Origin of the sequence: Burkholderia sp. 9775_39, from assembly GCF_015712225.1 — a bacterium.
GTDB classification, from domain to species: domain Bacteria; phylum Pseudomonadota; class Gammaproteobacteria; order Burkholderiales; family Burkholderiaceae; genus Burkholderia; species Burkholderia cenocepacia.
In genome coordinates, this window is the sequence record NZ_JACCQC010000019.1 from 1 (window position 1) to 57,671 (window position 57,671).

The following is a 57,671-nucleotide window of genomic DNA, read 5'->3' on the forward strand; positions in this document are numbered from 1 at the left end:
GTGGGCGGGTGGGCTGGTCGTTCGATGCGCGCCCGGCGGCCGCGCGGGCTGCGGCGAATGCGGCGCGGGATGCAACGGCCGGCATCGCGCGCGGCGGCACGATGCGACTGTCACAAAAATGTCATGAACGCGACTATAGCGCGGCAAGGGGGCGGATGAAAGCCGTTTGTCGGACGATTCGACGCTTGCGCCGCGAGCGCTGCGCGACGTCCACGCGCGAACTAGACTGGAATCAGGGGCGGCGCGTCGCGGCGCGCCGCCCGGGCGAGGATCGCCCGGCGACGCCGGCCCCCGGGTTGCCGAGGCGGCATCGATGCGACGAACGACGCGAGACAGCGAGGCGACGATGACGTGGATGCATGGCGTTTTCGCATGGCTGCCGCGGCCGCGTACCGGTTGCGCGCGCGTGCCGGCGTGAGCGCACGCCGCGCAGCAGATACGGCCGGCCCGATGCCATGGACAGGAAATTCGACTACCCGGGATTGCTGATCGCGGCGGGCTTCTTCGTGCTGTTCGCCGCGCAGTTGCTGATGCTGCATCCGACGTCGACACCGATCGCATACAGCGATTTCCACCGGCTCGTCGCCGCGCGGCTGGTCGACGATCTCGAGGTCGGCCCCGCGTCGATCTCGGGCACGCTGAAGATGCCGCAGGCCGGCACGCTGCTACCGGCGTCCGACGCCGCGGTCGTGCAGCAGGCCGGCACGCCGTGGCGCTTCACGACCAGCCGCGTGACCGACGAACACCTGATCGACACGCTGACCGCCGCCGGCATCCGCTATCACGGCACGCCCGACACCGGCTGGATCGCGTCGCTCGCATCGTGGCTGCTGCCGCTCATGCTGCTCGTGTTCGTGTGGAACATGATGCTGCGCAAGCGCGGCGGGCTGCAGGACTTCACCGGGATGGGCAAGAGCCGGGCGCGCGTGTACGTGCAGCAGGAAACCGGCATCACGTTCGACGACATCGCCGGCATCGACGAAGCGAAGGCCGAACTGCAGCAGCTCGTCGCGTTCCTGCGTAACCCCGATCGCTACCAGCGACTCGGCGGCAAGATCCCGAAAGGCGTGCTCGTCGTCGGCGCGCCCGGCACCGGCAAGACGCTGCTCGCGCGCGCGGTGGCCGGCGAGGCGGCCGTGCCGTTCTTCTCGATCAGCGGCTCGGCGTTCGTCGAGATGTTCGTCGGCGTGGGGGCCGCGCGCGTGCGCGACCTGTTCGAGCAGGCGCAGCAGAAGGCGCCGTGCATCGTGTTCGTCGACGAGCTCGATGCGCTCGGCAAGGTGCGCGGCGTCGGCCCGATGTCGGGCAACGACGAGCGCGAACAGACGCTCAATCAATTGCTGGTCGAGATGGACGGCTTCCAGGCCGGCTCCGGCGTGATCATCATGGCCGCGACCAACCGGCCCGAGATCCTCGATCCCGCGCTGCTGCGGCCGGGCCGTTTCGATCGCCACATCGCGATCGACCGGCCCGACGTGAACGGCCGCCGCCAGATCCTCGGCGTGCACGTGAAGCGCGTGAAGCTCGCGGCCGACGTCGATCTCGGCGAGCTTGCGTCGCGCACGCCGGGGTTCGTCGGCGCCGATCTCGCGAACGTCGTCAACGAGGCCGCGCTGCATGCGGCCGAACTCGGCAAGCCGGCGATCGGCATGGCCGATTTCGACGAAGCGATCGACCGCGCGCTGACGGGCCTCGAGCGCAAGAGCCGCGTGATGAACGAGCAGGAGAAGCTGACGATCGCATATCACGAAGCCGGCCACGCGCTCGTCGCGGAAAGCCGCGCGCATTGCGACCCGGTGAAGAAGGTGTCGATCATTCCGCGCGGCGTCGCCGCACTCGGCTACACGCAGCAGGTGCCGACCGAGGATCGCTACGTCCTGCGGCGCAGCGAGTTGCTCGACCGGATCGACGCGCTGCTCGGCGGGCGCGTGGCGGAAGAACTCGTGTTCGGCGATGTGTCGACCGGCGCGCAGAACGACCTCGAACGCGCGACCGCGATGGCGCGCCACATGGTCATGCAATACGGAATGAGCGAGAAGATCGGGCTCGCGACGTTCGACGACGGCGACGCGCGCCAGGGCATGCCGGGCGCATGGCATGGCGCCGACGGCCGCTGCAGCGAACATACCGCGCGCATGATCGACGACGAGGTGCGCACGCTGCTGACCGATGCGCATGTGCGCGTCGCGGCGACGCTCGGCGAACGGCGCGACGCGCTCGAACGCATCGCGCGACGGCTGCTGCAATGCGAGGTGCTCGAACGCGACGGGCTGCAGGCGCTGATCGACGGGCGCGTCGAACCGTCGTCGGCCACGTCGGCGTCGCCCGGTGACGATGCCGGCGCGCGCGGCGGCGCGATCGAAACGGAGCAGGCGTCGGCGGTCGAGCGCGATTTCGTCGCGTACGGCCGGCCGCACGAACCCGATCGGTGAAGCCGCCGCGTGGAGTTTGCGCTGGAGCGGCAGCACGTCGATCCGCAGCCGGTCACCGCGCATGTCGATGTCGATATGGTGCGGAACGAAGCGGGCAGGGTGTGCGTGGGCGCGATGGCCGTGCGCCGGTCGGTCGGCCGGACCTGGGCCGGCCTCGCGGCCGCGACGCGCGCGCTCGATCGGTTCGATGCGTATTGCGTGGTGACCGGGAGCATGCGCGCGCATCCCGATTTCGGTCGACGCGCGCGATGCAAACGGCGTCGTGCTCGAATGCGCGACGACCGGCGCGTGAGCGCGCGTCAGCGCGTCAGGATTCGGCCGCGGCCGCCACTTCGGCCGCTTCGGTGAGCGCTTCGAGAAAGCGCGTGCGCCACCAGTGCACGTCGGTCTTGCGCATGATCGCCATCAGCGCCGCGTGACGCTGGCGGCGCTCTTCGAGCGGCATCGTGAGCGCGCGCTGGATCGCCTGCGCGGTGCCCTGCGTGTCGTACGGATTGACGAGCAGCGCCGACTTCAGTTGCTCGGCCGCGCCCGCGAAACGCGACAGCACGAGCACGCCGGGGTCGGCCGCGTCCTGCGCGGCGAGGAACTCTTTCGCGACGAGGTTCATCCCGTCGCGCAGCGGCGTGACGAGCGCGACCCGGCTTGCGCGGTAGAGGCCCGGCAGGCGCTTGCGCGCGACGGTGCGGTGGATGTAGCGCATCGGCATCCATTCGAGCTCGCCGTAGTCGCCGTTGATCGCGCCGCACAGGCTGTCCATCTCGCGCCGCAGGTCGTCGTACGCGCCGAGATCCTCGCGGCTCGGCGCGGCGATCTGGATCAGCGTCGCGCGGTCGCGGTTCTCCGGATACTGTTCGAGCAGCTGGCGGAACGCATGCACGCGCTGCGGCAGCCCTTTCGTGTAATCGAGCCGGTCGACGCCAACCAGCAACTGGCGACGCGAATATTCGTCGCGCATCCGCTCGAACATGTCGAGGCCGTCGCGATCGCGCGCGAGCGACTCGAACTCGTCGACGTTGATGCCGATCGGGAACGCGCCGGCCGACAGCGTGCGGCCGAACGCGCGCAGCCGGCCGTCCGGCAACCTTGCCGCGCCGGCTTCCGCCTCGACGTAATGCTCGAAGTGCAGCAGATCCGATTCGGTCTGGAAGCCGACGAGGTCATACGCGAACAGCGAGCGCATCAGCCATTCGTGTTCCGGGATCGCGGCCATGATCGGCGGCGGCGGCATCGGGATATGCAGGAAGAAGCCGATCGGATTCGTGCAGCCCATCGCGCGCAGCTCGGCGGCGAGCGGAATCAGCTGGTAGTCGTGCACCCAGATGACGTCGTCGGGCCGCAGCAGCGTGCTCAGCTTGCGCGCGAACAGCTGGTTCACGCGCCGGTAACCGTCGGCGAAGCGTCGATCGAACTGCGCGAGGTCGAGCCGATAGTGAAACACCGGCCACAGCACGTTGTTCGAGTAGCCGAGGTAGTAAGCGTCGTAATCCTGCGGATCGAGATCGATCGTCGCGAGCTGGATGCCGCCGACGTTCTGGATCTGCACGTCGTCGCCCCGCGCGGCCTGATCGTCGCCGCCGCGTAGCCTGCCGCTCCAGCCGAACCAGACGCCGCCGGTTTCCTGCAGGCTGTCCTTCACGGCGACGGCGAGGCCGCCGGCCGCGGCTTTACGGGGATCTGCGATGCGATTGGATACGACGACGAGTCGGCTCACCAGCTCTCCTGACGATTGTTGGGGGAAGGTTCGTGCGGCCAAGGCGCGAGAGGCAGACGCCGCCATCGGCGCGCGCTGCGCGATACGATGGGGCCGCATGGCGATCGGACGGGAGTCAGGGCATGCGATTCGCCGTCCGGTCGAGAAGTGCTTTTTTTAGGATACTCGTCATTCGTGCGTTTTAAAAGTCTGTGTCGACGGACGAGGTGGACCCGCCTGTCGCGCGGTATCGGTGACGACGGCGCGGCAACGCGCGATGCGGGAGCGGGACCGAAACTTGCGCACGGCTGCGGACGCAATGTGTGCAAGGCCAGGCGGCGCGTGGCGCGCATGGCGGGCGATTTTTTCGGCGATCCATGTGCGCGCATGACGGCACGCGAATCGGCGGCACTGACCTTCGATGCGGAATGCGGCTGTGCTGCGCGGCGTGTCGGCCTACACGCGCGCGTGCCGGAAACGCGTCGCACGCAGCGGCGATGCGCGTCGCCGTGCATGCGTACTTCCGGACGCGTTATCGGGTGACGACGACGCGCTGCCGCATCGCGTGCCGCGCGTGGCCGCGCATCGTCCGGTGCGCGCCAGCGCGGCGCACGCGCACAAGCGAAACAGCGTGCGCATCGCCGTCTCGTTCGCGACCGCCGTTACGCGGCAGCCGGCTGCCAGTGACGCGGGCCGGCTTCCTGCGCATGCGCGCCGGGCGACGTGCCATGTGCGCCGGACGGCATCCGGAATGCGGCGACCGTTTCGGACAACTCGCGGCCCTGCGCCTCGAGCGACTTCGACGCGGCCGCCGCCTGCTCGACGAGCGCCGCGTTCTGCTGCGTCGTCTCGTCCATCTGCGTGATCGTCAGGTTCACCTGGTCGATGCCGCGGCTCTGCTCGGCCGACGCGGCCGCGATCTCGCCCATGATGTCCGTCACGCGCGCCACGGCCTGCGTGACGTCGGACATCGTCTTGCCGGCTTCGCCCGCGAGCGCCGAGCCGTCGCGGATCGTCTGTACCGACGCGGTGATCAGTTCCTTGATTTCCTTGGCCGCCGTCGACGAGCGCTGCGCGAGATTGCGCACCTCGCTCGCGACGACCGCGAAGCCGCGGCCCTGTTCGCCCGCGCGCGCGGCTTCGACCGCCGCGTTGAGCGCGAGGATGTTGGTCTGGAACGCGATGCCTTCGATGATGCCCGTGATTTCGGCGATCTTCGACGAGCTGTGGCCGATCTCCGTCATCGTGTCGACCACGCGGCCGACCACCGAGCTGCCGCGGTGCGCGACGTCCGACGCATTCGCGGCGAGCGTGCTCGCCTGTTGCGCGTTTTCCGCGTTCAGGCGCACCGTCGACGTGAATTCCTCCATCGTCGCCGCGGTTTCCTGCAGCGACGCGGCCTGTTCCTCGGTGCGCTGGCTCAGGTCGAGGTTGCCCGACGCGATCTCGCTGACGGCGTGCGCGATGCTGTTCGACGAGTCGCGTACACGGCCGACGATGCCGATCAGCCGTTCGTTCATCGTCCGCAGCGCGTCGAGCAGGTCGCGCGTTTCGTCGTTGCCGCGCACCTCGATGCGGCTGCCGAGATCGCCGTTCGCCACCGTGCGCGCGACGTCCACGGCCGCGCTGATCGGCACCGTGATCTTGCGGGTCAGCCACAGGCCGCCGCAGGCGGCGATCGCGACGGCGATCAGGCAGATGCCGGCCAGCAGGTTGCGCTCGACCGTGTAGCGATCCGCGAAGGCCTGCGCGATCTCGGTTTCGCGTTCGTGCGTATAAGTCGCATAGGCGTCGGTCGCCCGCACCAGTTGCGCGAGCAACGGGCGGCAATTGTCGTCGATGTCGGCGATTGCCTCGTCCTTCTTGCCCGCCTGCGCGAGCCCGACGATGCGCAGTGCAACGGGCCCGTAGCGGGTTTCGATGCGCACGATGTCGGCCACCAGTTCGCGTGCGCGATCGGAGGTGTCGGTCGCGTTCGCCATGAGTTCCTTGAGCTTCGCGAGATGGTCCTGCACGTCCTTGTGCGCGCGGTTCACCTCGGCCAGCTCGGCCTCGACGTCGGCCGGCCGGGTGACGAGCACGAGGTTGCGCGCGGCGATCGCGCGCCGGTCGACCGCGGTGCGGATGTGCGCGGACAGGTTCGCCCGTGCGTTGATGCCGTTCATGTAGCGTGAAAACTCGGCGTTCGTGTCGGACAGTGCCTTGAGAGCCATGCCCGACACGATCACGACGACTGCGGCGAGCAGGCCGAAGCCGCCGAGGAGTTTCGTTTTGATGCTCATTCTGGCGATTTTCACGTTTGGGCCCCCGTGCGTGTGGTTGGCAAATGGAATTTATTAGTTCGACCAGATACGGGCTCGTGCCGGCTTTAACGGGTATTCGCGATGATTCTTTACCCTTCGAAAACCCTGATATTCGTTTTTCGAGTGATGAAAGCCTTGTCGCTCGGGCATTCTTGATCCCGATCAATAAGCTGCCGGGAGGGCATTTATTCAATGCGTTATGCGGGGGATTTGAAACCGGTTTTACTGATAAAACAAAAACCATCTTCTTTATAATAATTGTCTGATGATTTCTTTCTGATTTACCGGTGAATAACGGAATTTCGTTGCGGATGAATTGGGGCGCGATCCGGCGTGCGTTTCAATGCGAAACGATGCGATCGATTGACGGATAAATGGAAAGGCGCGGGCGGTTCGGGGGCGCGCCGGCAAAAGACTCGCGGCGGGCGCCGCGAGCCGTGCGAGGGTCAGAACGTGGTGCGCAATCCGGCCATCACGCTGCGGCCGCCTTGCGGGGCGAAGCCGCGCACGACCGACGTCGAGTAGCGAATTTCCTGGTTCGTCAGGTTGTCGCCGCGCAGGTACGCGAGCCAGTGCGTCGGACCGACGCGGAACTTGTACGTCAGCATCACGCCGAGCGACGTATAGCCGTCCGTCGAGAAGTCGTCGTCGGGCACGCGATGCTGCGACCACGCATGCGTGACCTGCGCGCGCGCGCCGAACGGGCCGTAACCGTAGTCGGCCGCGAGCGTCGCGCGCAGCGGCGCGATGCGCGGCAGCGGCTGGCCCGTGTCGACGTTGCGCGCGTGCGTGTAGTCGGCCGTCAGTTCGAGATCGACCGTGTGGCCGCGCCGCGAGAATGCCCGCCACTTGCCGTCCAGCTCGATGCCGTAGAACTCCGCGCGCACGCCGCGGTAGATCGCCTCGTTGAGCGAGCCGTCGGTGCCGGGCGCGACCGGTTCGCCGTCGTCGTCCACGACGCGGCCGGTGTTGTACTCGGTCAGGTAGTTCGAGAAGCGGTTGTAGAACACGCCGACGCTGCCGCGGTTCGGCCCGCTCGCATAGCGCAGCGACAGGTCGGTCGACACGGCCTTTTCCTTCGACGCGTTCGGGTTGCCGATCAGGAACTGGCCGGTCGCATCGTGCGGGCCGTTCGAATACAGCTCGTAGAAGGTCGGCGCGCGTTCGGTGTAGGCGACGTTCGCCGCGATCGACCAGACCGGCGTCAGCGTGAACAGCGCGCCGGCCGACAGGCTGCCCGCGTTGAAGTCGCGCGGCTGCGCGCCCGCGAATTTCTCGACGCCGGCCGGATCGGGATCGACCTTCACATGCTCGAAGCGGCCGCCGAGGCTCAGCTTCAGCGCCGGGACGACCTGCCATTCCTCGAGGCCGAACAGCGCGACGCTGTTGGTGCGCGTGGACGGCACGAGCATTTCGTCGCCGAGCGCCGAGAACGTGTTCTGGCCGAACTGCACGCCGATCGCGCCTTCGAACGGCCCGATCTTGCGATGGCGCGCCTCGATGCGCGCCTCGTAGCCGCGATTGCGGAAGGTGGTCGCCGTCTCGCCGTTGTCGATTTCCTTGTGACGGTAGTCGGTGTACGCGAAATCGAATTTCAGCGTCGTGAACGGCCCGCTCAGGTTGCGCACCTCGGAGGCGAGCGCGAGGCGTTCCTGGCGCATCCGCAGCCGCACGTCGCTTTCCGCGACCGAGCCATAGTTCGATTCGTAGCCGCTGTACGACAGGCCTGCGAAACCGTCCGCCCACGTATACGACGCGCCGACCGCACCGCCGTGCACGCGGCCGTCGCTGTTCGGCACGTTGCCTTCCGGTTGCGGCGTGTCGGGACCGTCGATCGCGCGTTGCTGGCTGCTGCGCGCGTAGCCGGGAATCCGCAGCTTGCTCGTTTCGCGATCGAACGCGTCGACGTGAAATGCGAAGCGGCCGTTGCCGCCTTCGACCTGCGCGGCGCCGGCACGCACGGAATTCGCGCCGCCGTAGCGCGCGTCGAGCGCGCCGGTCACCCCCTGGATCGCTTCGCGCGGAATCCGGTTGTCGATCGTGTTGACCACGCCGCCCACCGCGTTGCCGCCGTACAACAGCGCGGCCGGCCCGCGCACGATTTCGACGCGCTCGATCGACAGCGGATCCTGCGGCACCGCATGGTCGTACGACAGCGACGACGCGTCATAGGCCGCGACGCCGTTCTGCAGCAGCCGGATCCGGTCGCCGTCCATCCCGCGGATGATCGGCCGGCCGACCATCGGCCCGTAGGTGGTGGTCGACACGCCGGGCAGCCCGTTGAGCGTTTCGCCGAGCGAATCGGCCTGGCGGCGTGTCAGCGCATCGCCGGAGAGCTGGACGGTCGGGGCGATCAGTTCGGTGTCGCCGAGCGGGTTCGCGGTCACGAAGATCGGTGCAAGCGGCGCGGATGCGTTGGCGGGCGTGCCGGACGCGCCCGGTGCATCGGTCTGCGCGTGGGCGACGGCGGCGAACAGCATCAGCGACAGGGACGAGAGCGGGCGAAGCGGTAAGCGAGGGAGGTCGCGCATGGTCGGTGAATCGGTTGGAATCGGATCGGATAACGAGCGATGCGGGTCACCGCTGGATACGATATATTGTTGCGTCTATGACGCGCAATGACCCGTTGGAACATGGCTCGGCGAGGCTCGGCCACCGGGTCGGGACGGCGTCAGGCGGACGAGCACGCGAGATGATATGTTATATCATGTCAAATTCCAAGCCGAATGGCGGGATCTCGTCGGGTTTCCGTCGGAGCGGTGAAAGGGGGGGGCGCGAGCGGCGGGGCGGCGAGCGGTCGACGGCTCGAGCTTTCACGTCGAACGATGCCGATCGTGGCGCGTCGGGTCGGTTGCTGCATCCGTTCCGATGCGTTGACGCGTATCAACGTGCTCCGATTCCGGAACCGGATACTGAGTCGCTCATCGACCAGACAGGAGCGACGCATGACCCAGACCATGAAAGCGGCCGTGGTACACGCGTTCGGCGCGCCGTTGCGCATCGAGGAAGTGCCGATTCCGGCACCGGGGCCCGGCCAGATTCTCGTCAACATCAAGGCGTCGGGTGTTTGCCATACCGATCTGCACGCGGCCGACGGCGACTGGCCCGTCAAGCCGTCGCTGCCGTTCATCCCGGGCCATGAAGGCGTGGGGATCGTCGCGGCGGTCGGCGCGGGCGTCACGCACGTGCGCGAGGGCGATCGCGTCGGCGTGCCGTGGCTCTATACGGCCTGCGGCCATTGCGAGTACTGCTGCACGGGCTGGGAAACGCTCTGCCATGGGCAGCAGAACACCGGCTATTCGGTGAACGGCAGCTACGCGGAATACGTGCTGGCCGATCCCGACTACGTCGGCCAGTTGCCCGCGCAGGTCGCGTTCGACGAGATCGCGCCGATCCTGTGCGCGGGCGTCACGGTCTACAAGGGCATTCGCGTCACCGACACGCGCCCGGGCCAGTGGCTCGCGATTTCCGGCATCGGCGGCCTCGGGCACGTGGCCGTGCAGTATGCGCGGGCGATGGGCCTGCACGTCGCGGCCATCGACATTTCCCCCGACAAGCTCGCGCTGGCGCGGCAACTGGGCGCGCACCTGACGATCGACGCGTCGATCGACGACCCCGCAACAGTGATCCAGAAGGAAATCGGCGGCGCGCACGGCGTGCTCGTCACGGCCGTGTCGCGCAGCGCGTTCGCGCAGGCGCTCGGGATGGTCCGGCGCGGCGGCACGGTGGCGCTCAACGGTTTGCCGCCGGGCGATTTCCCGCTGCCGATCTTCTCGACCGTGCTGAACGGCATCACCGTGCGCGGGTCGATCGTCGGCACGCGGCGCGATCTGCAGGAATCGCTCGATTTCGCGGCGGACGGCCTGGTGCGCGCGCACATCCACCGCGACCGGCTCGGCAACATCAACGACGTATTCGCGAAGCTGCGGGAAGGGAAGGTCGACGGGCGCATCGTGCTGACCGACATGCATTGAGGCGCGGGACCTGCGCCCGCCGCCGCGCGACGCATGGCGGCGGGGCGGCGGCGAGATGGTCGGGCTCGCGTTACGGCGCGAAGAACACGTCGGTGCGGTTCGTCAGGTTGCCCGCGTTGGTCTGCACGAAGAACGGATGGAACGACGACGACGGAAGGACGTCGAGCCCCTGGTAGTCGCCGATGAAGAACCCTTCGGCATTGGGCGCGAGCTTCATGTCGAACGGGCCGCCGACGCGCCGCTCGTCGGCGAACGTGGCGCCGCCGTCGTGCGAGATCTTGCGCCAGAAGCCGGTCGGCAGCGTCGTCGTGTTGCCGGCCTGCAGGTCGCGGAAGTCGTAGTGCGTGACCATCACCGCACCCGTGTTGTCGACGCGCACCGACGGATTGAACGCCGGGCGTCCGGTCGGCGTGTTCACCTGTTGCGGCGTGCTCCAGGTCGCGCCGCCGTCCTTCGACGTCGATAGCGCGATCTCGTCGTATGCGCCGCCGTTGAAGCGGCTGTCCTGCCACACGACATAGAGTTGCCCGGATGCGGGATCGATCGCGGGTTCCGGAATGATGTCGCCGGTGCGCACGGGTTCGCCGGTGTTCGGATCCGTGACGCCGACCGTCTGCAGTCCGGCGATCACCTGCGGCTGGGTCCACGTCGCGCCGTCGTCGGTCGACTTGATGAACGCGACCTTGCCGGCCGCCTTGCTGAACGGCGGCTGGATCAGGTCGAAGAAATCGTAGAGCGTGCCGCTCTTCGGATCGACGACGATCTGGTTGCCGATCGTCTGCTGGCGCGACGGCACGTCGACGATGACCTTCGCGGCGCTCCACGTCTTGCCGCCGTCGGTCGTCTTCGAGAACAGCGTCGGCCCGCGGTACGCCTTCGTGTGCAGGTTCGCGTACGGATTGCCGTTCGGCAGCTCGAGACGGTCCCATACCGCGTACGCGGTGCCGGCCTTCACCGGGTTGGCGGTCACCGATTCCTTGTCGTTGAAGAACTGCGTCGTCGGTTCGTCGTTCGCGATCAGCACGGCCGGGCTGCTCCACGTTTGCCCACCATCGGTCGAGACCGACGCGCCGACCGCGTTGGCGTTGTTCGACTGGTTGAACGAGATCGATACCGAATACGCGGTGCCGTCCGGCCCGAACGATACCCACGGATCGGACGCGCGCTCGTATTTCAGCCCGCCCGGCGCGCATGCGCTGAACGGCTGCGGCGTGCGCGCCCAGGTCGCGCCGGCGTCGAACGTGTAGCCGGCGACGAGCCCGTGGGCGCCGCCGTTCGACCAGCGGTCCTGCTGCCACACGCCGATCATGTTGTTCGGGTTCGCCGGGTTGACCGCGAGCCACGGTTCGACTTCTGCATTCACGTAGTTGGTGCCCGGGCCGCCGATGGTGCACGCGGCGAACGGGCTGGGGCCGGAGACGACGACGGGTTCGGCGTGCGCCGCGGCAGCGGCGGCCAGCGCCATCGCGGCGGACAGGCGGGTGACAAGCGGATGGGACACGATCATGCGTCGCATGGACGACTCCTCGGTGAGGGGCGAATGCGATGGCGGGGCACGACGAGACAACGCGAGCCGGGGCGCGGCAATCATGCCGCGTGTCGTTGCGTGCCGTTCAGCATGCCGTTTCAGTCATCGCAATCCGCGTGCGCTGGATGCCGCCAGCGCTTCGGTTAAGACTCCTCTTCTTTTCATTGCTTGTCGGGTGTGTCTGCGATGTCGACCCGACGGGAAAGCCAGTCCGGGCATGCGACGAATGTGTCGAAGTGGATTGCAATGTAGGCGATTCGAATGCCGCGCGACAGGCGGTTTTTTGTAACAGGACGTAGCCGGAAAGCGTTGCCGAAAGCGCGCATCGGGCCCGCAAGTTTTGCCGTTGCGCGGCATGAAAATCGAATCGAAAACGCGAATCGCAATCGCTTGCGATTGATGCGCGCGCACGCCGGCCGCGCGCGCGTGAAGCGCGGTTCAGCGCTCCGCCGGAAAGCGCTCCTGCAACGCATGCAGCCAGCGCGCGACGACGTCGAGTTCGTCGTCGGAAAACCCGTCGCACAGCTTGCCGTTGAGTTCGCGCAGCAGCACGCGCGCACGCTTGAGTGCCGCGTGGCCGTCGTCGGTCAGGTACAGCCGCGTCGCGCGGCCGTCGTCCGAATCGGCATGACGCGTGATGAGGCCGGCTTTCGCCATCCGGTCGGCGAGGCCCGTCATCGCGGATGGCGCAAGTTGCAGCGTCGCGCCGACTTCGCCGATCAGCGCGCCGTCCTGTTTCGCGAGACAGAACAGCACGCCGGCCTGCGCGGCGCTCGCGCGCGTCTCGGTTTCGGCCTTGCGGTCGATCCAGCGCTGCACGCGCCGCTGGCCGATGTTCAACATGAAAAACAGTCGTCGGTCTTCGCTCAAGCTGGGTTCCCGGCTGCAATGAAAAGGGAGGGGCGGCCCGCGGCGCGCGGCGTGTCGAGCGCCTGCGCGAGCCAGTCGGCGACGTCGGGCCACAGCACGGTGCCGGGCCGGCTGCGAAAGAAGCCCATGTGCCCGACCGGGCCGCTGCCCGCCGCACGCGGATCGATCTGGCGGCGTTCGACCTTCGCGCGGGTCAGATAGCTTACCAGCAGGCCGATCGCGGCCGGATTCGCCCACGGATCGTCGTCGAAGCCGAGCGCGAGGATCGGCAACTGCTGCTTCGAGAAGCGCTCGGCCGCACCGAGCGTCGGATCGTCGAAGAAGTAGTGCGGCAGCGTCGTCCAGCGGCTCCATTCGCGGAACACGCCGGCCGGCAGATCCTCGCCGAGCCCGAGCCGCTTGCCGGGCACGTAGCCGAGCAGCGCGGACGTCAGCGGGCCGAGCACGCGCAGGATCAGCCGCACCTTCACGCGTTCGGCCGCCTGCGCGATCAGCCGCGTGCTGCCCGCATGCGCGGCGACGAGCACGGCCGCGCGCAGATGCGTCGTCGCGCCGGACAGCCCGATCGCGTGTCCGCCGACGCTGTGGCCGACCGCCAGCAACGGGAGCCCTTCATGCGTGTGCCGGGCCCACGCGGTCGCGGCGCCCACGTCGAGCTCCATCCAGTCGCGCATGCGGGCCTGCAGCGTGCGCAGCCGCGCGGGCCGCGATGCGCCGATGCCGCGATAGTTGTAGGTCAGCGCCGCGAAACCGCGCTCGGTCAGGAAGCGCGCGAAGCCCGCATACAGCCGCTCGGGCACGGCCGTCGCCGGATGGATCAGGACCAGCGCGCGCGGCGGCGCGTCCGGCGACCACAGCGTGCCGTGCAGTACGTAGCCGTCGGCGGCGGAAAATTCGATGGGTTCGGAGGTCATGGCCGTCCTCGCTCGGGCAGTTATTTCGTATGCGAAATATAGTCGGTAATGTGTTTCGCGTGCGAAATATCTATCGAGGAATCGTTCGAACTTCACGCGGCGGCGGCGGCCGGCGGCGAAGCGGCGGCCGCACGCGCGTGCTTCATAAAATATTTGCATCTTTGCATAGAAGAATATTGCGTTTGTGTCATGAAGTGGATCGACGTATCTTCACCGGTTCCATCCGTTCCGCCGGCGGTCGCGCACGGCGGACCAAGGGCGTCGCCGTCGCGCGGCCGCCCGCCAACCTTCCGGGAGATCATGTTGCTGAGCCGAATCGTCACGGCGCTCTTGCTGGCGCTTGCCGCGCAGCCGGGCATCGCCAAGGACACCGTCACGCTGCGCGTCGGTGAACAGAACTACTTCAACATCCAGGCATCGATGGAAGCGTCCGGCGTGCTGAAGGACCTGCCTTACACGATCGAATGGAAGCACTTCCAGGCCGCCGCGCCGGTCGCCGAAAGCCTGAACGGCAACGCGATCGACCTCGGCTTCCTCGGCGATTCCGCGCTGCTCACGCTGGCCGCGCGCGGCGCGCCGGTCAAGGTCGTCGCGGTGTCGCGGCAGAGTCTCGACGGCGTCGCGATCCTCGTGCCGAAAAGCTCGCCGGTGCGCACCGTGGCCGACCTGCAGGGCAAGACCATCGCGGTATGGCGCGGCGCCTGGAGCCAGCAACTCGTGCTGCGCGCGCTCGAACACGCGGGCCTGCGCGCCGATTCGGTGAAGTACGCGTACCTGATGCCGATCGACGCGACCAACGCGCTCGCGAACGGTTCGGTCGATGCGGTGTCGCTGTGGGAGCCGTTCGTCAGCACGCTGGCGTTACGGCAGGGCGCGCGGCCCGTGACGACCGCGCAGGGGCTGATGCCGGCGCTGAGCTTCGTCGCCGCGAACGAGCAGGCCGCCTCGGGCAAGCGCGCGGAGATCACCGACTTCCTGCGGCGCGTGGTGGCCGCACGCCAGTGGGTCGACAGCCATCCGCGCGAGTACGCGGACCTGTGGGCGAAGCGCGCGAATCTCGAACCCGACGTCGCGTATCGCTGGCTCAACAATGCTCGGCAGCGCGTCGGCCCGGTCGACGAGACGGCCGCGAAGGACGCGCAGAACACGGCCGACTTCCTGCACAAGTCCGGCGTGATTCCGGCCGCGTACGACACGTCGAAGCTGCTCGACCGCTCGTATGCGGGCGCGTTCGCGGCGCCTGCGCAGAAGACCGCCGCCGCGCAGTGACCGTGCGGCCCGCTGCACGATTCCCGCGCTTCCCGATCGACATACCCGAGGACATCCCGACATGCCAGTCGACATCGTCGGCATGATCACCGCGACACCGGGCGCGGAGGTCGACGTACCGGGCGGCGCGGCCGTCCAGCCGGACTACGTGCGCCGCTTCGCGCAGGCGCACGAAGCCGCCGGCTTCGACCAGATCCTGATCGGCCATTTCAGCAACGCGGCGGACGGCTTCATCGTCGCGTCGTTCGCGGCCGCCGCGACCGCGCGCATCCGTCTCCTGCTCGCGCACCGGCCGGGCGTGATCGTGCCGTCGGCCGCCGCGCGGCAGATAGCGACGCTCGACGTGTTCAGCGGCGGAAGGCTGGCGCTGAACGTGGTGTCCGGCGGCGACGATGCGGATCTGCAGCGCGACGGCGATTTCGTGCCGCACGATGCCCGCTATCGCCGCACCGGCGAATATCTCGACGTGCTGAAACGGATCTGGCTGGCCGATGCGCCGGTCGATCACGATGGCGCGTTCTACCGGCTGCGCGGGGCGTCGCCGGTCGTGAAGGGCGCGCAGCGGCCGCATGTGCCGATCTATTTCGGCGGCTCGTCGCCGGCCGCGCTCGCCGTCGCGGGCGAGCATGCGGATGTCTACATGACGTGGGGCGAGCCGCTCGACGCGGTGCGCGAGCAGATCGCGCGCGTGCGGGCCGCCGCCGCGCCGTTCGGGCGGGCGCCGCGCATCAGCGTGTCGTTCCGGCCGATCGTCGCGGATACGGAGGCGGCCGCGTGGGAAAAGGCCGAGGCGATCCGCGAACGCGTGCGTGCGGCGCGGCTCGCGAACGGTCAGCCGATCGCCGGTCACGCGCCGCAGAATGCGGGCTCGCAGCGGCTGATGGCCGCCGCCGCGCAGGGCGACGTGCTCGACGAACGGCTGTGGATGGGCGTTGCGAACCTGACCGGCGCGCGCTGGAATTCGACCGCGCTGGTCGGCACGCCCGAGCAGGTCGCGCGGGCGCTCGGCGCGTACTACCGGCTCGGCGTATCGACGTTCCTGATTCGCGGTTTCGATCCGCTCGACGATGCGCTGGCCTACGGGCGCGACCTGATCCCGGCGATTCACGCGCATGTTGCGGAGCTCGACCGCTATCGGGCGGCGGTGCCGGCGTAGGCGAACCCGCCGAACTGCCGCACGTTGACGCGCCCCGGCATCGCCATCACGGCATGCCGGGGCGCTTGCCTTGAACGCTCAGAACGACGGCAACCCCGGCGGATTGGTCTCCGCCCGCGCGATCGCCTCGCTCTGCAAACCCCAGCGCGCGAGCGCCTGCCCGTAGCGGCCGTTGCCGATCAGCGCATTGGTCGCGAGCGTCAGCGCCGGCGCGAGCCCACTGCCGCGGCGCGTCGCGATCGCGACGTCCGCATTCGCCGGCCAGCCCGCATTGACGACGCCGACGCGACGGATCTTGCCGGTGCGCGCGGCCTCGTACGCGAGCGACGCGTTCGGGTTCAGCTCCGCATCCGCGCGGCCCGACAGCAGCGCGACGCGCGCCGTCGCATCGTCGTCGAAATAGAGCAGCTCGGCCGGCTTCAGCCCCTGCGCGACGTTGCGCTTGCTCCATTCGAGCAGGATGCGCTCCTGGCTCGTGCCGGCGCCGGTGATGATCCGCAAACCCGCGATGTCCTTCGGCTCCGCGATCTTCGCGATCGGGCTGGCGGTGCGCACGTAGAAGCCGTGCAGCCCGAGCCGGTAGGTCGTGAAATCGTATTTCTCCTTGCGCTTTTCGGTGACGCCGACGTTCGAGATCACCGCGTCGTACTTGCCGGACGTCAGCCCGAGCGGCCAGTCGGCCCACGCGATCGGCAGCAGCACGAGCGTGCGGCCGAGCGCGTCGGCAACGAGCTGCGCATAGTCGGGATCGGCGCCGACCACGGTGCGCGCGTCGGTCGCATAGGTCGACACGGGCGGCGCGTGCGGCGAGATCGCGACCGTGAACGCGCCGTCGCGCACCCAGCGGTAGCCGCTGGCCGCGCGGATGGCCGCGTCGTCGGGGCCGGCGCGCGGGCGGCCGGCCTGGCGCGGGTCGAGGTCGGCGGTGGCCGCCGCCGCGCGTGCCGCCTGCCACGGCAGGCCCGATGCCGCGAGCAGCGCGGCCGTGATGAACTGGCGTCGATCGGTCATCGTGCGGCACCCCGCGAGTCGGAAGCGGCGCGCATCACAGCACCCGCGACAGGAACGCGCGGGTGCGCGGATGCGACGGCGCATCGAGCACGGCGGCGGGCGGCCCGGCCTCGACGATGCGCCCGCGTTCCATGAACAGCACGTTGTCCGCCACTTCGCGCGCGAAGCCGATTTCGTGCGTGACGATCACGAGCGTCGTGCCCGAGCGCGCGAGTTCCTTGATCACGTCGAGCACTTCGTTCACGAGTTCGGGATCGAGCGCCGACGTCGGCTCGTCGAACAGCAGCACCTTCGGCCGCAATGCGAGCGCCCGCGCGATCGCGACACGTTGCTGCTGGCCGCCGGACAACTGGCGCGGGTACGCATCGGCCTTATCCGCGAGGCCGACCCGCGCGAGCAGCGCGCGTGCGCTGTGCTCGGCCGCATCGCGCGTCACGCCGGCGACGGCGACCGGCGCTTCGATGAGGTTCTCGAGCACCGTCAGGTGCGGGAACAGGTTGAAGTTCTGGAACACCATGCCGACGGCCGTGCGCCGCTTCAGCACGTCGCGCTCCTTCAGCTCGTGCAGCACGTCGCCGTCGCGGCGATAGCCGATCAGCTCGCCGTCGATGTCGATGAAGCCGTCGTCGACGCGTTCGAGATGGTTGATCGTGCGCAGCAGCGTCGACTTGCCGGAGCCGGACGGCCCGACGATCACGGTCACGCTGCCGCGCGGCGCGACGAACGACACATTGTCGAGCACGCGCTGCATGCCGAACTGCTTCGACACGCCATGGACGGCCACTTCGCCGCCGGTGCGCGACACCGCGGCCACGGTATCGGCAGACGGGCCGGCCTCGCCTCGTGCACGGGCGATCGAGGCCGTGCGGCGCGACGTGACACGCCGCCACAGCCCGCCGATGCGCGCCAGCGCGAACGTGACCACGGACGGCGGCGGGTTGCGCAGCGCGCCGCGTGCATAGTGCCGCTCGACCTGTACCTGGATCGCGGACAGCACGGTCAGGATGATCAGGTACCAGACGGTCGCGACCATCAGCAGCGGAATCACTTCGAGGTTGCGGCGATAGATCACCTGCACCGTGTAGAACAACTCCGGCATCGCGAGCACGTACACCATCGACGTGCCTTTCGCGAGCGTGATCAGATCGTTGAACGCGGTCGGCAGGATCGCGCGCATCGCCTGCGGCAGCACGATCCGCGACGTCTGGCGGCCGCGCGGCAGCCCGAGCGCGGCGGCGGCTTCGAGCTGGCCCTGGTCGACCGCGAGAATGCCGCCGCGGATCACCTCCGCGGAAAACGCCGCATGATTCAGCGTGAGGCCGAGCACGGCCGCGAGGAACGGGCTGATGAGGTCGGTCGTCGGCGTGTCGAACCACACGATGTCGGTGAACGGCACGCCGAGCCGCACGTGCTCGTACAGGTAGCCGAGGTTGTTCAGGATCAGCAGCAGCACGATCAGCGGAATCGAGCGGAACAGCCACACGAAGGTCCATGCGCTGGCCGACAGCAGGCGCGACCGCGACAGCCGGGCCAGCGCGACGAACGCGCCGAGCACGAAGCCGAACACCGCGCCGAGCAGCGTCAGCACCAGCGTGCGCGCGAGCCCCGACAGCACCGGCGGCGACAGGAACCATTCGGCGAACACCGGCCAGCCCCACTGCGGGTTGCCGAGAATCGAATGCAGCGTGAGCGCGATCAGCACGAGCGCGAGCACGGTGCCGGCCGTGCGCGACCGGTGGCGCGCGGGCACGATCCGCAAACGCGTGCCGGGCTCGCGAGCGCCGGGGGAAGAGAGCGGCGGCAGCGCGCCGCCGAGATGGGTCGTGTCGCTCATGTCGTGGGAATCCTCGAATCGATCGATCGGCGGGCGCGCCGCGCACGGGCGGCGCGGCGGCGTCAGGCGTGCGCTTCGGCCGCCGCTTCCTGTGCGGCGCCGGGCGTCGCGTAGCGGCTCGCCTTGCGCGGCAGACCGAGGTGATCGCGCAGCGTCGCGCCGGGCAGGTCGCGGCTGTAGCGGCCGCGCGCCTCGAGCACCGGAATCACGAGTTCGATGAAATCGTCGACGCCCTGCGCCTGCACCGGGAAACCGAGGATGAAGCCGTCGCCGGCGCCCGCGTCGTGCCAGCGGATCAGTTCGTCGGCGACGTGCTCGGCCGTGCCGATGAAGTTCGGCCGCGGCGTCGCGACCGCGAGCGCGGTCTCGCGCAGCGACAGGCCCTTGCGTTTCGCATCGGCCTTGATCCGGTCGGTGGTCGAGCGGAAGCTGTTGCGGCCGAGCTCGCCGAGTTCCGGGAACGGCGCGTCGAGCGGGTACTGCGTGAAGTCGTGGTGATCGAAATAGCGGCCGAGGTACGCGAGCGCCTCGTCGATCGTCAGCAGGTCGCGGATCGCCTGGTATTTGTCCTCCGCTTCGGCGGCCGTGCGGCCGACGATCGGCCCGACGCCGGGGAAGATCTTCACGTCGCCGGCCTGCCGCCCGTGCTCGATCGCGCTCTGTTTCACGCGCCGCGTGAACGCGGCCGTTTCGTCGATCGACGGCGAATGCGTGAACACGGCATCCGCGTATTTGCCCGCGAGGCCGATCCCGGTGTCGGACGAGCCGGCCTGGAAGATCACCGGCTGCCCCTGCGGCGAGCGCTGGATGTTCAGCGGGCCCGCGACCTGGAAGAAGCGGCCGTGGTGATCGAGCGTATGCAGCTTGTCGCGATCGAAGAAGCGGCCGCTCGCGCGGTCGCGCACGAATGCATCGTCGTCCCAGCTGTCCCACAGGCCCTGCACGACGTCGAGATATTCGTCGGCGATTTCGTAGCGCAGTTCGTGATCCGGGTGCGCCTTGCCGAAATTCTTCGCGGTGCCTTCGAGCGGCGTCGTCACGACGTTCCAGCCGGCGCGCCCGCCACTGATCGCGTCGAGCGACGCGAGCTGGCGTGCGACCGTGAACGGCTCGCTGTACGACGTCGAGATCGTGCCCGCGAGCCCGATCTTCTTCGTCGCGACCGCGAGCGCCGACAGCACGGTCAGCGGCTCGAAGCGGTTCAGGAAATGCGGGATCGACTTCTCGTTGATGTAGAGGCCGTCCGCGACGAACGCGAACGCGATGCCGGCGGCTTCCGCCTTGCGGGCGACGCCGATCATGAAATCGAGGTTGATGCTCGCGTCGGGCGGGTTGCTCGGATGCCGCCACGCGTTCATGTGGCTGCCTGCGCCTTGCAGCATCAGGCCGAAGGGGATCGATCGTCGGGTCGTCATGATGGGAATGTCACGCGTTCGGGTCAGGGGAGAGGGAGCGGTCGGCCGCGAGGGCCGCCTGCAACGGCGTGGTGGACAGCGCGCCGCCGAGCCATTCGGCCGATGCGAGTCGCGCCGCGTAGTCGGACACCGGCGAATCGATCACGAACGCATCGACGTCGAGCCGACGGCTCAGCGCGTCGAGCGCGCGATGCACGCGCTCGGGCGTATCGGCCAGCACCGTCGGGCGCAGCTCGTCGATCCGGTAGTCGGATGCGCCGCTTTGCCGCGCGAATTCCGCGGCTGCCTGCGCGCTGGCGAGGTTGAAGCTCTGGCCGCCCGCGAACTGCAGCTTGAAGATCTTCAGCGGCCCGATCAGTCGTTCGGCTTCGTCGCGGGTCGGCGCGGCGACCGCATACAGCGCGACGAGCGGTTTCTCGCCGCCCGCGCTGCGGTAGGCGTCGAGCGAGCGTTCGAGATTCGCGTCGTCGCCGTTGAAATGGCCCGCGTAGCAAAAACGCCAGCCGTTGCGCGCGGCGAGCGCACCGCTGTCCGGCGAGCCGCCGAGCAGGATGCGTTCGGGCAACTGCGGCGGCACCGGCATCGCGACCGCGCCGGCGAGCGGATGATCCTCGGCCACGCCCCAGCCGAGAAACGCGTCGAGCGCCGCGAGCTGCCCCGCGAAATCGGGCTTGCGCGCCTTGTCGTGGAACCACTGCAGTGCGCGCGTGGTCAGCGGCAGCCCGCCGGGCGCCTTGCCGATGCCGAGATCGACGCGGCCCGGCGCGAGCGCGGCCAGCAGCTTGAAGGTCTCCGCGACCTTGAACGGGCTGTAGTGCTGCAGCATCACGCCGCCCGAGCCGATGCGGATGCGCGACGTGTGCGCGAGCAGGTGCGCGACGACGATCTCCGGCGCCGAGCTCGCGAAACCCGGCGTGCCGTGATGTTCGGCGACCCAGAAGCGCGCGTAGCCGAGCTGTTCGGCGCGTTGCGCGAGCGTCGTGGTGAAGCGCAGCGCATCGGCGGCGTTCGCGCCGTCGGCGATCGGACTCTTGTCCAGCAACGAAAGCGAATAAGACATGGTGAGCGGCGTTCCTGCGTGAGCGTGGATGGACGGTTGCGGGCGCGCGGCGCTCAGCTCTTCGGCAGCCCGGGCGGATTCGTGCGCGACTGGTCGATCGCTTCGGACGCGAGGTTCCAGCGGTCGAGCACCTGCTGGTAGCGGCCGCTCTTGATCAGCCCGTTCAGCGCGACGGTCAGCGGTTCGGCGAGGCCGCTGCCGCGACGCGTCGCGATCGCGATGTCGGCCGTGCGCGGCCAGCCGCCGCTGATCGCGCCGACGAGCCGCGTCTTGCCTTGCTGCGCGCTTTGATACGCGAGCACCGAGTTCACGCTGAACACCGCGTCGGCGCGGCCCGACTGCACGGCGACGATGCGCATCGCCTGGTCGTCGTAATACTGGATCTGCACGGGTTTCAGCCCGTGCGCGACGTTCTCGCGGTCCCAGGCGAGCAGGATCTTTTCCTGGTTGGTGCCGGCGTCGGTCACGATGCGCAGCCCCGCGACGTCCTTCGGCTCGCGGATCGACTGGATCTTGCTGTCGTTGCGGACGTAGAAGCCGACCTGATCCTTGCGATAGGTCGAGAAATCGAACTTCTGCTTGCGCTCCTCGGTGACGGTCACGTTCGAGATCACCGCGTCGACTTTCCCCGATTCGAGCGCCAGCGGCCAGTCGGCCCACGCGAGCGCGACGATCTTCAGCTTGCGGCCGAGGCTGTCGGACACGAGCTGACCGACGTCGGCGTCGAAGCCGATCACCGTGCGCGCGTCGGTCGCATACGAACTGATCGGCGGCAGGCTCGGCGCGATCCCGATCGTCAGCGTGCCGGGGTCGGCGAACTTGAACGACGCGGGCACCGCGCGCTCGACCGCCGCATCGGCGGTGCCACGCGGGCGGCCGCGTTGTTCGGGGCTCAGGTCGAACGTCGCGGCGGCTGCAGCCGTCGCGGCGGCGAAGGCGCTCAGGCCGATCAGCGCGGTGGCCAGCGTGCGCACGGCACGGGATGAAAACGGTACGGCTCGATGCATGAAGACGTCCTGTCGTGGAAGCGCGGAAAGCGGAATGGGCGAGATGGAATGCGGGACGTCGTGCACTCAGCGCGGCAGCACGGGTTCGGGCACCGGCGCCCACAGGTCGGCCAGCGTCGACGTGCGCGACGGATCGACGAGATCCTTGCCGAAGCGCAGATGGAAATACGCTTCGGGATCGATCGACGAATCGAACAGCCGCGTATAGCCGGTGCGGTCGTACAGCGCCCACGCTTCGGGCTGGCGAAAGCCGGTGGTCAGGTAGAGGCGCTGGTAGCCCTGCTGCGCGGCGCGCAGTTCGAGCGCTTCGACGATGCGCCGGGCGAGGCCCTGGCGGCGCAGGTCGGTGCGCGTCCAGATGCGTTTGAGTTCGGCGGTCCGTGCGTCGTAGCGCTTGAACGCGCCGCCGCCGATCGTTTCGCCGTCGCGCAGCAACAGCACGAACGCGCCTTCGGGCGGCGCGAACAGTTCGGCCGGGTAGCGTGCGAGTTCGTCGCGGGCCGACGCGCGGCTGTCGGGGCGGTACGCGTCGTAACGGATCGAATACTCGTCGATCAGCGCGTCGATCAGCGGCTGCGCGCGGACGTCGAGCGGCGTCGTGTCGATGATGCGGTCGTTCGTGGCCATGGGCATCGCGAATGGCGCGCGATGCGGACGTTCCTGGCGGGGTGCGGGCACGCGGCCCGTCCGGTCTGTTCCGTTATCGCGACGCAGTTGTCGTGATGGCGGCGGCTGTCGTGCCCGATGCGAGGCATCCGGCGTGCCGCCGCCGTTTTGAACACGTTAGCGGCGCGGCCGGCAAAGGCGAACGAAGCAATTTCGATAAGGATTTCGCGGAAGGCGTAAGAAGGCTTGCAGGGAGCGTGGGGTGGGGCGAGCGGGCGTGGGCGAGCCGTGCCCGTTTGCGGTGTGGACGACGGGGAAGGGCCGCCGTGGATTGGCGGGGTGTCGTCGTTTCGATCGCCTGCCGGTCATGCCTGATGCCGATGGGGGTAGGCTTTTCACGGCCGCGCCCCCGGCCGCGATCCGCCGCCATGATGGCGACGGTCCCCCTTGAATTGTCGCGTCGTCGCGCGGCGACGACCCTCGACGACGCTGTTCAGGCTGCTGCCGGCTGAGGAACCGAGTCCTGCCGATCCCCGCCCAGGATATCGACGAGACTGGTCAGCATCCGCGCCAATTCACCCGTCATCAGCGTGAAGTCGGAGTCGAAGCGCTCGTCGTCGTTCTGCGCGGTGGGGTCCGCCGCCTCCTTGATCACGTCGAGCGGCGTGACCCGCTTGATCGTCAGCGACGGAGTCAGCACGAACGAGATCCGGTCGTCCCAGGTCATCGCGAGGCGCATGCATTGTTTGCCGGCTTCGATGTGCCGGCGCATGTCGTTCGCTTCCAGCGCGTGGCCGACGTAGCGTACGGTGGCGCCGCCTTCGCCGCTCGAGCGCAACTCGGCGTCCTGGTCGACGGTGAATCCACCCGGCGCGTCGCCGGACAGCAGCCAGTCCGTCATCGCGGCGACCGGCGAGCGCGCCACCTGAACGCCGGCGAGCGGCAATCCGTCGATCGATTTGACGAGCAGGCTGCGAACGTCGTCGGCGAGCGCCTGGGCCGCCGCATCGATGACGAGCCAGCCGTTCGCCGTATCGATCCACACGCGGGTATCGCGGCGAATGCTGAACGCGCGCGGCAGCAGTTCGTCGGTCACCTGTTCCTTGAGTTCGCGCAGTTGTTTCCGGCCGACCTTGAAGCCCTGCTGCTCTTCGAGTTCGAGCGCACGGGCCTTGGTGACCTGATTGACGACCGACGCCGGCAGCAGTTTCTTTTCGGCACGAAACACCAGCAGCATCTGCCGGTTGATCGAATACACGAGCGCGCCGTCGTCACGCGGCGACGCCCAGCCGACGCGCTGCATTTCGACGCTGCTGCCCGGCTGGAATGCGTGAGGCGCGAGCCATTTTTCCATCTGGTCGGCAGTAACGGCCCAGGGCGCGGGAAGACGGTGAAGCTGGAGATTCTTGAACCACATAGGCGTACGGGCAAAGCGCGTCATTCTATCTGACGGGGGCGATTGCCGGTCAGTGGCGGAGATTCGACGCCAATGTCGAGGGGACTTGTCCGCTAGCGCGAATGGGGGCCGACCGTTTAGGATCGGCATTCGGCATCAGCGCGGCGCCGCACGGCAACCGACGACAAAGAGAGCATCGACGGTTGCATCAAGATTGATACCAATGGAAACCATTCCAACAACAAGGAAGGAAAAACCATGATGACTTCCGGCGACGGCCTGACCAGCCCTGCGCGGCTCCTGCGACTCGCGTCATGGGTGATCGCGATCATCTTCGCCGTCTTTCTGAACATGCTCGGCAGTCTCGTGATTCGCGACATGGCGTTCGCGCCTCGGGGTGGTCCGCCGGTCATCGAGCAATTCGCCGACGCTCCGTTAAAAGCGCGGCTGGACGCGGCGCGGCGTCAGTTGCAGGCGCAGCGCGATGCGCTCGCCGAGAAGGTCGACACGATGGAAGTGGCGCGCGGCCGCGCCGCGAAGGCGTACGCGGCCGAAAAGGAAAGTTTCCGCAACTGGCTGGCCACTCGCGCGGTGACGGGAGACGGTGCGAGGAACCCGGACATCGTGGCGAGAACGCGCAAGCTGGATACGCTGCAGGCAGTGGTCGTCAGCTGGCAGCATCAGATCGATGCGATCGGCGACCAGCAACGGGCGCTGGCATCGCAGCAGACGCAAGTCGACACGCAAATCGCCGAAGCGGACACAGCAGCCGAACGGCGCTTCGACGACGCGACCCGGCGCTACGAGATGCAGGTGTTCGGGCTGCGGCTGGCGCTGACGTTGCCGATACTGCTGGTCGCGACCTGGCTGTTCATCCGCTACCGCAACGCGCGCTACTGGCCGTTCGTGTACGGTTTCGGCCTGTTTGCGCTGAGCGCGTTTTTCATTGAACTGGTGCCGTACCTGCCGAATTTCGGCGGCTATGTCCGGGTCCTGGTCGGCATCGTGCTCACGGTATTCGCCGGTCTTTACATGATGAAGGCGTTTCAGCGCTATGCCGAGCGTAAACGGCTCGAATTGCAGCAGGATCAGGGCGAACGCGCGCGCACGATCGGATACGAAAAAGCCGTCCGGTCGCTCGAAAAAAAGCGCTGCCCGTCATGCGACAAACAATGGAGTCTCGGCGGCAACGACTCCACGTTCTGCGTCCATTGCGGATTGAGGCTTTTCAATGTGTGCGAATGCGGTGGCCGGAATTTCTTCTTCTTTCCGCATTGCCATCAATGCGGTGTTGCGCAGGGAAACGAGTCGCCGGTGTCGTCCGACTGACGGTCGGCGTGTCCGCACTGGCAGCGTGCGACGGTCGTGAACGCGTCAGTCGGGTGCCTCACGCGATGACGCGCGGCGGCGTCGACGGCTCCGCGAGCTGAAACAGGCAATCCCCGCGCCGCACCTGCGCCGGCACGCGCTTGCACACCACCTCGCCGTCGCCGTTGAACCGGTGCAGCACCGGTTCGCGCAACGGCGTATCGGGGAAATGCACCCACGCGGCCGGCTGCCCGGCCTTCACCTGGTCGCCGAGCTCGACGAGCGGCTCGTACAGCCCACGCTCGTACGCATAGACGAAATGGCGATCGCCGTCGACGCGCATGAAGCGCGTGACGGTCGGCGGTGCGTCGGGCACGAGCGCGCCGTGCAACAGCCCGATATAGCCGAGGTAATGCAGCAGTCCGTGGCGACCGAGCCGGATCAGCGACGGATCGGCCATCCCGGCGCCGCCGAGTTCGGTGACGATCGAGATCGCGCCTTGCCGGCGCGCGGCCGACGCCGAATGCACGGGATTCGGCGCGTGCAGCAATGCATTGTGCAATCCGAACGCGACCAGCAGCCCGTTGAGCTTCTCGGCTTCGTCGGCGTCGAGCGGATCGATCGCGAGCATGTTGCCGCCCTGGTACAGCAGCGAGCTGCCGCCCGAATGCAGGTCGACCAGATACTGCGCGCGCGACAGCAGCGCGTGCTCGATGTAGTGGGCGATCATCTGCGTCGGCGTGCCGGTCGGGTCGCCGGGAAAGCTGCGGTTCAGGTTGCCTTCGTCGAGCGGCGACACGCGCAGGCCCGCATCCGCCGCCGGGAAATTCGCCATCGGCAGCAGGATCAACTGCCCGCGGACCATGTCGGGTTCGATCTCGCGCATCAGTTGCGACACGATGATCTGGCCTTCGTACTCGTCGCCGTGGTTGCCGGCCATCACGAGCGCGACCGGGCCGTCGCCGTTGCGGATCGACGCGATCGGGATCGGCAGCCAGCCGTATGCGGAACGGTGCACGGAGTGCGGCAGCCGCAGGTAGCCCGCGTGTTTGCCTTGCGCGTCGAGATCGATTTCGCAGTGAATGGGGTTTCGAGCAGGAGAGGAAGTCATGGCAGCGTCGTTCGATGAACGGAATCTGCCATCTTATAGGGGAAACCGGCGCCGCGCGGCGCGGCGGGCGGGATCGACCAGGCAGCGCGTGACCGCGGACGGGCGCACGGCCGTGTCTTGCCGGGCCGATACGCGGGCGCGCGCGATGTTGCAGCGATGAAGCCATGCCGGCGCGCCGGCCGGCTGCATTGACGTGCCGGCTCTCGCGCCAGCCCGTGTCGTGGCAGGGCCGGCGCGCGCGACGCGCTTACCGGCCGGATGTTTCAGCTTCGAGACGTCCTTCTTCCCACAGTGCCCAGAAACGGCTGCCGGCGCGATACGGATTCGCGCGTCGCGCGGCGTGATCGGCGACGCCCTGACGAAACGCGCCATACAGCGTGAGCGGCGGATTGTCGATGCAGGCGGCTTCGCGCGCGGCCGGCATCCGGCGCTCGGACACGAGCCGGCGGATCAGCGATGCGCCGTCGATCACGGCCTGTTCGTCGATGATTTCGGTTCGTGCGAGCACGTCGACGGTATTCATGTTGGGCTCCCTGAAACGTTCTTTCCCCATCAAGGAGCAATAAGAGTGCCAGCCGCGAAATGCCGTGCCCGGCCTCGATCGTGCGGGCTTCTGCAGTCATCTTGCGGCGCGTCGGATGGCGATGTTACGGAACACGTCACGTGACACGCGAACGCACGGCGTCATGTGCGGACCGGCAAAGCGTTTCGGAATTGAATCGTCGGGAGAACGCAGCGGGCACGGAAAGTTGATGCGCGGCGCGCGCGTCACGGGCTCAGCTTGCGGTGGCCGGCGCCATGCGGCGGCTGCCGCTCGAATAGAAGCAGTAGATGCCCTTGCCGGCCGACTTCGCGTCGTACAGCGCGCTGTCGGCTTGCCGGATCAGTTCGTCGGGCGAGCCGTGCCCGTCGTCGAGCGCGATGCCGATGCTGATGCCGATGCAGACGGTCTCGCCGTTCGACAACCCATACGGCGCCGAAATCTGCCGGATGATCCGCGCGGCGAGGATCGAGCACGCGTGCATCGTCGTGTCGTCGATCGCGACGACGAATTCGTCGCCGCCGATGCGAGCCGCGAGCTCGCCCGGCGGCAGCGTCTTGCCGAGCCGTTCGGCGACCTGCGTGAGCACTTCGTCGCCGGCCTGGTGGCCGAAGCGGTCGTTGATCGACTTGAAGCCGTCGAGGTCGAGATACATGATGGCGAACGCCGGGCTCGGCAGCCGCGGCCGGCGCGCGAGCATCCGCTTGAGCGCCGCGTGCAGCTCGTGGCGATTCGGCAAACCGGTCAGCGCGTCGTGCCGCGCGAGGTGCCGGATGTGCTGTTCGGTCTGGCGGCGCGCGGTGACGTCCTCGACGATGATCACCGCGTTGCCGTCCGGCACGCGGTGGCGCGTCAGTTCGAGCTGGCGGCCGTCGGCGAGCGCGATGTCCAACGGCGCGGGCTCGTTGCAGCTCAGCCAGCTGTCGCATTGCGCGGCGAGGCCGATGCCGCCGGGATCGGTCGCGGCGTTCGCGCCGAGTGCGGCGACCACGGCCGGCAGCGGCGTATCGAGCATGATCTCGCGTGGCGAGCCGAACAGTTGCGCGGTGCGCCGGTTTGCGACGATCACGCGGCTGTCGCCGTCGATCATGCACAGGCCGTGCGGCATGTAGGTGAGGGCGGCGTCGAAGCGCGCGACCAGTTCGGCGTTGCGCTGGCGCGCGGCGATCAGTGCGACGAGCACGCGGTAGTGGCGCTGCACGACCGTGCGCATCGCCGCGAGATAGATCGCGAGCGGCGGCACCAGCAACCATGCGCCCGGCCGCGGGGCCAGCAGCGCACCGACGCCGATCGGCAGCACGCCGAGCACGACCTGCGTCATCGCGAGCCGCGGCAGCGCCGCATTGCGCGACGCGATCCCGCCGAACACGCCGCCCGCGACCATCACCGACAGCGTGCCCAGCTCGACGTCGGCGGCCTGCACGCAGCCCATCACGCCGAGGCCGAGCACGAAGCACGCGACGAGCGACACCGGCGCATAGCGCCTCGCCCAGTATTCGGCGCGATCGTCGCCGGCGTTGCGCCGCACCGTGTAGGCCCGTGCGATCGACAGGCGCGCGATGAGCAGGCCGACGTCGACGACGAGCCACGCGAGGCACCACAGCTGCTGCAGCCGGATCAGCGCGACGGCCGCGACGAAGCCGCTCGCGAGCCCGGACAGCGCCATCGGGCGCACGTCCTCGAACAGCGTCACGAGCATCGACGGACGCAGCGCGGCCGTCACGCGGTGGTTGCCGGAGGGTGGAGTGGCGAGAACGGAGTTCAGGAGAGACGCTCTGACTGCCATGATTGTCGACCTCGACACGATGTCTCGATGGCTGGCGGCGCTCGCACGGCACGTGGCGGAAGCCCGGACGAGCCGGATGCGCACGACATTACCTTGACGTCCTCCTCTCCCCAAAGGGAGAGAATTCCCACACCTGGCGATGCACGTCCGCATCGGAGAATGTTCAGCGCAGCGTTGGTATCTCGATCATGCACGACACCACAGCCACTGCAGGCCCACTCTCTTATTCGCAGTCCCGCGATACCTTTCGGCCGCGTCGTGCTGTCTTGCGACCCGCACGCCGAACAGGACTGGGTGGAACTCCTTTCGTCGACTTCCTCGAACGTGGCCCCGTGCGCGATCGCTTTGTAGCGGAGCTTGTTTCGGAAGGACGACCAGGATGCGTCGTAGACGCTTTTCGCCATCCTGGTTCTGGCGAGCGTCGCGGCCGCCACGTTGCCGACCGCGATGTAATCGAAGCGCCGCACCAGATCGAGCGCGAGCTTGTGTTGGAAGTCGGCACGGGCATTCGCGACCTTGGCATGCAGCTTCGCGATATGCCGCTTGTGCTTTCGCGCCCGTTGCGCTTTCGCCAGCTTTTCCGCCGCGCGCCGACCGAATCGGTCATTGGGCAGCTTTTCTCCGGTCGAAAGTGTGGCGAAGTCTTTCAGGCCGAGATCGATGCCCACACCGGAACGGATCGGGCGGGCCTGCACATCGGGCATCTCGATCACGATGTTGAGAAACCAGTTGCCGCGTGCATCCTGCGCAAAGTTGGTCCCATCCTTGATCTTGCCTTCGGGAAGCGGTCGGCTGTTGAACACGCGAAACGTGTTGCCGGCGAAACGGAACGCGTCCCCCTCGCGCTTCAGGTCGCGGCCCTTCAGCGGCACCCAGCCCAGCGATTTCCTGCCGCGATAGCGCAGGTAGGGCCGACGGTGCTGACTGCGCGACTTCGCATATTGCTCGCACGTCGCGTTAATCGTGCCGGAGTGGATGTCGAGTTCCTTGCTGCTGCCGGTCGTCAGCACGTTCAGGTCGAAACCCGTCGGCCACTTCTTGCTCCACTTGAGCGCATGCTTCTGCGTGTCATTGCAGAAGTTCCAGACGTCGTTCACCGCACGGCTCTGCTTGTTGAGCAGTCCGTTGAGCGATTTCACCCGGTAGCGGTAGACAAGGATCATGCCGGCCATTTTAACGGTGGAATGCCGCTGTCAAACAGCGGCGCTCCTTTCCTCCCCGTCCTGAAGGACGGGGTTTCTCGGAGCAACTGATGAAAAAACGGCGGCGCGGGCCGGCCGGCGGCACCGCGCATCGCGTCGTGCGCGGTCGTCAGTCCCGGCTGCGAGCGGCTTGCGGATTCGGCGGCGCAAAGGCCGGGTCGTTGCGAACGGAACGATGTACGACGGCATCCGGCCGCACGCAAACGGCCAACGGATCGCCCCGCGACCGCCCGCCGCAGCCCGGCTGAATCCAGTTATAAGAAATCCAATAAGTATTTCATGCGAGAAATGCTATAGGCGATATATCAAAAACAATGCCAGAATGCGCGCCGCTCCGAACGCCGCGACACCCGATCGCCGTCCGAGCCGCATCAGGAGGTTCCCCCCAATGAAAAACCACGGCCTGTCACGGCGGGGTTTTCTGAAAGCCAGCGTGCTGGCGGGCGTCGCGGTGTATGTCGCGCCCATCGGCAGCCGCGCGTTCGCGGCGCTCTTCGAAGAAAAACTCCTCACCCCCGTCAAGTGGGATAGCGTCACCGGCATCCCCCAATTCCGCATCGACGGCATCGCGAAGGTCACGGGCTCGAAAGTGTTCGCCCGCGACGTGCGCGCCGCCGACATGCCGCACTGGCCGCAGCAGCAGTCGCACGCGCTGATCCTGCGCGTCACGCAGGCCGACCGCACGTACGAAGGTTTCGACCTGTCGCTGCTCGGCGACGAGCTGAAGCCGGACCGCGTGGTCACGGCCGACGATCTCGCGCGCGACGGCGTCGCGTTCCCGGCGTTCTACGGCGACGACATGCTGTTGCCGGCCGGCAAGACGCCCGCGTATCTCGGCCATGCGGTCGCGATCCTGATCTATCACGACTTCGCGCGCTTCCGCTTCGCGAAGAACGCGCTGAAGTTCCGCGACGACGTGATCCGCTACGGCGCGGTCACGGGCCCGCTCGAGCGCGATCCGTGGGGCACCTTCCGCTACGTGCGCGTGGGCGGCAAGACGGCCTATGACGACGACGTCTATTCGAGCCTGAAGGACGCGCCGATCTTCCCGAGCATGATGCGCAAGCACCTGCCGGTCTGGCCGGACGGCAAGGAGCACGGCAAGCTCGACGAGCAGGGCATGTTCCTCGCCGGGCAGATCGCCAGCGAGCTCGATCATCCGTCGGCCGACTGGCTCGTGTTCGACCGCGAATACAACACGCAGTCGGTCGATACGGCCGCGCTCGAACCCGACAACGCGAACTGCTGGTACGACGCCGCGACGCAATCGCTGCACCTCGTCGTGCCGACCCAGTCGCCGCTCGAAGTGTCGGAGAACGCGGCCGCGATGGTCGCGAAATGCCGCTTCCCGGTGAAGAAGCTGTTCGTGCATCCGTGCTACACGGTCGGCTACGGCTCGAAAGACCACTTCAACGTGCCGTTCTACGGCCTCGTCTGCGCGCTGTACGCGGACGGCCGCCCGGTGCGGTTCGCGAACGACCGCTACGAGCAGTTCCAGACGTCGCTGAAGCGTCACGCGTTCAAGATGCGTTACCGGATCGCGGTCGACCGCAACACGGGCCTGCTGCAGTCGTTCAAGGGCGACTTCGAGGCGAACGGCGGCGGCCGCTCGAACTTCTCGCCGTCGGTCGCGATGGTCGGCGCCACCGCCGCGCAATCGATCTACTACTTCCCGAAGAGCGACCTGGCGGCCGTCGCGATCGCGTCGCGCGCGATCGACGCCGGCTCCGCACGCGGCTACGGCACGCTGCAGAGCATGGCCGCCACCGAGATGGCGGTTGACGAGATCGCCGCGCAACTGAACATCGACCCGATCGACTTCCGTCTGCGCAACGCGCTGCGTTCGGGGATGAAGAACACGCAGGGCGCGATTCCCGCCGGCGCGCTGCGCGTCGACGAAGTGCTGGAGCGTGCGAAGCAGCATCCGCTGTGGACGCGTCGCGTCGCGCGCAAGGCCGAATTCGAGGCCGCGCATCCGGGCAAGCGCTACGGCGTCGGCTTCGCGTGCGTGCAGAAGGATTTCGGCACGGGCGCGGAAGCGTCGTTCGCGAAGGTCGAATTCGACGAGCACGGCAAGGTGTCGCTGCAGCACACCGCGGCCGAGATCGGCACCGGGATGTCGACGTCGCAGGCCGTCGCGGTCGCGAAATGGCTCGGCCGTCCGGCGACCGACGTACGCGTGGCCGTGACCGAATGGCCGGACCTGCCGGTCGAGACGAGCGGCGACCCGTACCTGATGTCGCAGGCCGACCAGGACCGCCTGAGCGCGAACCCGCGCTGGTCGCCGGGCTATGCGTCGCCGTCGAGCGCGACGAACTCCGCGTACTACTTCACGCACAGCACGCGCGAAGCCGCGCGCGCCGTGTTCCGCTACGGGCTGTGGCCGGCCGCGATGTCGATCTGGACGCGCGGCCTCGGCGGCGGCCAGGCCGCGCCGTACACGATCCGCATCGAGGATGCACGCTGGGTCGACGGCAAGCTGACCGCCGACGGCCTCGAGCCGCTGACGTTCGAACAGCTCGCGAAGCAGGCGCATGCGCTCGGCCTGCCGACCGGCGCCGTCGTGCACGTGTTCAACCGCTGGCAGTGGACCGATGCGGAATTCGAGGTAGGTGGCGCGGTCGAGCGTCTGCCGATCGACGGGCTGTCGCTGCGGGTCGGCGCGCCGAAGACGGGCGATGACGGTCCGATCCCGGGCACCGCCGCGCCGGCCGGCGCGACCGCGCTGCGCGGCACGCTGCCGCCGACCGCGAACGGCTACCGCGTGCTGGACCGCAAGCGCGTGTTCATCCCGCCGACGAGCCGCAACAACGCGGCCGTCACGTATTACACGGCGGTCGGCACGCTCGTCGAGCTGGCCGTGCACGAAGCGACCGGCAAGGTCGAACTGCTCACGCACCATTCGATCATGGAATGCGGCAACCAGATTTCGCCGCAGCTCGTGTCGGGCCAGTTGCAGGGCGGTCTCGCGATGGGTATCGGCCATGCGCTGCACGAGTACCTGCCGCTTTACGAGGACGGCCCGGGCAACGGGACGTGGAACTTCAACCGTTACCAGCTGCCGCGCGCGTCCGACGTCGCCGTCTGGACGCAGACGGGCGACGTGCTGCCGCCGCTGTCCGAGACCGATCCGCCGAAGGGTGTCGCCGAAGTGGTGATGATCCCCGTCGTTGGCGCGATCGTGAACGGCATCGCGCACGCGATCGGCCATCGTTTCACCGACCTGCCGGTGACCCCGCAAAAGATTCAGGAGGTGCTCGCATGACGACCGCCCAAACCGCGGCTTCGGCCGCGAGCGCCAGCGTGGCTGCGACTGGCGCTTCCGCACCGGCGGCAACTTCGGCCGCATCGGCGTCCGTTCCCGCTGCCCCGGCTGCGCCGGCATCGGCCGCGGCCGCCGTCGAGCGTCCGCTCGTCCGGTTCCAGCAGAAACCGCTGTCGGTCAGGATCAACGGCAAGACCGTCGGTCCGATGCAGGTGCCGGAAGGTCTGATGATGATCGAGTTCCTGCACGAGTACGCGGGCCTCACCGGGTCGCGGCTCGGCTGCGGGCAGGGCATCTGCCATGCGTGCGTCGTGATCGTCGACCAGCCGGACGGCACGAGCGAGGAAATGCGCACCTGCATTACCGGCGCGCACTTCTTCCACGGCCGTTCGATCCGCACGATCGAAGGCCACGCGAAGCGCAACGAAGCCGGCGAAGTGGTCGAGCTGTCGCCGATCCAGCAGAAGTTCCTCGAACACTTCAGCTTCCAGTGCGGCTACTGCACGCCGGGTTTCGTCAACGCGGCGACCGTGCTGATCGAACGCCTGAAGCGCGAGCCGATCGCGAAGGCCGACGTGGAACGCACGATCACCGACGCGCTCGACGCGCATCTCTGCCGCTGCACGGGCTATGTCCGCTACTACGAAGCCGTCAAGGACGTGGTGCTGACGACGCCGGGACTCGTGAAGGACGCCGCATGAACCGCACACTCGCTCATCGTGTCGCGCGGGCCGCGCGCCTGCCCGCGCTCGCAGCGGCCTGTGCGCTGCTGCTCGCCGCGTGCGGCGGCCACGACGCGCCGGCCTCGAACGCGGCGTCCGGCGCACCCGGCGCCGACCCGGTCGCGCGCGGCCGCTATCTCGTGAAGGCCGCCGACTGCGCGGCGTGCCACACCGCGAAGGACGGCGCGCCGTTCGCCGGCGGCGCGGCGCTCGAATCGCCGTTCGGCACGTTCTACGGCTCGAACATCACGCCCGACAAGGATCACGGGATCGGCAACTGGAGCGCGGACGACTTCTATGCCGCGCTGCACGACGGCAAGGCGCCGGGCAAGCGCCTGTATCCGTCGATGCCGTACACGTCGTACCGGCAGCTCACGCGCGCCGATGCCGACGCGATGTTCGCGTACCTGAAGACGGTCAAGCCGGTCGCGCAGGAAAACCGCGCGCATGAACTCAAGTTCCCGTACAACCTGCGCTTCGGCATGGTCTTCTGGGACATGCTGTTCCTGAAGGACAGCCTGCCGGATGCGTCGACCGGGCAATCCGCCGACTGGCAGCGCGGCCGCTATCTCGCGGGCGCGCTCGGCCACTGCGCGGAATGCCACACGCCGCGCGCCTTCACGGGCCAGCTCGACGGCGCGAAGCCGTTCGCGGGGGCCGCGCTCGGCCGCGTGGCCGCGCCCGACATCACGCCGGCCGGCCTCGCCGCGCGCGGCTGGACGGGCACCGACCTGCAGACGTTCTTCGGCGTCGGCATCGCGCCGCAAGGCTCGGCGTTCGGCGAGATGTATCCGGTCGTGCACCTGAGCACGCAGTACCTGACGAAGGACGACCTGCGCGGACTGTCGGTGTACCTGCTCGGCGATACGCCGCCCGCGCCGCAACCGGTGAAGCCGGTATCGGCCGATGCCGCGCAACTGGCCGCCGGCCGCTCGGTGTATCTCGCGGTCTGCGCGGGCTGTCACGGTTTCAACGGCGAAGGCAAGCCGCACGTGGCGGTGCCGATGAACGGCAACTCGACGGTGCGCCAGGGCGATCCGCGCAACCTGCTGGTCGCGATGCTCGACGGCATCGACGAGCAGAAGTTCGCCGGTTTCGAAAACCTGCAGCCGATGCCGGGTTTCGCGAAAACGTTGAGCGACGACGAACTCGCGCAGCTCGCGAACTACCTGCGCGCGACGTGGGGCGGCCAGCCGGCGAGCGTCACGCCGGCCGACGTAAAGGCGATGCGTTGAATCGCACCCCGGGGCGGGGCGCCGCGCACGAGGCAGCCGGTTTCCGGTGCCCGTGCGCGATGCGCCGCCCCGTTTTCCTGACGGCGGCGCGTCAGTAGCCGCCGCCCCCTCCGCTACCTCCCGAGCCGCCATACCGGCTCATGCCGGGTCCTTGCGACACGCCGCTGCCCGACGACGTACAGCCCGTCGACAGCACGAGCACCAGCGCCGCGACGAGCGCCGCGGCCAACGTTGCCGATTTCATTGCAATCTCCTTGCAGCGCGCAGGCCACGGGAAAGGCGGTTCGCGTGAACCGCGCGTCTGCGCGATGAGAAGACGTTTCGGCGGCGCGTTTATTCCATGCTTTTTGCGTATCGCCGCCGCCGCGGCGACGCCGGATCAACGATAGACGAGATCGGCGCGGCGGTTCTGCGCCCACGCTTCCTCGTCGTGGCCGAGCGCGACCGGCTTTTCCTTGCCGAGGCTGACGGCCTCGAGTTGCGTGGCCGGCACGCCGAGCGTCTGAAGCGCGCTCGCCACGGCCTGCGAGCGGCGCTGGCCGAGCGCGAGGTTGTATTCGGACGTGCCGCGCTCGTCGGTGTTGCCCTGGATCAGCACGTGCCGCGCCGGGTGGCTGCGCAGGTAGTCGGCGTGCGCCTGCAGCAGCGACTGGAATTCAGGCTTCACGGAGTACTGGTCGAAATCGAAGTAGATGCTGCGCTTGGCGAGCGGGCTGTTCGGATTGTTCAGATCGTCGGCCGTCACCGTCGCGACGGTTTCGCTCGAGGGCTCCGGTGCCGCGCCGGCATTCTCGGGCGTTTTCGCCGCGTTGTGACAACCGGCCAGCAGTACGAAAGTTGCCAGGACCGCAATTCGGTTCATTTTGCTCATCGTTCGTCTCCAGCGGTTGACTGCGTTGAAAGCGTGGCTGCGTGCCGTCCGCACGCAGCTGTCCGGCCGCCATGGCGCGAAAGGTCCGGCTCCGTTGCCGTGATGCAGGCTCGTAAGCCGATGGTGCGCCAGATGAAAGAATGTTGCGACCGGAACGCCGAATCGCGGCGTCGCTGCAAACAGATTAGGAAAAATGTCACAACGTGACCAGTTTCTTCGCATTTTTTGCGCAAATGCGACAGTCGGGAGGCATTCTTGCTTCCGCGCGCCGTACGCGGTACCCGACGCCCGCCACAGCGAAAAGGCCGCGCACGGGGCGCGGCCTTTCTCGTGTCGATCACGGCGATCGGGTGACGGGTGACGTGCTCGTCGGATGCAGCCGGGCGGCCGCGCGAGGCCGCATTCGTCAGAACTTGTGCCGCAACCCCAGCGCGACGACGACCTGGTTGCTGTTCGCCGAAGGCGTCAAGGTCCAGACGGTCGCGTTGAACGCCGGATTGCCGTTGCCGCCGCTCACGCTCTGGTAAGTGCCTTCGAGATACGCATCCGTGCGCTTCGACAGCGCGTAGTCGGCCTGCGCGACGACCTGGTTCCATTTCGGACGCGTCTGGCCCGTGCGGGTGTCGAAGCGGCCCATCGTGTACGTGTACGCGGCGGCGACGCTCAACGCGCGCGTGACGAAGTAGCGTCCGTCGATCGAGAAGTTGTCGAACACCAGCGATTCGCCTTTCAGCGGCGCGATGTTGCCGCCCTGGAGCACGCCCGTCACGCCGTCGGTGGCCGAATGCGACCACGCGGCGCCGACCGAGTGCGGCCCGAACGCATACCGGCCGGCCAGGGCCCAGATCTGCTGGTTGCCGCCCGTGATCGTCGCGGAGCCGTCGACCGTGCTCAGCGCGCCGTCCGGGTTCGGCGCGTTGCGGTCGCGGCTGATCTTCAGGTAGCCGGCGCCGAGCTTCAGCGGCCCGTTCGCATACGACACGCCCGTGCTCCACACGGCATTGTTGGAGAACTGGCCGGCCGTGTTCGAGAAGCCGACCATCGCGCCGAACGTCAGCCCGCGAACCGTCGGGCTCGTATATTTCACCGCGTTGTTGATGCGCAGGTTGCGGTTCGAATCGTCGTTGTCGTACGGGTGGACGGCGAGGTTGCCGCCCCAGCCGGGGCCGGACGCGCCGAGCGGCGTCACGAAATCGAGGATCAGGTCGTACTGGCGGCCGAAGGAAAGCGTGCCGGCCGTCTTCGAGCCCACGCCGATCCACGCCTGGCGGCCGAACAGGTCGACGCCTTTCTGCGACAGCTTGCCGGTGGTGCCCGAGAAGCCGTTTTCGAGCGCGAAGACCGCGGCCATCCCGCCGCCGAGATCCTCGCGGCCGCGCAGCCCCCAGCGCGACGCATTCAGCGCGCCGCTCGTCATCGCGACGCTGCCGCCGCCGGGCGAGCCGGCGCCGCGCGTGCGCTGGTTGGTCGAGTAGGTGATCGACGTGTCGATCAGGCCGTACAGCGTCACGCTGCTCTGCGCATTCGCGACATTCGGCACGAAGCTGCTCAGGCAGGCGGCAATGACGGTCCCCGCGACGCGTGCGCCGGCCTGCGGGTTCAGCGCGCCATCGCGCGATTGCGTGCCGAGCGGTCTAGCGGCGGGTGATCGGCAGCGCCGCGTCGGCGCCGCCGCTTCGATAGGCGGCGCGCACGGCGTTGGTCCTCGCTTCGAGCGCTGCCGGCGAGGGCCACGGTCTCAACCGGACGACCACCCGCGGCAACTCGGCCAGTTGCGCACGCAACTGCACGATCGACCGGCAGCAACGGCAGGCCGACGATTGCGCATCGGCGGCCGAGGCGGCTGCGGCCAGCCCGGCGGTCCATTCGACGCCGCGATGGCGCCTGGCCGCGTCGAGGTGCGGCAGATAGCGCGCGTCGCCCGACAACGCGATCAGCAGCGCGGCCCAGTGCGCGCCGCGCCAGCCGTGCCGCATGTCGCGTGTCAGGTCGGCCAGCAGCGCGTCGTCCAGCGCGGACAGGCTTTGCTGGCACAGATAGTGGAAGTCGAGCGGCTGGTAGCGGACCTGCGGGTAGTCGCGCAGCACATGGCGGAGTTCGGCGCCGGTAGCGACGGCGGCGGCGAGAAACCGCTCGGCGGGCGCGGGGCGGTTCAACTGCAGCGTCGGCACACCGAGGAAAAGCCGGCTGATGTCGTCGGGGTGGTAGTGCATCGCGGATATCGGGGGGATCGTTCGGGGTACGCCGTCCGGAATGCTCACTGATTGCCCGACATCAGCGCCGTGTAACGCCGCTGCATTTCGTCGGGTTCGACCGCTTCGATCGTATGCCCGATCAGCCAGTCGTAACCGAACGGATCGCGGATCCTGCCCGAACGCTCGCCGTAGAACTGGTCCTGCAGCGCGCGGGTCACGCGCGCGCCGGCCGCGACGGCGGCGGCGATCGTCGCGTCGGCGTCGTCGACATGCAGATGGAGCACCATCGGCGCGTTGCCGTCCGGGTCGAGGGCGAACAGATCGTATTCCGGGAACTCGTCGGAGATCATCAGCGTGCATGGCCCGAGCTGCAATTCCGCGTGTCCGATGCGCCCCGACGGCTCGACGAGCCGGAATTTCTCCTGCGCGCCGAATGCCTTCGCATAGAACGCGATGGCGTCTTCCGCGCTTTTGGCGCGCAGATACGGAAAGACTTCGTGAATCGCCATGGTGCCCTCCGGTGGGTGGTGTGGGTGTGGCTCGATCCTATCGGGCGTCCGGCGCCCGGTCTTGAACAAAATTGACCGCCGCGGCGACCGTGGCGGTCGTGCGTCAGCAGTCAGAGCGGTACGTGAAAACCGTTCGCGCTCGCGCGTTGCCGGTACTGTTCCGGTGACAATCCGGCGAACTCGAGGAATTCGCGATTGAAATGCGGTTGATCGGCATAGCCTGCCGCCGCCGCGGCATCGGCCCACGATGCCGGCGGCGCCGCCGACAAGCCGTCGAGCAGTTGCGCGAAGCGGCGCACGCGGCCGTAGCGTTTCGGCGGCATGCCGACCGCCTCGCAAAACTGTGCGATGAAGTGACGATGGCTGCAGCCGAGTTGCTGCACGATCGTGCGGACCGCCGTGCCACGATTCAATTGCGCGATCGATGCGGCGATGGCCGGGTCGATGCCGGTCACGCGCGGCAGCCGTGCGCTCAGCAGCGTTTCCCACAGATCCAGCCGCGCGGCGGCGGAAGCGACTTCGCCGAGCCGGTCGCGGATGCTGGCAGCGTCGGCGCCCCACAGATCGTCGAGCGACAGGTGCAGGCCGTAGAAGGCCGACGCCGGCACGCCGGTGACGAGCCGGACCGCGCCCGGACGAATCAGCGCACCGACGGTCGGCACCGGCGCGGAGACGTCCTTGAGGTACGCGCACGCCCGTGCGCCGCCGACCACGGCGACGCCGACCGTGCGGCCGGTGTCGTCTTCGACGCGGTCGAATAGCCGCAACGGCTCGGCATCGAGCCGGATCGCGATGTGTACCGCGCCGGTCGGCAGCACGCGCTCGCGGCAACGTTCGTTCCGGATCGAAAACGGCGGATACGATGCCCATACCGAGTCGATGAAGGGCCGCAGGTATCCGGCGGGACGGCGGCTGAGGATCATGTCTTGTCCCGTGTCGTGGACGGCGAACACGCCGATTCTACAAACGAATCGGGTAGGGGGCGCAAGGTCGGTTTCAACCGACGGGCACGGACGATCGGCGCACAAACGCGTCGGCGACGGGTCCGCCCACGCCGAACGACAGCCGCGAACGGTATCGGATAGCGGGTTCCGACCGGTGGCCGGCGATCCGCAAAAATGCCAGAATCGCCCGACAAACGGCGGCGCCGACCACGACGGCACGGCCGCCCGGACGACGCGACAGGAGACGACGAGTGACCCGCGATGCCATCCGCCCCCGCTCAATCCCGCCACGAGGCGCCGCGCTTGCACGGCGCGTCGGCCGCCTGCTGTTGCCGCTCTACCGGTTGCCGCAAGCGACGCGCGTCGACGAATTCGACCGGCGGCTCCTGCTGCTGCTGAACGAGCACATCGACTTCGACGGCGCATGGTTCGGCCATTCGAGCCTGCGGCCCGACGGCCCGTTGCCGCACAGCGCGTACCTGCACAATCTGCGTCCGGGCTTCATGCACGACTGGGAACAGGTCAAGCTGCGCGATCCGCTGGCGCGACTGGCGGAAACATCGTCGGAGAAGATCGTCGTCGCGTCGACGTCGACGGTTCCGCTGAACGACACGATGCGGCGGTTCTGCAAGGCGCAGGGCATCGCACAGGTGTTGTTCGCCGTGTGCGTGGACGCCGGGAATCAACGCGCCACGCACCTGTCGCTGTATCGCCGCACGCATCGCCGCTTCGACGCGGCCGACGCGAACCTGCTCGAATTCGCGATCGAGCACATGGCGTCGGCGCTCGAATGCAACCGCCTGCACTGGATGCACGCGACCGATGGCGCGACGGGCGGCGCGGCTTCCGCGCTGTTCGACGCGCATGGCGTGCTGCAGTACGCGGACGACGCGTTCCTCGCGCTCGCCGCACTCGAATGGCCGTCGTGGGATCGCACCGCCTTGCCGGACGACGCGAGAGCCCGACTGTTCGACGCCACGCCGCCGCCGCCCGCGTTGTCGGGCGCGCGTATCCGGCTGCACAGCGAACGGCTCGGCGATTACGTGCTGGTGCGCGCGCGGGCGGCCGGCGTCGGCGCCGTGCTGAGCCCGCGCGAGCTGGCGGTCGCGCGCATCTTCTGCGACGGCTGCACGTACAAGGGCGTCGCGAAACGCCTCGGCATCGCGCCGGCGACGGCGCGGCATCATCTGCGCCGCGTGTACGTGAAGCTGCGCGTGACCACGAAGAGCGAACTGATCCGCGTGCTCGACGATGACGGCGCGCTCGCGTAAGCGCGCCGCTTTTTCCCGCTGTTCGCCGCATTCCTGCCGCACGTTCCCATCGTTCATCTGAACGATTTCGGATGGTTTTTTCGCGGGCTTCAATGAAGTCGCTTCACCGCAGTCCCGCCCATCACGACATCCGTCACCCCCGACGAACGCAGGAGAACGCCCATGAATATCGAGGAATACGTACGTTACGACGCGACCGGCCTGGCCGCCGAGATCCGCGCCGGCCATGTCAGCGCCGACGAAGCGATGCAGGCGGCGAAAGCCGCCGCCGCGCGCGTCAACCCGGAAATCAACGCGATCATCGAAACCTTCGACCAGCCGCTCGAGTACGCGGCGGACGGGCCGTTCGCCGGCGTGCCGTTCCTCATCAAGGATCTCGTGCTGCATGCGGGTGGCGTCGCGAACGACGGCGGCTCGCGGCTGCTGGCCGGGCGCTACGTGCCGCCTGCCGACAGCGAGCTGATGGCGCGTTTCAAGCGCGCGGGCTTTGCGACCTTCGGCCGGACGACGACGCCCGAACTCGGCTTCAACGCGACGACGGAATCGCTGCTGCACGGGCCGACCCGCAACCCGTGGAACCCTGCGTACAGCGCCGGTGGATCGAGCGGCGGCTCGGCGGCGGCGGTGGCCGCGGGCATCGTGCCGGCCGCGCACGCGAACGACGGCGGCGGGTCGATCCGCGTGCCGGCGGCCGCCTGCGGGCTCGTGGGGCTGAAGCCGTCGCGCGGCCGTACGCCGGTCGGCCCGGACTACAACCTGCCGTTGTTCGGTCTCGGCATCGAGTTCGCCGTGACGCGCACGGTGCGCGACAGCGCGGCAATGCTCGATGCGGTCGAAGGCCCGGAGACCGGTGCGATGTTCGATATCGCGCGGCCGCACGAACGCTATGCCGACGCGATCCGCACGCCCGCACGCCGGCTGCGTGTGGCATTGGCGACGCGCATGCCCGGCGCCGGCGTCACGCATCCGGATTGCGTCGCCGCGGCCGAGCAGGTGGCGCGCACGCTCGAACAGCTCGGCCACGACGTCGACGTGGCCGTACCTGCGTACGACGCCGAAGCGCTTGCGTCGGCGAGCTGCACCGCGTGGACGGCGTTCCTTGCGTCGGCCGCGCTGGGCGCCGCCGATGCGCTCGGGCGGTCGTACGATCCGCGCGAAGTGGAAGCGTGCACGCATGCATGCATCGAGCACGGGCGCCGGCTGTCGGGGCTCGACCTGCAACGCATGCTGATGCAGTTCAATGCGCTGTCGCGCGACGTCGGCGGGTTTTTCGGCGGCTATGACGTGCTGGTCACGCCGGTCACCCGGATGCCGACGGTCGAACTCGGCCATCTCGACCAGAACGATGCGACGCTCGACGCGCGCGGCTGGTGCGACAAGCTGTTCGACTACTGTCCGTTCACGGGGCTTTTCAACATCACCGGCACGCCGGCGATTTCGCTGCCGGCCGGCTGGTCGGGCGACCGGCCCGTCGGCGTGCAGCTCGCCGGGCCGATGGGCAGCGAAGCGGTGTTGCTGCAGGTCGCGGCCACGCTGGAGCAGACGCTCGGATGGCATACGCGGCGGCCGCGCGTGCATGCAGCCGGCGGTTGATGGCCGGCGGTCGACGCGGCCGCGTGCGATGTCGCGATCGGGTGCTCGGCAGCAGCGCGCGGATGGCGAGTCGTTGTCGCAGTTGACGGGGGGTTTGTCGCGACATGTCGACGAGGTGGGCGGATGTCCGAGGCTGGGGTTGTCGCGTGAACCCGGAACGGGAGTCCACCAGGATCGGACGCAATTCCACCGGCGGCGTCACGGAGCACGGCAGAATAGGGTAGAGGGGCGCATGCCGACCGTTGTCGGCAGCGCGCCGATTCGTCAGAACTCGTCAAGTCTTCACGGCGCTCCCTATGCCCGACATCTTGCCGGCGCCCGTTGCTCGAACCATCGATGATCGCAGCCGTCGATCTGGATCAATTCGCCGAGGCAGGCCCGGCGCGCTCGCGGCTGGTAGATCTTCGGCGGTCGTTGCCGACGCGGAATCCACAAGCCAGCGTCTGTCATCAGCTTTCTGACGGTCTCCTTAGCCGGCCGGATGCCGTGGATTCCCACAGCTTCTCGCAGGCCAGCGTCGGCCCAAAATCGGCGTAGCGATCGCGGATGATCGACAGCGTCCGGTCGGCGGCGCCTGGGTCCAGACGGCGGTTGCCAGGCTTTGCCCGATGTCCCGACACCAATCCCGCCGGGCCGTGCTCCCGCAGCCGGGCGACCAGCCGGCGAATCTGCCGTGTCGTCAACTCCAGCCGTTCCGCTGCACGCCACGGCTTGAGCTTGCCGTCGGCCACGTCCTGAATGACCTTGAACCTGTCCAGCTCGCGCATCGTCATCGTGATCCGCTCCGTTGCAGCCATCGCAGCCTCCGGCGCCGGACACCCGGCGGCCGAACAGCTTACGCGGCCCGAAAGCGGACATTTCTATGTAGCCAAAAGCGGACATTTCAATCTAGCTACTACAACATAAACTGTCGATAATTCACGTTATGTAAAATTTAGTTGCTAGCGAAAACCGGTAGTTCACCGCCCGCAACGCCTATGAATGCCGCCGCCTGCCGTCACGGCGCGCAAGCCGATTTGCTCACGCTCACCGATGGCCTGTCTATCGCTCGAAGCGCCCAAACACTCCGCTGCTGCATTCGCACCGTGCGGAACTACGTCGCCGGCCGCTCGCCGATTCCGCGGCATCGCCTCGAAGTCCTGCGCTTGCTGGCGCTCGAAGCGCACAGCACAGCCCATGAATCGGCGGCAGCCTGCACGCGCGTCAACCCGCCGTCGCTGCTACGCGCGAACATCCGCGCTGGACGTTCCGCTCGATGAAATGCTGCCATGAGTCGGTGTTCATGGACACGTTCGCGACCGTGCTCGCCAAGTGGCGCGCTCGCGCTGGATCTACCGCGCGCATGGCATTCTGGGCCGCCCTGGACAGGCATCGACCCACCCGCAGATACCGCCGAAATATTTGAACTGCCGACGCAGGAAGTTCGGGCGTTGTAACGCGTGTGATATCTTCCGACCAAACGCTTTCAATTATTACGGGGTTATTTCGCATGACACGGGGTCTGTCATACGTCTGCATTTCACTCGCGCGCGCACACGATCGCCGCGCAGGAATGGTCGAGGAATTCGCGAAACAAAATATCAATGCGCGCTTCTTCGACGCCTTCGAACTCAAAGGCTGCGGCCACGGTATCCCCGGGTACGACACCGGCGCCCGCCTTCGCCGTTACGGCTGGCTGCTGTCACCGGGCGAACTCGGTTGCTATCTCAGTCATCGCGCTGTCTGGCGACAACTTGTGGAGTCGGGGAGCAACGCGTGCTGCATCATGGAGGACGACGTGGCGTTACTGGATGGCTTCAAATCCGCGACCGAAGAACTGTACGCCACGCGCGAGCACTGGGACATGGTGCGATTGATGTGGCTCAACAGACGCGAGCAAACCGAATACGCACACCTGTCGAGCGGTACAAAGCTGATGTGGATGGAAAGCCCGGTCGGTTTGCAGTGCTATATGATCACGCGCGAAGCAGCCGAAGCCATGCTCGATTACACGTCCAGGATTTTGCACGCCATCGATATCGCGTTCGATCGCAATTGGGAACACGAGCAGCGGATGTTTGTCACTGAGCCGCAATTCGTCCAGGACACCGGCGCACCGACCACGATCCTCGATCGCTCAGACGCCCGCACGCTCGTACAACGGCTGAAAGCCAAATATCACCGGAAGGTCGATCGTATAGCGGCACGCGCGTACGCCAAGAAGCACCGTCCGTCGAGTCCGATAACGCTTGACGAGCGAAAAACGATTGACGCGTGAGACCTGCGATTGAAAGCGGCGGCGCCCGGCGCGTCGGCGCGCCGTCGCCAGTCCGGGCGATCATCGAGCCGAACCCGCCCTTTCTAAACCGGCATCGAGCCGCCGACCGTCGCCCATGAACGGCGCCCCCAACTGGCATCGAGACATCCGCAAAGCGGGCGCGCCGCACGCATCACGGCGCGCCCACACTCAACCGACCGTCAGACGGCCATCACCGTCACCGACTTCGTGACGAGATACGGCTCCAGCGCTTCCGGCCCGCCTTCCGACCCGTAGCCGGAATCCTTCACGCCGCCGAACGGCATTTCCGGCCACGGCGTCGCCGGCTGGTTGATCCACAGCATCCCGACTTCGAGGCGCTGCGTCAGCAGATGCACGTTCGCGAACGAACGCGTGAACGCGTAGCCGGCCAGGCCGAACGGCAGACGGTTCGCCTCGGCGATCGCCTCCTCCAGCTTGTCGAAACCGCGAATCGCCGCAACGGGGCCGAACGGCTCGTTGTTGAACACGTCCGCTTCGAGCGGCACGTTCGCGATCACGGTCGGCGCGAAGAAGTTGCCTTCCGCGCCGATCCGCTCGCCGCCGGTTTCGATGCTCGCGCCGACCTTGCGCGCGTTGTCGACGACCGACGCCATCGCGGTCAGGCGCCGCGGGTTCGCCAGCGCGCCGAGCGTCGTGCCTTCCTCGAGGCCGTTGCCAACCTTCAGCCCTTCGGCGTGCTTGACCAGCGCGCGCGTGAATTCGTCGCGGATGCTGTTGTGCACGAGGAAGCGCGTCGGCGAAATGCACACCTGCCCCGCGTTGCGGAACTTCGCCCCGCCGGCGGCCTTCACCGCGAGCGCGACGTCCGCATCCTCGGCGACGATCACCGGCGCATGGCCGCCCAGTTCCATCGTCGCGCGCTTCATGTGCTGGCCCGCGAGCGCGGCCAGTTGCTTGCCGACCGGCGTCGAACCCGTGAACGTGACCTTGCGGATCACCGGGTGCGGAATCAGGTACGACGAGATTTCAGCCGGATCGCCGTACACGAGGCCGATCACGCCCGCCGGCACGCCCGCATCGACGAACGCGCGCAGCAGCGCGGCCGGCGATGCCGGGGTTTCTTCCGGCGCCTTCACGAGGAACGAACAGCCGGTCGCGAGCGCGGCGCTCAGCTTGCGCACGACCTGGTTGACCGGGAAATTCCACGGCGTGAACGCCGCGACCGGGCCGACCGGCTCCTTCACGACCGTCTGCTGCGCGCCGAGGTTGCGCGGCGGCACGATCCGGCCGTACACGCGGCGGCCTTCGTCCGCGAACCATTCGATGATGTCGGCCGCCGACAGCACTTCGACGCGTGCTTCGGTGAGCGGCTTGCCCTGCTCCTGCGTCATCAGCTGTGCAATCGTGTCCGCGCGTTCGCGCACCAGCGCGGCCGCCTTGCGCATCGTCGCCGCGCGCTCGTGCGCGGGCACCTTGCGCCATGCCTCGAAGCCGCGCTGCGCGGCGGCGAGCGCGCGGTCGAGATCGGCGATGCCCGCGTGGGCCACCTTGCCGATCGGCTTGCCGGTCGCCGGGTTCACGACGTCGATCGTCTTGCCGCTCGCGGCGTCGACCCACTCGCCGTCGATCAGCAGTTGCGTATCCGTATAAGTCACGTTAGCCATCCAGACACCCCTACATTGCGTCGATAAAACGCGCGCTGCCGCGAACGGCCACGCGCCGGTTGACAGAAAAAGCCGAGCCGCCGGGGCAGGCACGCACCCGGCGGCATCGACGGCAGGCACGCCGGCCTGCTCTCGTTTCGCGGCGCGCCGCGCTCAGTGCGCGGCCGCCGTCGCCTTGCGAAGTTTCGCGACGTCCGCCGCCTGCACGGCCGGCGCGCCGTTGTTCCAGCCGGCGCGCATGAACGTCAGCACGTCGGCGACCTGCTGGTCGTTCAACTGGTTCGAGAACGCCGGCATCGGATACGCGGACGGCACGCCACCGATCACGAGCGTGTCGCTGCCGTTCAGCGTCACGTTGATCAGCGACGATGCATCGGCCTCAAGCACGTTCGGATTGCCGGCGAGCGGCGCGAGCAACGGTGCATAGCCGCGCCCGTCCGCCCCGTGGCAATGCAGGCAGTAAGCGTTATACACCTTCGCGCCCGGATCGGCTGCCGGCCGGCCCAGCGCGACCTGCGTCGCCTTCGGATCATAGCGGTACGGCGGCGCGCCCGTGCCGCCTGCCGCCGGCAGCGATTTCAGGTAGCGCGAGATGGAAGCCAGATCGTCGTCGGTCAGTTCCTGCGTGCTGTGGTTGATCACGCTCACCATCGAGCCGAACGCGGTCGCGTGCTGGTTCGCGCCGGTCTTCAGGAACTGCGCGACGTCGGCCTCGTTCCAGCGGCCGAGCCCGGTGTTGTGCTCGCCGGTCAGGTTCGACGCGAACCAGTTGTCGATCGACGCGCCGGACAGGAACGCCGCGCCGCTTTCGTCGAGCGCCTTCTCCTGGAAGCCGACACCGCGCGGCGTGTGGCACGACCCGCAGTGCCCGAGCCCCTGCACGAGATACGCGCCGCGGTTCCACATCGCGTCCTTGGCCGGCTTGTCCGCGTACGGCGTCGTGTCGAGGAACACCGCGTTCCACAACGCGAGCGGCCAGCGCATGTTGAGCGGCCACGGGATGTCGGACGGCCGGTTCGCCTGCTTCACCGGTTCGACGCCGTGCATGAAGTACGCATACAGAGCCTTCACGTCGTCGTCCTTCAGCTTCGCGTACGACGGATACGGCATCGCCGGATACAGGTTGTGACCGTCCTTCGCGACGCCCTTGCGCAACGCGCCGGCGAAATCCGCTTCGGTATAGCCGCCGATACCTGTCTCCGGGTCGGGCGTGATGTTGGTCGTGTAGATCGCGCCCATCGGCGTGACCATCTTCAGGCCGCCCGCGAACGGCGTGCCGCGCGGCGCGGTATGGCACGCGACGCAGTCGCCGGCTTTCGCGAGATACGCGCCGCGCGCGACGAGTGCGCTGTCGGCGGGCGCCGGCTGCGCGGCATGCGCGGCCGTGCCCCCCACCAGTGCGGACAGCGCGAGCAACGACGCGCGGAGCGTGTTCAGGTTCAGGGTGAGATGTCGCATGATGTTCCCCTCCCCTCAGGCCGTTTTCAGCTGGTTGCCGACCGGCAGCTTGCGCAGCCGCGTGCCGGTGGCCGCGAAGATCGCGTTCGACAGCGCCGCCGCGGTCGCGGCCGTGCCCGGCTCGCCGATCCCGCCCGGCGCTTCGCCGCTTTTCACCAGGTGGACTTCGATTGGCGGCACCTCGTTGATGCGCATCATCCGGTAGTCGGTGAAGTTGGTCTGCACGACGCGGCCGTCCTCGATCGTGATCTCGCCGTACAGCGCGCCCGTGATCCCGAAGATGATGCCGCCCTGCACCTGCGCCTCGATCGTGTTCGGATTGACGAACATCCCGCAATCGACCGCGCACACGGCGCGCTTGACCTGCACCTCGCCGCCGTCCACCGCGACGTCGATGACGATCGAGAAGAAGCTGCCGAACGCGTGCATCACCGAGACGCCGCGACCTTGCCCCTTCGGCAGCGGCGCGCCCCAGCCGGCCGCCTTCGTCGCGACGTCGAGCACGTTGCGGGCGCGCGGCGTCTTGTCGAGCAACGCGCGGCGGTATTGCACCGGGTCGGTCTTGGTCTGCGCGGCCAGTTCGTCGATGAAGCTCTCGACGACGAACGTGCCGCGCGTCGGCCCGACGCCGCGCCAGAACGCGGTCGGCACGTGGCGCGGCTCCTGGCGCACGTAGTCGACGAGCTGGTTCGGCAGGTCGTACGGCAGTTCGGCCGCAACCTCGACCGCGTCGGGATCGACGCCGTCCTTGAACGCGGGCGGCGCGAAGCGCGCCATGATCGACGAGCCGACGATCCGGTGCTGCCACGCGACCGGCTTGCCGTTCGCGTCGAGGCCGGCGGAGATCTTGTCGTAGTAGCACGGCCGGTACATGTCGTGCTGCACGTCTTCCTCGCGCGTCCAGATCACCTTCACCGGCGCGTTGACCTGTTTGCCGACCTTCACGGCCTGGCCGACCATGTCGGTTTCGAGCCGTCGGCCGAACCCGCCGCCGAGCAGGTGGTTGTGCACGACGATCTTGTCCGGCGGCAGCCCGGTCAGTTGCTGCGCCGTGTCGCGTGCGCGGGCCGGCACCTGCGTGCCGACCCAGATCTCGCAGCCGTCGCCGTGCACGTGCACCGTGCAGTTCACGGGCTCCATCGTTGCGTGGGCGAGCAGCGGCTGTTCGTAGACGGCGTCGACGCGCGTCTTCGCGTTCGCGAACGCCTTGCCGACGTCACCCTCCTTGCGTGCGACCGCGCCCTTGCCGTTCGCCGCCGCCTGCGCGAGATCCGCGAACAGATCCTTCGTCGACACCTTCGCGCCCGCGCCTTCGTTCCACTCCACGACGAGCGCCGACGCACCGCGCTTCGCGGCCCACGTGTGATCGCCGACCACCGCGACCGCGTTGTCGACGCGCACGACCTGGCGCACGCCGGGGATCTTCCTCGCGGCCGTGTCGTCGACGCTCGCGACCGTGCCGCCGAACACCGGGCTGTTCACGATCACCGCATACAGCATGCCGGGCAGGCGCACGTCGAGCCCGAACTGCGCGGTGCCGTCGACTTTCTCCGGCGAATCGAGGCGCTTCGCGGGCGTGCCGATCAGCTTGAAATCCGCCGGCTGCTTCAGCGCGACGTCCTTCGGCACCGGCAGCTTCGCCGCGGCGTCGGCCAACTGGCCGTACGATGCACGCCGGCCGCTCGGCGGATGCTGCACCTCGCCGTTCGCCGCGCGGCAAGTGGCCGGATCGACGTTCCATTGTTTCGCGGCGGCCGTGACCAGCAGCGTGCGCGCGGTGGCGCCCGCGCGGCGCATCGGTTCCCACGCGTAGCGCACCGACGTCGAGCCGCCGGTGAGCTGGCCGCCGAGCAACGGATCGAGGAACAGTTTCTCGTTCGGCGGCGCATGATCGAGCGTCACGCTCGACAGCGGCACTTCGAGTTCTTCCGCGATCAGCATCGGCAGCGCCGTGTAGACGCCCTGCCCCATCTCGACCTTCGGCATCACCAGCGTGACCTTGCCGGCGCGGTCGATCTGCACGAAGGCGTTCGGCGCGAACACGCCGGGCGCCGCGGGTTCGGCCGCGTCGCCGCCGATCACCGAACGGCGTGCATCGTCGCCCGCGGCCGGCAGGCTGAAGCCGAGCAGCAAGCCGCCGCCGGCCGCGGCACCGAGCGACATGCCGAGTTTCAGAAACCCGCGGCGCGACACGCCCGCGCCGGCCCGGCCTGCTTCGAGGAGTCCTCGCGACATGTCAGACCTCCTTCGCGGCTTGCTTGACCGCGGCGCGAATCCGGTTGTACGTGCCGCAGCGGCAGATGTTGCCGGCCATGGCCGCGTCGATGTCGGCGTCGCTCGGGTTCGGGTTCGATGCGATCAGCGCGGTAGCGGCCATCACCTGCCCCGACTGGCAGTAGCCGCACTGGACGACGTCGAGCTCGCGCCAGGCCTGCTGGACCTTGTGGCCGGCCGGTGTCGCGCCGACGGCTTCGATCGTCGTGATCTTGCGGCCCGCGACCGCGGCGACCGGCAGCACGCACGAACGCGCGGCGACACCGTCGAGATGCACGGTACACGCGCCGCATTGCGCGATCCCGCAGCCGAACTTGGTGCCGGTGAGGCCGACGACGTCGCGCAGCACCCAGAGCAAGGGCATGTCGTCGGGGGCGTCGACCGAGCGGTTTTCGCCGTTGATGTTGAGGGTGATCATTCAGCCTCCGGGGCCGTTGTATTGGGGAAGCGGCGCGAACGAGGCGCGCTGCGCCGTGTGGTCGTCGTCATCGCCGTTGCGTCGTGCGCAACGGGTGCCGCGCGGCCCGGGTGCGGGCGGGCCGCGGCGGTGGTGTGGCGTGCTGCGTCGTTACTCGGCCACGTCGATGCCCGACAGCACCTTGATGACCGGCGGTGCGGTGAACCAGTCGGCCGACTTCGTGCGGAATTCGCCGAAATACGGGCTCGCGAGGTGTGCGTCGAATGCCGCCTGATCGTCGTAGATCTCGTACAGATGCAGGTTCGGCGAACCGTCCTGTTCGCGGAACAGGTCGTAGCGCCGGTTGCCCGGTTCGGTGCGCGTCTTGGCGACCATGCTGCGCAGCTCGGCCTCGGCGGCCTGCGCGTGTTCGGGTTTCAGGAACAGCGAAGCAATCACGTGAAGCGCCATTTTTTCACTCCTTTGCAAACGGAAACGAGCATGCCACAAGCCGGCGTCGAGCGACGCCAGCGTGCAACGGTGGTAGGTGGTCGAGCGGAGGGATCAGGCCAGCTCGTCCGGGCCGACACGCACGACGACCTTGCCGAAATTCTTGCCGGCGAGCAAGCCGATCAGCGCTTGCGGCGCGTCGGCGAGATCGGGGACGACGTCCTCGAGCGTCTTCACCTTGCCCTGCGCGACCCATTCGCTCATGTCCTTCAGGAACGGCGCATAGCCGCTCGCATAGTGATCGAGGATGATGAAACCCTGCACGCGGATGCGCTTGCGCAGGATCGCCCCCATCAGCGCCGGCACCCGATCACGGCCGGTCGACAGCGCCTTGTCGTCGTAGGCCGCGTCGTTGTAATGCGCGATGATCCCGCAGACGGGCACGCGCGCATGGTCGTTCAGCAACGGCCACACCGCATCGAACACCGCGCCGCCAACGTTCTCGAAATAGACGTCGATGCCGTTCGGGCACGCGTCCTTCAGCTTCGCGGCAAACGCCGGATCGTGGTGGTCGACGCATGCGTCGAAGCCGAGCGTGCCGGTCACGTACGCGCACTTGTCGGCGCCGCCCGCGACGCCGACCACGCGGCAACCCTTCAGCTTCGCGATCTGGCCGACCACGGCGCCGACCGCGCCGCTCGCGGCCGCGACGACCACGGTTTCGCCGGCCTTCGGTTCGCCGATCTTCAGCAGCCCCGTGTACGCGGTGAAGCCCGGCATGCCGAGCACGCCGAGCGCGTACGACGGATGCGCGAAGTCGCGGCCGAGCGGGATCAGGTCGCGTCCGTCGGACAGCGCGTAGTCCTGCCAGCCGGCTCCGGCGACGACCAGATCGCCTTCGCGAAACGCCGGCAGGTTCGACGACACCACGCGGCTGACCGTGCCGCCGACCATCGGCTGGCCCAGTTCGGCCGGCGGCGCATACGACGGCGCGTCGCTCATCCGGCCGCGCATGTACGGGTCGAGCGACAACCAGACGGTGCGCAGCAGCACCTGACCGGGGCCGGGCACCGGCACGTCACTCGTTTCGGCGCGGAAGTTGTCCGGCGTCGGTGCGCCGACCGGGCGCGAATTCAGGATGATCTGGCGGTTTGCGGTCTTGCTTTGCGGCATGTGAGCCTCCGTCAACAGGAATGAACGTGCTTCGTGGGCACGATCGGATCAGGGATGGACCAGCAGGAAGTGCACGCCCGTGGCGGCATCGGCGGTCGGGCCGGTGCGCTCGCAGGCAGGCGGTGGGAACGATCGGGACAGCGTAACGCAGCGTGAAGCGTTCGTCATGAAGGATTGAGTAGACCAGTCGTCTAGAATCAGGGCAAAAACAAGGCGCGCCCAGGCGCGCCCGGATTACGACTGCGCTCCGTCGTGCGCGGCCGGCGGCAGGTTCAGCATGCGCCGCGTTTCGGCCATCGCCCTTTCGAGCGGTTTGCGGTTGCGGTGAATCTTTTCCAGCAGCGTCGCGCCCAGCCACAGCTCGTACAGGATCGCGGCCGTGTACGACGGATCGTCGACGCCGCTCAGCGACCCGTCGGCGAGCCCGCCTTCGATGCCGCCCGCAAGCCGCTCGATGATCTGGCTGGTGCCGCGCCGCAATACCGCGCGCATCGCTTCCGACAGATCCGACACTTCCGCGCCGAGCTTCACCGCGAGGCACTTGCCTTCCGGATCGTCCGCACATTGCGTGTGCAGCCAGTTGCCCCAGTACGTCATCAGGCGCTCGGCGCCCGTGCCGGCCTGGTGCTTGAGCAGGTTGTCGAGATGCGCGAGATAGCCTTCGAAATACGATTCGAGCAGCGCTTCGCCGAATGCCTCTTTCGAGCCGAAGTAATGGTAGAACGAGCCCTTCGGGATGCCCGCCGCGGCGAGAATCTCGTTCAGACCGACCGCCGAAAACCCCTTGTGGAGCATGATCGGCTTCGCGATGTTCAGGATGTGCTGGCGGACTTCGGCGCCTGAAGATGCATTCATGATGGCGTATGGTAGCAACGATTAGACCGGTCGTCTAGTAACGTCGAACCGGCATGTTGAGCGGCACTTTACCCGATCCCCGTCGCGCACCCAATGCCTGGCCGGCGCTCCCCTCGCCCGCCCGGGCCGTCCGCGCGCGGCGCGTCACATCGGCGACTCGGTTTCGTCGCAGGCATTTCATCGATCTCCCGCATAAATACGCGCGGCGCATGTGCCGGCGACCGCGAGGACGCAGCCGGCATTGCACACGTGTGCAATGCGCCGGACCGTTACCGCCTCTCGAACCCGTGACCAGGAACGCCCCATGACCGCTTCGAAACCCGTCCGCCCGACCGCGCCGAACCGCCGGCGCTTCATCCAGCGCGGCGCCGCGCTGACTCTGTCGCCGCTCGTCGGCTCGCTGGCTGCCTGCGGCGGCGACGGCAGCCCGGCCGCCGCGTCGTCGTTCGCCGCCACCGGCGCCGCCGATACGTCCGCCCGCAGCTACGGCATCGGCGATCGCTCGATCACGATCAACGTCGTCAACGCGATTCCGTCGACCACGCTCGCGTTCGGCAATGCGGCGAGCCAGAGCGGCTCGACGCCGCAGGCGTCGCAAAGTTTGATCGCGACCGGGCAATCGACCGCCGTCAGCGCGTCGAACAGCTGGGGCGATTGCACGGGATCGTTCAGCCTCGCCGGCGGCGACGCATCGTTCGCGATCGCGTACACGCATCCGTTCGGGTCGCAGCCGACCACCGTCAGCGTCACGCCGTCGGCCGGCTACGTGTCGGGCGCCGACGCCGCGACGTTTCCCGGCCACGACTCGGTCGCGAATCTCAACCTGTATCGCGGCGTCGCGACCGCGAACGGCGCATGGGTCGTCCCGCTCGCGCAACTCGCGACGCCGCCGGCCAACAACTGCCAGGATTTCGCGAACAGCATGTTCGGCAGCAACGTGCGCACGGCCGCGGCGATCCGGTCCGCGTATCAGGGCACGGGCTCGCTCGGCTACGTGCCGCCCGCCGACTTCACCGGCGGCCAGCTCGCGGGCTTCGTCGCGCAATGGGTGCGACGCTGGCAGGACGGCGCGTCGTACACCGTGCTGCCCGGCGCCGATGCGCAATTGATCGATGCGCTGAAGCAGTACGTGTCGAGCGCGTCGAACGCGGGCCCGCTGACGATGTGGGTGCCGCAGATCGCGTGGCAGGCCGGCTCCGACCCGGCGGTTTTCTCGCTGACCGGCTATCGCGCGTTCCCGTTCGTCGACGCGCAAGGCAACTGGAACGCGGCCACGCTGTCCGCGTTCCTGACGCTGCTGGCGGCCGGTTCGCACCTCGTCGCGATCAGCGCGACCAGCGACCTGCCGGCGGGCGTCACGATGCAGGCCTTCGACAGTTTCATGGGGGCGAGCGGGCTGGCGACGTCGACGGATATCGGCAATTCGCACTACGCATCGGTCGTGAACACGACGGGCCGCTATTACCTGAGCGTCGGCAACGATTTCGCGCCGGCGAATTGCGGGCTGATCCTGTCGTTTCTGTACGGGCGCACGGTGAACAACCTGCTCGCGGGCGCCGGCACGTACAACACGTTCATCCAGCTCGAAGGCTGGCAGGCCGGCGGCTCGCGCCACAACGCCGACTACGCGACGTATCAGCAGACGTTGTGGAACATCTCGACGTACGGCGCATCCGCGTACAGCGAGAAGCGCGCGACGTCGATCTTCCTTGCGCCCGCCGGCTGGACGCCGCAGGTCTATCAGACGACGCGGATGATGCCGTACGTCGGCGCGTATGCGCAGTCGAACGGCACGCCGCAAGGCTGGCTGAACACGTCGCTCGTGACGATTCCGGCGGACGCGCCGCCGCTGCCGTCGCGGTATGTGGGGAGTTGAGCGGGGCGCAGCGGCCGGCGGTCGGTCGGGCCGGCCGCTCGCGCCACGTCGCTTCGCGCATGCGGCGCCGATCGGACCTGCAGTCAGCGCGGCGCTTCGTCGGCGCGCTTTCTCATGCGTGCCCGCCGCTCGCTCCGTTCGGCGGCCGGGACGGCCTTGACGCCGCGCAACGGCGGCCGGCGCACGAGCGCCGCCATCTCGCGCCTCAGCGCGTCGAGCTCGTTGCTGCGCGCCGCATCGGTCGCCAGGGCGCCGTCGAGCTGCCCCTGAAGCACGCCGCAGCGATGCAACGCGTCGCCGAGTTGCGCCTGTAGCGCGGCCATGTCCTTCCGCTGCTGCGCATCGCGCTGTTCCGCGCGCGATGTCGCTGCGTCGAGTTCCTTTTGCAATCGTGCGGCCGCGAGCCGCTCGCGATCGATTTCCTGAAGCGCCCGCTTCTCCGATGCGCGCAGGCGTGCCTCGGCGCGGCCCGCGTCGTCGCGCAACCGGTCGAGCTGGGTGGTGAAATCCGCGCAGGCTTCGGCGAGTGCGCGATCGGCCTCCGCGTTGTCGGCTGTCAGGCGTTCGATATCCGCTTGCAGCGCTTGCCGCGATGCATCGTCCGCCGCCCTCGCCTGCTCCAGTTCCTGAATGCGGACCTGCGCGGCCAGCAGCGCGGTCGTGCGTTGCTCCAGCGCGGTTTCGGTGCGGGCCAGTTCGGCCTGCAACGTCGCGACTTCCGCTTGCGCCGCGGCCCGCTGGGCTTCGACTTCCGCGCGCAGCGAGTCGAGTGCGGCGGCCGCGTCGGTACTCGACCGGTTCCACAGCGCCGCGACCAGTTCGCCTGCCGCGGCCTGCAGATCGGCCGGCAGGTCCGGGTGCTCGATGCGCACGCGGCTCTTTTCCCGCAGCTCGGCCCAGAACTCGGCCAGGACGGCCGTCGGCGTGCTCATGCTGCCCTTGCGGACGAGCTGGTACAGGCGGTTCGCCGTCGGCGTGATGCCGAAGCGGAAGAACAGCAACGCGCAGGCTTCGCGGTACAGCTCGCGGGTTTTCGGGAAGTCGGCCTTGAGGCGCTCGATTTCGGCGGTCAGGCGGGGTTCGTCGGCGGCGAGATCGGACATGGCGGGGTTTCGTCGGGAATTTTATAAATAATATAACGTAAACCGTTAGATATCCAATCATTCGCCAATTAAGTTTTGACATTATTTCTATAATGTCGAGTGCGATGGTTCATGGCCTCGCATGTGCCATCGCGGGAGCTGTTGGCCGCCTCGTCTTCACCCCAACGTGGTTGCCCGGCAAAAACGCCGCTGCAACCGCCGCGAAAAAACGTCAACATGGCGCGATTGAAAGCTGGCCGCCCTGCTTTGCCGGGGCAACGGTAAAAGACAGAAGAACGAGGAGCCCGCGTTGCGCACATTCCGGATCGGCTTTCGCGGCTTGTTCGTCAAGCTCGTACCGACGTTCATCGTCGTGGGGTTCGTCGCGATGGTGCTGTCGTCGGTGCTGACGAGCGTGTTGTGGCGCACGCATGCCGAAAGCGACATTCGCCGTTTTCTCGGCAATCTCGATCGCCCTGCACTGGCCGCCGCGACCGGCGCCGTCGACTTGCGCGACCCGGTCGCCTGCCGCGCCGCGGCCGACGCGATGTTCTGGCAGATCGCACGAATCGGCGCGCGCGACGTGATGGATTTCGCGCCGATGATGGGCTTCTTCGGCGCCGGCCGGCTGCAGGTGCGCATCGCGCAGCCGGATGGCGCGGGATGCGAAACGTCGCCGGCCGCGTCGCCGCTGCTGTCCGATGCGTTCGCGGCGACACCGGCCGACCCGGCCGCGCCCGACACGATGCTGCATCGTGACGGCGACTGGGCCATCGTCACGCGCATCGCGCTGGCCGGCGGCGCGATCGCGCGGATCGGCGTCCATTACTGGCCGGGCTGGCAACTCCACTACGAGATCGCGGACGACGCCTCGGCCTACGACCTGATCCGCACCGTGCTGTATCTCGGTGCGATGGGCGCGAGCTTCGCGGGCTTGCTCGTCTGGTTGCTGGTGCGGCGCGTGCGGCGGATGACGGCGGCGGCCGACCGCTGGGCGGCCGGCGACCTGTCGGCGCGGATCGCCGATGCGTCGCGCGACGAACTCGGCGCGCTGGCCGCGCATTTCAACCGGATGGCCGATGCGCTCGCGCGGGCGTTCGGCATGCAGAAGGCGCTCGCGGTATCGGTCGAGCGCACGCGCATCGCCCGCGACCTGCACGACACCGCGAAGCAGCGCAGCTT

At 68.1% G+C, this 57,671-nt stretch carries 47 protein-coding genes and 1 pseudogene (1 of these 48 running past the window's edge); 16 read left to right on the forward strand and 32 right to left on the reverse strand.

Features of this window, described 5'->3' with window-relative positions; genetic code table 11:
• Positions 1-455: 455 nt before the first annotated feature.
• Entirely contained in the window at positions 456-2,432 is a 1,977-nt protein-coding gene (ftsH, locus tag H0X90_RS23880) for an ATP-dependent zinc metalloprotease FtsH (RefSeq protein ID WP_077188792.1), read from the forward strand.
• A gap of 9 nt (positions 2,433-2,441) precedes the next feature.
• Entirely contained in the window at positions 2,442-2,780 is a 339-nt protein-coding gene (locus H0X90_RS23885) for a hypothetical protein (protein WP_227739702.1), read from the forward strand.
• On the opposite strand, the gene otsA is transcribed toward H0X90_RS23885, so the two are convergent.
• On the reverse strand, positions 2,740-4,146 hold the full coding sequence (gene otsA, locus H0X90_RS23890; protein WP_006483013.1) for an alpha,alpha-trehalose-phosphate synthase (UDP-forming): 1,407 nt from the start codon (positions 4,144-4,146) through the stop codon (positions 2,740-2,742). The two genes, H0X90_RS23885 and otsA, sit on opposite strands and share 41 nt — an antisense overlap.
• A 641-nt stretch (positions 4,147-4,787) precedes the next feature.
• Positions 4,788-6,407: a methyl-accepting chemotaxis protein gene (locus H0X90_RS23895; protein WP_077188791.1), complete on the reverse strand. Its 1,620-nt coding sequence runs from the start codon at positions 6,405-6,407 to the stop codon at positions 4,788-4,790.
• Positions 6,408-6,451: 44 nt separating this feature from the next.
• Between H0X90_RS23895 and H0X90_RS23900 the strand changes: the two genes are divergently transcribed.
• Positions 6,452-6,694 (forward strand): hypothetical protein, encoded by a 243-nt coding sequence (locus H0X90_RS23900; protein ID WP_127447482.1) that lies wholly within the window; start codon positions 6,452-6,454, stop codon positions 6,692-6,694.
• A gap of 180 nt (positions 6,695-6,874) precedes the next feature.
• Here H0X90_RS23900 and H0X90_RS23905 read toward each other — a convergent pair whose 3' ends face one another.
• A complete protein-coding gene (locus H0X90_RS23905) occupies positions 6,875-8,959 on the reverse strand; it encodes a TonB-dependent receptor (protein WP_012493345.1) in 2,085 nt (694 codons plus the stop codon).
• Positions 8,960-9,373: 414 nt separating this feature from the next.
• Between H0X90_RS23905 and adhP the strand changes: the two genes are divergently transcribed.
• The gene (gene adhP, locus H0X90_RS23910; RefSeq protein WP_006483046.1) at positions 9,374-10,402 is read left to right on the forward strand and encodes an alcohol dehydrogenase AdhP; all 1,029 of its coding nucleotides are present in this window, start codon (positions 9,374-9,376) and stop codon (positions 10,400-10,402) included.
• 70 nt (positions 10,403-10,472) lie between these two features.
• Here adhP and H0X90_RS23915 read toward each other — a convergent pair whose 3' ends face one another.
• The 3 genes from H0X90_RS23915 to H0X90_RS23925 all read right to left on the reverse strand — a co-directional run bounded on the left by H0X90_RS23915 (position 10,473) and on the right by H0X90_RS23925 (position 13,714).
• Positions 10,473-11,918 (reverse strand): sialidase family protein, encoded by a 1,446-nt coding sequence (locus H0X90_RS23915; protein ID WP_060263915.1) that lies wholly within the window; start codon positions 11,916-11,918, stop codon positions 10,473-10,475.
• Positions 11,919-12,368: 450 nt separating this feature from the next.
• Positions 12,369-12,800: a MarR family winged helix-turn-helix transcriptional regulator gene (locus tag H0X90_RS23920; protein ID WP_006483055.1), complete on the reverse strand. Its 432-nt coding sequence runs from the start codon at positions 12,798-12,800 to the stop codon at positions 12,369-12,371.
• Positions 12,797-13,714, reverse strand: a complete 918-nt coding sequence (locus H0X90_RS23925; protein ID WP_077188790.1) for an alpha/beta hydrolase — start codon at positions 13,712-13,714, stop codon at positions 12,797-12,799. The genes H0X90_RS23920 and H0X90_RS23925 overlap by 4 nt, the downstream gene beginning before the upstream one ends.
• Before the next feature lie 300 nt (positions 13,715-14,014).
• Between H0X90_RS23925 and H0X90_RS23930 the strand changes: the two genes are divergently transcribed.
• Entirely contained in the window at positions 14,015-14,983 is a 969-nt protein-coding gene (locus H0X90_RS23930) for an ABC transporter substrate-binding protein (RefSeq protein ID WP_060263913.1), read from the forward strand.
• Between the two features lie 61 nt (positions 14,984-15,044).
• Positions 15,045-16,139: an LLM class flavin-dependent oxidoreductase gene (locus H0X90_RS23935; protein WP_077188789.1), complete on the forward strand. Its 1,095-nt coding sequence runs from the start codon at positions 15,045-15,047 to the stop codon at positions 16,137-16,139.
• A gap of 78 nt (positions 16,140-16,217) precedes the next feature.
• On the opposite strand, the gene H0X90_RS23940 is transcribed toward H0X90_RS23935, so the two are convergent.
• From H0X90_RS23940 to H0X90_RS23970, 7 genes are all read right to left on the reverse strand, one after another.
• Complete coding sequence (locus H0X90_RS23940) at positions 16,218-17,150, reverse strand: ABC transporter substrate-binding protein (protein WP_006494830.1); 933 nt, start codon at positions 17,148-17,150, stop codon at positions 16,218-16,220.
• A gap of 34 nt (positions 17,151-17,184) precedes the next feature.
• Complete coding sequence (locus H0X90_RS36225; protein ID WP_077188788.1) at positions 17,185-18,984, reverse strand: amino acid ABC transporter permease/ATP-binding protein; 1,800 nt, start codon at positions 18,982-18,984, stop codon at positions 17,185-17,187.
• 62 nt (positions 18,985-19,046) lie between these two features.
• Positions 19,047-20,399, reverse strand: coding sequence for an LLM class flavin-dependent oxidoreductase (locus H0X90_RS23950; protein WP_059722778.1), 1,353 nt, complete (start codon positions 20,397-20,399; stop codon positions 19,047-19,049).
• 10 nt (positions 20,400-20,409) lie between these two features.
• On the reverse strand, positions 20,410-21,459 hold the full coding sequence (locus H0X90_RS23955; RefSeq protein WP_006483631.1) for an LLM class flavin-dependent oxidoreductase: 1,050 nt from the start codon (positions 21,457-21,459) through the stop codon (positions 20,410-20,412).
• 53 nt (positions 21,460-21,512) lie between these two features.
• Positions 21,513-22,466: an ABC transporter substrate-binding protein gene (locus H0X90_RS23960; RefSeq protein WP_077188787.1), complete on the reverse strand. Its 954-nt coding sequence runs from the start codon at positions 22,464-22,466 to the stop codon at positions 21,513-21,515.
• A gap of 66 nt (positions 22,467-22,532) precedes the next feature.
• Positions 22,533-23,093: a GNAT family N-acetyltransferase gene (locus H0X90_RS23965; RefSeq protein ID WP_006494834.1), complete on the reverse strand. Its 561-nt coding sequence runs from the start codon at positions 23,091-23,093 to the stop codon at positions 22,533-22,535.
• A 472-nt stretch (positions 23,094-23,565) separates the two neighbouring features.
• Positions 23,566-24,489 (reverse strand): recombination-associated protein RdgC, encoded by a 924-nt coding sequence (locus H0X90_RS23970; RefSeq protein ID WP_006494835.1) that lies wholly within the window; start codon positions 24,487-24,489, stop codon positions 23,566-23,568.
• Between the two features lie 237 nt (positions 24,490-24,726).
• Here H0X90_RS23970 and H0X90_RS23975 point away from each other — a divergent pair, with 237 nt between their 5' ends.
• Positions 24,727-25,797 (forward strand): hypothetical protein, encoded by a 1,071-nt coding sequence (locus H0X90_RS23975; protein ID WP_077188786.1) that lies wholly within the window; start codon positions 24,727-24,729, stop codon positions 25,795-25,797.
• Between the two features lie 58 nt (positions 25,798-25,855).
• On the opposite strand, the gene H0X90_RS23980 is transcribed toward H0X90_RS23975, so the two are convergent.
• The 4 genes from H0X90_RS23980 to H0X90_RS23995 form a co-directional block, all read right to left on the reverse strand.
• Positions 25,856-26,887 carry a succinylglutamate desuccinylase/aspartoacylase family protein gene (locus tag H0X90_RS23980; RefSeq protein ID WP_006483634.1) on the reverse strand — a complete coding sequence of 344 codons (1,032 nt, stop codon included), beginning with the start codon at positions 26,885-26,887 and terminating at the stop codon, positions 25,856-25,858.
• Positions 26,888-27,134: 247 nt separating this feature from the next.
• Entirely contained in the window at positions 27,135-27,410 is a 276-nt protein-coding gene (locus H0X90_RS23985; protein WP_006483627.1) for a hypothetical protein, read from the reverse strand.
• Positions 27,411-27,663: 253 nt separating this feature from the next.
• Positions 27,664-29,214 carry a sensor domain-containing diguanylate cyclase gene (locus H0X90_RS23990; RefSeq protein ID WP_077188785.1) on the reverse strand — a complete coding sequence of 517 codons (1,551 nt, stop codon included), beginning with the start codon at positions 29,212-29,214 and terminating at the stop codon, positions 27,664-27,666.
• Entirely contained in the window at positions 29,190-30,377 is a 1,188-nt protein-coding gene (locus H0X90_RS23995) for a transposase (RefSeq protein WP_227739703.1), read from the reverse strand. Before H0X90_RS23995 ends, H0X90_RS23990 begins: the two co-directional genes overlap by 25 nt.
• Before the next feature lie 427 nt (positions 30,378-30,804).
• On the opposite strand from H0X90_RS23995, the gene H0X90_RS24000 reads away from it, so the two are divergent.
• The 3 genes from H0X90_RS24000 to H0X90_RS24010 are packed head-to-tail and all read left to right on the forward strand — an operon-like array spanning position 30,805 to position 35,638.
• Complete coding sequence (locus tag H0X90_RS24000; RefSeq protein ID WP_006483637.1) at positions 30,805-33,681, forward strand: xanthine dehydrogenase family protein molybdopterin-binding subunit; 2,877 nt, start codon at positions 30,805-30,807, stop codon at positions 33,679-33,681.
• Entirely contained in the window at positions 33,678-34,382 is a 705-nt protein-coding gene (locus tag H0X90_RS24005) for a (2Fe-2S)-binding protein (protein ID WP_006483632.1), read from the forward strand. Before H0X90_RS24000 ends, H0X90_RS24005 begins: the two co-directional genes overlap by 4 nt.
• Positions 34,379-35,638 (forward strand): cytochrome c, encoded by a 1,260-nt coding sequence (locus tag H0X90_RS24010; RefSeq protein ID WP_062885519.1) that lies wholly within the window; start codon positions 34,379-34,381, stop codon positions 35,636-35,638. Before H0X90_RS24005 ends, H0X90_RS24010 begins: the two co-directional genes overlap by 4 nt.
• Positions 35,639-35,729: 91 nt before the next feature.
• Here H0X90_RS24010 and H0X90_RS24015 read toward each other — a convergent pair whose 3' ends face one another.
• From H0X90_RS24015 to H0X90_RS24040, 6 genes are all read right to left on the reverse strand, one after another.
• Entirely contained in the window at positions 35,730-35,882 is a 153-nt protein-coding gene (locus H0X90_RS24015; RefSeq protein ID WP_171984121.1) for a hypothetical protein, read from the reverse strand.
• Positions 35,883-36,017: 135 nt separating this feature from the next.
• Positions 36,018-36,509, reverse strand: coding sequence for a peptidoglycan-associated lipoprotein Pal (pal, locus tag H0X90_RS24020; RefSeq protein WP_006492284.1), 492 nt, complete (start codon positions 36,507-36,509; stop codon positions 36,018-36,020).
• A 406-nt stretch (positions 36,510-36,915) separates the two neighbouring features.
• The gene (locus H0X90_RS24025; protein ID WP_196438235.1) at positions 36,916-38,112 is read right to left on the reverse strand and encodes a porin; all 1,197 of its coding nucleotides are present in this window, start codon (positions 38,110-38,112) and stop codon (positions 36,916-36,918) included.
• Between the two features lie 31 nt (positions 38,113-38,143).
• The gene (locus H0X90_RS24030; RefSeq protein ID WP_077215881.1) at positions 38,144-38,722 is read right to left on the reverse strand and encodes a hypothetical protein; all 579 of its coding nucleotides are present in this window, start codon (positions 38,720-38,722) and stop codon (positions 38,144-38,146) included.
• Between the two features lie 44 nt (positions 38,723-38,766).
• A complete protein-coding gene (locus tag H0X90_RS24035; protein WP_034202331.1) occupies positions 38,767-39,213 on the reverse strand; it encodes a VOC family protein in 447 nt (148 codons plus the stop codon).
• Between the two features lie 110 nt (positions 39,214-39,323).
• On the reverse strand, positions 39,324-40,241 hold the full coding sequence (locus H0X90_RS24040) for an AraC family transcriptional regulator (protein ID WP_227739704.1): 918 nt from the start codon (positions 40,239-40,241) through the stop codon (positions 39,324-39,326).
• Positions 40,242-40,408: 167 nt separating this feature from the next.
• On the opposite strand from H0X90_RS24040, the gene H0X90_RS36230 reads away from it, so the two are divergent.
• Entirely contained in the window at positions 40,409-41,428 is a 1,020-nt protein-coding gene (locus H0X90_RS36230) for a helix-turn-helix transcriptional regulator (protein ID WP_060263904.1), read from the forward strand.
• Positions 41,429-41,590: 162 nt separating this feature from the next.
• Positions 41,591-43,021 carry an amidase gene (locus tag H0X90_RS24050; RefSeq protein ID WP_048985448.1) on the forward strand — a complete coding sequence of 477 codons (1,431 nt, stop codon included), beginning with the start codon at positions 41,591-41,593 and terminating at the stop codon, positions 43,019-43,021.
• Between the two features lie 309 nt (positions 43,022-43,330).
• Here H0X90_RS24050 and H0X90_RS24055 read toward each other — a convergent pair.
• Positions 43,331-43,818, reverse strand: a pseudogene (locus H0X90_RS24055) (helix-turn-helix domain-containing protein); the annotation flags it as partial.
• 180 nt (positions 43,819-43,998) lie between these two features.
• Between H0X90_RS24055 and H0X90_RS35810 the strand changes: the two are divergent.
• The gene (locus H0X90_RS35810) at positions 43,999-44,280 is read left to right on the forward strand and encodes a hypothetical protein (protein WP_227739705.1); all 282 of its coding nucleotides are present in this window, start codon (positions 43,999-44,001) and stop codon (positions 44,278-44,280) included.
• A gap of 230 nt (positions 44,281-44,510) precedes the next feature.
• Positions 44,511-45,278 carry a glycosyltransferase family 25 protein gene (locus H0X90_RS24065; protein ID WP_012493339.1) on the forward strand — a complete coding sequence of 256 codons (768 nt, stop codon included), beginning with the start codon at positions 44,511-44,513 and terminating at the stop codon, positions 45,276-45,278.
• A gap of 200 nt (positions 45,279-45,478) precedes the next feature.
• On the opposite strand, the gene H0X90_RS24070 is transcribed toward H0X90_RS24065, so the two are convergent.
• The 7 genes from H0X90_RS24070 to H0X90_RS24100 form a co-directional block, all read right to left on the reverse strand.
• Positions 45,479-46,924: an NAD-dependent succinate-semialdehyde dehydrogenase gene (locus H0X90_RS24070; protein WP_006482793.1), complete on the reverse strand. Its 1,446-nt coding sequence runs from the start codon at positions 46,922-46,924 to the stop codon at positions 45,479-45,481.
• A gap of 153 nt (positions 46,925-47,077) precedes the next feature.
• Positions 47,078-48,382 carry a cytochrome c gene (locus H0X90_RS24075; RefSeq protein WP_006482794.1) on the reverse strand — a complete coding sequence of 435 codons (1,305 nt, stop codon included), beginning with the start codon at positions 48,380-48,382 and terminating at the stop codon, positions 47,078-47,080.
• A 15-nt stretch (positions 48,383-48,397) separates the two neighbouring features.
• Positions 48,398-50,617: a xanthine dehydrogenase family protein molybdopterin-binding subunit gene (locus tag H0X90_RS24080; protein WP_077189126.1), complete on the reverse strand. Its 2,220-nt coding sequence runs from the start codon at positions 50,615-50,617 to the stop codon at positions 48,398-48,400.
• A 1-nt stretch (position 50,618) separates the two neighbouring features.
• Positions 50,619-51,074 (reverse strand): (2Fe-2S)-binding protein, encoded by a 456-nt coding sequence (locus H0X90_RS24085; protein WP_060266106.1) that lies wholly within the window; start codon positions 51,072-51,074, stop codon positions 50,619-50,621.
• 150 nt (positions 51,075-51,224) lie between these two features.
• The gene (locus H0X90_RS24090; protein ID WP_006482784.1) at positions 51,225-51,524 is read right to left on the reverse strand and encodes a putative quinol monooxygenase; all 300 of its coding nucleotides are present in this window, start codon (positions 51,522-51,524) and stop codon (positions 51,225-51,227) included.
• Positions 51,525-51,617: 93 nt separating this feature from the next.
• Entirely contained in the window at positions 51,618-52,676 is a 1,059-nt protein-coding gene (locus tag H0X90_RS24095; protein WP_006482783.1) for an NADP-dependent oxidoreductase, read from the reverse strand.
• 234 nt (positions 52,677-52,910) lie between these two features.
• Positions 52,911-53,531, reverse strand: coding sequence for a TetR/AcrR family transcriptional regulator (locus H0X90_RS24100; protein WP_006482787.1), 621 nt, complete (start codon positions 53,529-53,531; stop codon positions 52,911-52,913).
• A gap of 304 nt (positions 53,532-53,835) precedes the next feature.
• Here H0X90_RS24100 and H0X90_RS24105 point away from each other — a divergent pair, with 304 nt between their 5' ends.
• Positions 53,836-55,407, forward strand: a complete 1,572-nt coding sequence (locus H0X90_RS24105; protein ID WP_048985454.1) for a hypothetical protein — start codon at positions 53,836-53,838, stop codon at positions 55,405-55,407.
• Positions 55,408-55,490: 83 nt separating this feature from the next.
• Here the strand turns inward: H0X90_RS24105 and H0X90_RS24110 are convergent, their stop codons facing one another.
• Positions 55,491-56,510 carry a DNA-binding protein gene (locus H0X90_RS24110; RefSeq protein WP_077189127.1) on the reverse strand — a complete coding sequence of 340 codons (1,020 nt, stop codon included), beginning with the start codon at positions 56,508-56,510 and terminating at the stop codon, positions 55,491-55,493.
• A 289-nt stretch (positions 56,511-56,799) separates the two neighbouring features.
• Here H0X90_RS24110 and H0X90_RS24115 point away from each other — a divergent pair, with 289 nt between their 5' ends.
• A protein-coding gene (locus tag H0X90_RS24115) for a HAMP domain-containing protein (protein WP_060266092.1) crosses the window boundary here: on the forward strand, positions 56,800-57,671 show its 5' portion. The gene runs 586 nt beyond the window's last position; the window shows 872 of its 1,458 coding nt (coding positions 1-872); the start codon lies at positions 56,800-56,802; the stop codon falls past the right edge of the window.

Excerpts from the sequence above, each read along its gene's own strand:
- ftsH (WP_077188792.1), top strand. The coding sequence starts at position 456 with ATGGACAGGAAATTCGACTACCCGGGATTGCTGATCGCGGCGGGCTTC.
- H0X90_RS23895 (WP_077188791.1), bottom strand. The coding sequence starts at position 6,407 with ATGAGCATCAAAACGAAACTCCTCGGCGGCTTCGGCCTGCTCGCCGCA.
- H0X90_RS23900 (WP_127447482.1), top strand. The coding sequence starts at position 6,452 with ATGGAATTTATTAGTTCGACCAGATACGGGCTCGTGCCGGCTTTAACG.
- H0X90_RS23905 (WP_012493345.1), bottom strand. The coding sequence starts at position 8,959 with ATGCGCGACCTCCCTCGCTTACCGCTTCGCCCGCTCTCGTCCCTGTCG.
- adhP (WP_006483046.1), top strand. The coding sequence starts at position 9,374 with ATGACCCAGACCATGAAAGCGGCCGTGGTACACGCGTTCGGCGCGCCG.
- H0X90_RS23915 (WP_060263915.1), bottom strand. The coding sequence starts at position 11,918 with ATGCGACGCATGATCGTGTCCCATCCGCTTGTCACCCGCCTGTCCGCC.
- H0X90_RS23925 (WP_077188790.1), bottom strand. The coding sequence starts at position 13,714 with ATGACCTCCGAACCCATCGAATTTTCCGCCGCCGACGGCTACGTACTG.
- H0X90_RS23930 (WP_060263913.1), top strand. The coding sequence starts at position 14,015 with ATGTTGCTGAGCCGAATCGTCACGGCGCTCTTGCTGGCGCTTGCCGCG.
- H0X90_RS23935 (WP_077188789.1), top strand. The coding sequence starts at position 15,045 with ATGCCAGTCGACATCGTCGGCATGATCACCGCGACACCGGGCGCGGAG.
- H0X90_RS23940 (WP_006494830.1), bottom strand. The coding sequence starts at position 17,150 with ATGACCGATCGACGCCAGTTCATCACGGCCGCGCTGCTCGCGGCATCG.
- H0X90_RS36225 (WP_077188788.1), bottom strand. The coding sequence starts at position 18,984 with ATGAGCGACACGACCCATCTCGGCGGCGCGCTGCCGCCGCTCTCTTCC.
- H0X90_RS23950 (WP_059722778.1), bottom strand. The coding sequence starts at position 20,399 with ATGACGACCCGACGATCGATCCCCTTCGGCCTGATGCTGCAAGGCGCA.
- H0X90_RS23955 (WP_006483631.1), bottom strand. The coding sequence starts at position 21,459 with ATGTCTTATTCGCTTTCGTTGCTGGACAAGAGTCCGATCGCCGACGGC.
- H0X90_RS23960 (WP_077188787.1), bottom strand. The coding sequence starts at position 22,466 with ATGCATCGAGCCGTACCGTTTTCATCCCGTGCCGTGCGCACGCTGGCC.
- H0X90_RS23965 (WP_006494834.1), bottom strand. The coding sequence starts at position 23,093 with ATGGCCACGAACGACCGCATCATCGACACGACGCCGCTCGACGTCCGC.
- H0X90_RS23970 (WP_006494835.1), bottom strand. The coding sequence starts at position 24,489 with ATGTGGTTCAAGAATCTCCAGCTTCACCGTCTTCCCGCGCCCTGGGCC.
- H0X90_RS23975 (WP_077188786.1), top strand. The coding sequence starts at position 24,727 with ATGATGACTTCCGGCGACGGCCTGACCAGCCCTGCGCGGCTCCTGCGA.
- H0X90_RS23980 (WP_006483634.1), bottom strand. The coding sequence starts at position 26,887 with ATGACTTCCTCTCCTGCTCGAAACCCCATTCACTGCGAAATCGATCTC.
- H0X90_RS23985 (WP_006483627.1), bottom strand. The coding sequence starts at position 27,410 with ATGAATACCGTCGACGTGCTCGCACGAACCGAAATCATCGACGAACAG.
- H0X90_RS23990 (WP_077188785.1), bottom strand. The coding sequence starts at position 29,214 with ATGGCAGTCAGAGCGTCTCTCCTGAACTCCGTTCTCGCCACTCCACCC.
- H0X90_RS23995 (WP_227739703.1), bottom strand. The coding sequence starts at position 30,377 with ATGATCCTTGTCTACCGCTACCGGGTGAAATCGCTCAACGGACTGCTC.
- H0X90_RS24000 (WP_006483637.1), top strand. The coding sequence starts at position 30,805 with ATGAAAAACCACGGCCTGTCACGGCGGGGTTTTCTGAAAGCCAGCGTG.
- H0X90_RS24005 (WP_006483632.1), top strand. The coding sequence starts at position 33,678 with ATGACGACCGCCCAAACCGCGGCTTCGGCCGCGAGCGCCAGCGTGGCT.
- H0X90_RS24010 (WP_062885519.1), top strand. The coding sequence starts at position 34,379 with ATGAACCGCACACTCGCTCATCGTGTCGCGCGGGCCGCGCGCCTGCCC.
- H0X90_RS24015 (WP_171984121.1), bottom strand. The coding sequence starts at position 35,882 with ATGAAATCGGCAACGTTGGCCGCGGCGCTCGTCGCGGCGCTGGTGCTC.
- pal (WP_006492284.1), bottom strand. The coding sequence starts at position 36,509 with ATGAGCAAAATGAACCGAATTGCGGTCCTGGCAACTTTCGTACTGCTG.
- H0X90_RS24030 (WP_077215881.1), bottom strand. The coding sequence starts at position 38,722 with ATGCACTACCACCCCGACGACATCAGCCGGCTTTTCCTCGGTGTGCCG.
- H0X90_RS24035 (WP_034202331.1), bottom strand. The coding sequence starts at position 39,213 with ATGGCGATTCACGAAGTCTTTCCGTATCTGCGCGCCAAAAGCGCGGAA.
- H0X90_RS24050 (WP_048985448.1), top strand. The coding sequence starts at position 41,591 with ATGAATATCGAGGAATACGTACGTTACGACGCGACCGGCCTGGCCGCC.
- H0X90_RS35810 (WP_227739705.1), top strand. The coding sequence starts at position 43,999 with ATGAATGCCGCCGCCTGCCGTCACGGCGCGCAAGCCGATTTGCTCACG.
- H0X90_RS24065 (WP_012493339.1), top strand. The coding sequence starts at position 44,511 with ATGACACGGGGTCTGTCATACGTCTGCATTTCACTCGCGCGCGCACAC.
- H0X90_RS24070 (WP_006482793.1), bottom strand. The coding sequence starts at position 46,924 with ATGGCTAACGTGACTTATACGGATACGCAACTGCTGATCGACGGCGAG.
- H0X90_RS24075 (WP_006482794.1), bottom strand. The coding sequence starts at position 48,382 with ATGCGACATCTCACCCTGAACCTGAACACGCTCCGCGCGTCGTTGCTC.
- H0X90_RS24080 (WP_077189126.1), bottom strand. The coding sequence starts at position 50,617 with ATGTCGCGAGGACTCCTCGAAGCAGGCCGGGCCGGCGCGGGCGTGTCG.
- H0X90_RS24085 (WP_060266106.1), bottom strand. The coding sequence starts at position 51,074 with ATGATCACCCTCAACATCAACGGCGAAAACCGCTCGGTCGACGCCCCC.
- H0X90_RS24090 (WP_006482784.1), bottom strand. The coding sequence starts at position 51,524 with ATGGCGCTTCACGTGATTGCTTCGCTGTTCCTGAAACCCGAACACGCG.
- H0X90_RS24095 (WP_006482783.1), bottom strand. The coding sequence starts at position 52,676 with ATGCCGCAAAGCAAGACCGCAAACCGCCAGATCATCCTGAATTCGCGC.
- H0X90_RS24100 (WP_006482787.1), bottom strand. The coding sequence starts at position 53,531 with ATGAATGCATCTTCAGGCGCCGAAGTCCGCCAGCACATCCTGAACATC.
- H0X90_RS24105 (WP_048985454.1), top strand. The coding sequence starts at position 53,836 with ATGACCGCTTCGAAACCCGTCCGCCCGACCGCGCCGAACCGCCGGCGC.
- H0X90_RS24110 (WP_077189127.1), bottom strand. The coding sequence starts at position 56,510 with ATGTCCGATCTCGCCGCCGACGAACCCCGCCTGACCGCCGAAATCGAG.